This is a genomic window from Achromobacter sp. RTa, assembly GCF_000757485.1.
GTDB lineage: Bacteria > Pseudomonadota > Gammaproteobacteria > Burkholderiales > Burkholderiaceae_B > Achromobacter.
Genome location: NZ_JPYO01000004.1, coordinates 77,995 through 133,493 on the forward strand (window position 1 = coordinate 77,995; position 55,499 = coordinate 133,493).

The following is a 55,499-nucleotide window of genomic DNA, read 5'->3' on the forward strand; positions in this document are numbered from 1 at the left end:
TACGCATGCTTGCTGCCCCACAAGGGGGCTGCCCCGCCTTGAGGCGGCTCGGCGGCGGGGCGGGCCCCCACGCTGCGCATGCCACGCATGCTTGCTGCCCCACAAGAGGGCTGCCCCGCCTTGAGGCGGCTCGGCGGCGGGGCGGGCCCCCACGCTGCGCATGCCACGCATGCTTGCTGCCCCACAAGGGGGCTGCCCCGCCTTGAGGCGGCTCGGCGGCGGGGCGGGCCCCCACGCTGCGCATGCCACGCATGCTTGCTGCCCCACAAGAGGGCTGCCCCGCCGCCTGCTCCGCTTTCACATGGCGGGGCGCTCTTTACTTCACATTTTCGTCCAGGAACGCCCGGATGGCCGCTCCGATCTCGGTTCCATGCGTCTCAAGCGCCAGGTGGCCAGTGTCATAGAAACGCACGTCGGCGCCAGGAATGTCGCGCTTCCATGCCTCCGCGCCAGCGGGCAGGAAGAACGGATCGTTCTTGCCCCACACAGCCAGCAGAGGCGGTTGATGTTCGCGGAAGTAGGCTTGGAACTCCGGGTACTTCTCCACATTCGACGCGTAGTCCAGCAACAGATCGAGCTGGACTTCCGCATTGCCAGGCCGGGACACCAGGAAGCTTTCCAGCGCGATGGCATCGGGCGCGACCAGCGTCCGGTCCGGAACGCCTTCGAGATACTGCCACGTGATGGAGGCCGGGGTGGCGAACTCGCGCAGCGCATCGCGGTTCGCCTGCGACGGCTCCTTCCAGTAACGCTGAATCGGCGCCCAGCCCTGCCCCAGACCTTCCTCGTATGCGTTCCCATTCTGCGAAATGATCGCGCTCACGCGGAAGGGATGCGCTAGCGCCAGGCGCCAGCCCACTGGAGCGCCATAGTCGAACACCTGCATGGCGTAGCGCTCCAATTCCAACTGCTCCGTGAACCGGCCGATGGTCGCGGCGAGCTGGTCGAATGTATAGGCGTACTGGCCGCGGGGAGGCGCTTCGGTAAACCCGAAACCCGGCAGGTCCGGCGCGATGACATGGTATCTGTCCGCAAGCATGGGGATGAGATTGCGATACATGAATGAAGACGCTGCATACCCGTGCAGCAAGAGCACCGTCGGAGCGTTGCGGTCGCCAGCCTCGCGATAGAACACCTTCACATCCCCCACCTGCTCGAACCGATGGCGGACCTGGAGGTCCGCGGCCTCTACTCCCCCGCTCAGCACCATTGCAACCGGACCGGCCGCTCCTATCAAACTATTCGAAGACATGATTGAACTCCCATGTAACCGTATAAATGGATTTTAAAGGTTACGACACACATTAGTAACTGGTCAATTTAATTTTTATCGGTTACATTGGCGGCATGCAAGAGAACGCAAAAGTCCAGAAGGCTCCTCTGTTCGTAGGGGATGACCTTGCGCTCGATTTCATCAACAGTGAATTCGGCGTGGGTCCGGCACGCCATGAGTGCTTCGCCGATGACGACGCCGTGCTGGCGTGGCTGAAGCTGGCCGGCGTGGTTCCGGACGGCATCGATGCGGCGCCGGAAGGCCTGCTGGAACTCGCCCTCCAATTGCGCGAAAACGCAAAATCCTTGGTGAATGCAGCCAGGCACGGGACATCCGCAGATGCCGCCGTCGTGAATCACGTGCTCCAGGCCGGTCGCGCATCAAAGGAATTGGAATGGGACAACGCGAACGGATCTTTCAAGGTGGTAAGGCGGCGCCTCCATGAGAATGCCGCCAGCTTTCTCGAACCCATAGCCCAGGCCGTCGCCAGGCTGCTGACCGATACGCCCTTGGACCTGGTCCGGCAATGTGAAGCGCATGACTGCACGCTCATGTTTCACGACAAGACGAAGTCGCATCGCCGCCGCTGGTGCAGCATGGCTATCTGTGGCAACCGGATGAAGGTAGCGGCGTTCCGTTCGCGCAAGAAAGGGGAATAGGCCCGCGCTGTCCAGCGGATGGCGTTACCAAGCCCCTTCCGCCAACGGCTCGACTGCAATCGCGATCTTCCCTCGGACGCCCTTATCGGGACTTTCCTGCCGGGCGTGGGCGACCGGATCGCCGGCAAGGAGATAGACGGCACCAATGTGCGGCCGCACCTGGCCTCGGCGATTGAAAAAATGCTCAGGCAGGAACCACGGTCACCCAGTAGCGGCTGCGGAACACCAGCCGCACCGGCAGGCTGCGCGATACGGCCAGCAGCACCGCATCGGTGTCGTCCACCTGGAATCCCCCTGAAATGCGCAGGTCGGCGACCGCAGGATCGCAGCGCAGCAGCCCGGGGCGGTAGCGCGCAAGCTCTTGCAGGAAGTCGGCCAGCCGCAGGCCATCGGCATACAGCACGCCGTCCAGCCAGGCCTGCGGCGGATACTTGCTGGCGAGCGGCGGCTGCACTCCCCCGGCGGAGAAATCGGCGCATTGCCCGGCGCTCAGGACAAGGCCGGCGGAAACCCCGCGCGGCTGCAACCGCACCTGGCCTTCGATCACGGCGACGCGGCTGCGCGAATCCAGTTGCCGGACGCTGAAGTAAGTGCCCAGCGCCTGCGCGCTGCCTTCGGCGGTGCGCACGAGCAGGGGCCGGGGATCGGCAGGCACGGCATGCGCCGTCCGCAGCAGGATTTCCCCTTCCCTGAGCAGCACCAGCCGCTGCGCCTCGGAATAGTCCAGGTCCACCGCGCTGGCGGTATTGAGCACCAGCAGGCTGCCATCGGGCAGTTCTATCCGCCGGCGCTCGCCGCTGCGCGTGGCGTAGTCGGCCGTCCAGGTCTGCCAGGGCGCTGTGCGCCACGCCAGCCAGCCGGCCGGCAATGCAACGATCAGGCCCGCCAGCGCGCGCAGCCCCGCGCGGCGCGACGCACCAGCCTCCAGCGCCGCGCGGCCCAGGCCTGGCGGCAGGCCGCCCAGCTTGGCCAGCACGGCCTGGGCTCGCGCCCAGGCGCGGTCGTGCTCGGCGCTGCGCTGGCGCCAGCTCTCACAGGCTTGCTGGTCGGCTTCTGAAAAACGGCCCGAGTGCAGCCGCACCAGCCAATCGGCCGCTTCGCCCGCGATTTTGGGGTCGATGGAATCCGGCGCGGACGTCATGGCGCCGCCAGGATGCAGTGCTTGAAAGCCTCGGCCATATAGCGCTTGACCGTGCGCAGGCTGACGCCCATCTCGGCGCCGATCTGCTCATACGTCAGCCCGTCGAGCTGCGACAGCAGGAACGCGGCCCGGACCTTGTCCGGCAGGACGGCCAGCAAGGCGTCCACTTCCCGCAGCGTCTGCTGTATGGCCAGGCGCTGCTCTTCGGAGGGAACATGCTGCGCCGGCATGGCCGCCAGCGCTTCCTGATAGGCTTGCTCAAGCGCGTGGCGCCGGTACATGTCCACCATGAGGCGCTTGGCGATGGTGGTCAGGTACGCGCGCGGCTCCTGCAGTTCCGGCATGGCCCGGCGCCGGTAGGCGCTCAGCAGCCCGACGAAGGCGTCCTGGGCCAGATCGGCGGCGTCGGCGCTATTTCCCAGCCGCCGGCGCAGCCAGCCGAACAGCCAGCCGTGATGCGCGTCGTAGAGACGCTGCACAGCGACGGCGGAAGTCTGCTCGGAGAAAGACATGGCAAGGCGCGGCGTGGTTCTTCAGGAATGGGAATTAATCGCAATTATCGCCACAAACCCCTATGCCGGCAATCCGCCCTCTCAATACAGGTTGCGTTTCGCGTCCTGCTTCAACGCAAAGTCGATCAGCCTGGCCGGGAAGATGGTCTTGATCTGGTCGCGGAACATCTGCCCCAGCGAGGGCAGCGCCGAGCGCGGCACGCGCTTGTCCGGGTTCCAGAGGTCCGCCCGTTTGAGCGCCTTGCTGCAATGCAGGTAGACCTCCCGCGCCTGCACGACCACCACCGAACGCGGCCGCTTGTCCTGCACCACGAAGCGCCGCATCAGGCTCTCTTCGACCGACACCCTCGCCACGCCATTGACCCGCAGCATCTCGTCGATGCCAGGAATGAAGAACAGCAGGCCCACCCCGGGCTCGTGCACTACGTTGGTCATGGTGTCGAGGCGGTTGTTTCCGGGCCTGTCGGGAAACGCCAGGTGGAAGTCGTCCAGCACGTGCGCAAATCCCGGCTCGCCGCCGCGCGGCGACACGTCGGCCAACGCGCCCGGACGGCTGCTGCCGATGCAGAAAAACGGCGACAGCGCGATGAAACTGCGCGCGTGCGCGTCGAACCGGTCCATCGTCTTGTCGACGACCGCCGCAGGCGGCTTGGCGTAGACGCCGCGCAGGGCGGCTTCAGATTCGAGATCGTGCCTGGCGTCGGGGCCGGTTGTTGGCGGTCCGTTCATCGGCTGCTCCTGGCATGGGCTTGGAAGGAAGTGCGCCGCGACAGCGCCGAAAAATTATAAATGCGAATCAATCTCAAACAATCAAATTCTTACGATTTTCTGAACCCATGTGCAAAGGGTGTACTCTGGAGACGGCAGACACGGCGGCAAGCCGCCGGCCCGCCCGTCGTAGGAGACCCCGCTCATGGCTGCCCTATTCCCTGGCCTGACGTCCGGAACCCATTCGATGCTCCGCATGCTGCGCGGCCTGGCCGCGGCGTTGGCGGCGGCCGTGCTTGCTATGGCCAGCGCAAACGCCCAGCAGGCCGGCGACGGCCGGCAAACCGCCGTGGTGCTGTCCCTGGATGGCATCGTCGGCCCGGCCTCGGCGGACTACCTGATACGCGGCCTGGCCGCCGCGCGCGAACAGAATGCCGCCGTGGTCGTGCTGCGCATCGATACTCCCGGCGGGCTCGACGCGTCGATGCGCGACATCATCCGCGCGATCCTCGCGTCCCCCGTGCCCGTCATTGCCTATGTGGCTCCCAACGGGTCGCGCGCGGCCAGCGCAGGCACCTATATTCTTTACGCGAGCCACCTGGCGGCGATGGCGCCCGCGACCAACCTGGGAGCGGCCACGCCCATCTCGCTGGGCGGCAATCCCGCCCGGCCGGCGGAGCCCCCTCGCAAGAAACCCTCGGCCGAAGGCGAAGAAAGCCCGCCGCCCTCATCTCCCAAGGATCCCAGCGAATCGAAAGCGATCAATGACGCCGTGGCCTATATCCGTTCGCTGGCCGCCTTGCGCGGACGCAACGCGGACTGGGCGGAGCAGGCGGTGCGCGCCGCCGCCAGCCTGTCGGCCGGCGAGGCGCGCGCGCAGAACGTGATCGACCTGATCGCCGACGATCTGCCGGACCTGATGGAAAAGGCCGACGGACGCAGCGTCAAGGTGGGCAATACCGAGGTGGTCCTGCACACGAAGGGGCTGGCGCTGCTGGAGCGCGAACCGGATTGGCGCACGCGCGTGCTGGGCGTCATCACCAACCCCAACCTTGCGCTCATCCTGCTGATGGTCGGCGTATACGGCCTGATCTTCGAGTTCATGAGCCCGGGCGCCCTGTATCCGGGCGTCATCGGCGCGATCTGCCTGCTGGTCGGCCTGTACGCCCTGTCCGCGCTGCCCCTGACCTACGCCGGCGCCGCCCTGGCGCTGCTGGGCGCCGTGCTGATGGTGGCCGAGATATTCACTCCGTCCCTGGGTGCGCTGGGCATAGCGGGCGCGGTCTCGTTCATCCTGGGCGCGCTGATGCTGGTAGACACGGATATGCCGGCGTACGAGGTCTCGCTGCCGCTGGTCGCGGGAGTCGCGGTGGCGAGCCTGGGCATGACGTTTCTCATCGCCCGGCTGGCGCTGCGTTCGCGCCGGGCGCCCATCGTCAGCGGCGTCGAGGCGCTGCTCGGCCAGCGGGTCAAGGTACTGAGCTGGGCCGGCGCGCAAGGCTATGTGTCCGCGGCCGGGGAACGTTGGCGGGCAACGGGCCCCGACGGCCTGGCGGCCGGCGACAGCGTGGTGATCGAATCGGCGCAGGGCCTCACGTTGCACGTGCGGGCGGAGGCCGGCGCGCCGCCACGAAAGGAGCCCGCATAGCGCCCAACCCCTGTCCCGGCAACGCCGCATACTCACTTTTCAGGAGCCTGCCATGTTGATGAACCTTGCCTTCTATGGCCCCATTCTTGTGCTGGCGCTTGCGCTGTTCGCGCTGGCGGTGCGCATCCTGCGCGAATACGAGCGGGGCGTGATATTCACGCTGGGGCGCTTCACCGGCGTGAAGGGGCCCGGGCTGATCCTGATGATACCCGTGGTCCAGCAGATGGTGCGCGTGGACCAGCGCATGGCCGTTTTCGACGTGCCCAGCCAGGACGTGATCTCCCGCGACAACGTATCGGTCAAGGTGAACGCCGTCATCTATTTCCGCGTGATCGACCCGGAGCGATCCGTGATCCAGGTCGAGAACTTCCGGCAGGCGACCAGCGAACTCGCGCAGACCACCCTGCGCTCCGTGCTCGGCAAGCACGATCTCGACGAGATGCTTTCGGAGCGCGACAAGCTGAACAGCGACATCCAGGAAATCCTCGATTCGCAGACCGATGCATGGGGCATCAAGGTGGCGAACGTGGAGATCAAGCACATCGACCTGAACGAAGGCATGGTGCGGGTGATCGCGCGGCAGGCCGAAGCCGAGCGCGAACGGCGCGCCAAGGTCATCCATGCGGAAGGCGAGCAGCAGGCCGCGCAGATGCTGCTGAACGCCGCGCGCACGCTGTCGCAGCAACCGGAGGCGATGCAGCTGCGCTACCTGAGCACGCTTGCCATGATCGGCACGCAGAACAACTCGACGATAGTCTTTCCGTTCCCGACCGAACTGGGACAGGTGCTGCGCAATCTCACGGGGAAAAACGCAGCCTGAAGGCCGCGAAAGCCGGCCCTGGCCGGCAGCGCTACATGCCGGACAGCTTGTCGATGATGGACTGCCGTATGTTGTCGATGTGGCGCATCGTTTCGGCGGAGGCGGCCTCCGCATCCCCGCGCGCCAGCGCGTCGATCATGGCCATGTGCTCGCCACAGACCGGAACCATGCGCTTTTCGAGCCGCTTGAGCGAGAACATCCGCGTCTTCTGGCGCAGGTTGGCGATCATGCTGGCAAGCAGTTCATTGCCGCAGTATTCCGCGATCAGCCCATGCAATTCGGCGTCCAACTGCTGGTGCAGGGGATCCGCCGGAGAATCCATGTTCATCAAGGCTTCTATGCGCTTGCGCAGATCGGCCAGCTTGTCCGCCGGCACGTTGCCGGCCGCCCGGCCGGCGGCGTCCGATTCGAGCATCCGGCGGATGTAGAGCCCCTCCATGAGCTCCTGCAGCGTCACCTGACGCACGAACAGCCGGTTGTTCGACTTGCGTTCAAGCATGCGCTCGCCCTCGAGCCGATGCATGGCTTCGCGCAGCGGCGTGCGCGATACGCCCAGCCGTTGCGCAAGCATGCGCTCCTGCACCTGCTCGCCCTGTTTCAGCTCACGCGACAGGATCAGGTCGACCAGGGCGTCGTACGCCTGATTCGCCAATCCCTTGCCGTTGCCGTCGGCCTCCTGGCCATCTTGTTCTATGAGTTGACCCGTAGTCATGGCTCCTGTTCGCGCCCAATTCCAAAAAATGCAGTTTGGCACATATTCGTCAAAACCCCCGCCAGCCGCAGCCGGCGGCGCTTGCGCCCCGGGAACCCGTGCCTATCGGCACCCGGAGCCGCTTGCCTCCTTTCAGGGAAAACCATGCATCCCATTCTTTTCGGCACTCAACCTTAAAGCAGCTTCAATGTTATCAAATATGGGTATATAGGTGGTATACCGGATGTACTTCTTTCTGTATACCACTCAAGATCTAGTTTCCTTCCACGCCGTTCCCGGGTTCCACATGACCACTGCCCACCTCGACTTGCGTTTGTCCGACCGTCTCTCCTCGGCCAGCCCTTCGGCCACCGGCGCCGTCAGCGAACTGGCCCGCCGCCTGGCCAGCCAAGGCCGCTCCATCATCAGCCTGAGCGAAGGGGAACTGGATTTCGACACGCCCGCGCATATCCAGCACGCGGCGATCAAAGGGATCGTGGACGGTCATACCCGCTACACCGGCGTGGGCGGCTCGCCTGCCCTGAAAGCGGCGGTGGTGCGCAAGTTCACGCGCGACAACGGGCTCGACTACACGGAATCGGAAGTGATCGCGGCCACGGGCGCCAAGCAGATCCTGTTCAACGCGATGCTGGCAACCATCAATCCCGGAGACGAGGCCATCATCGTGGCGCCGTTCTGGGTCTCCTACAGCGAGATGGTGAAAATCGCGGGCGGCGAACCCGTCATCGTCACTCCCGACGAAAGCCGGAACTTCAAGATCACGCCCGAGGAACTGGCTTCCCGGATCACGCCGCGCACGCGCTGGCTGATCCTGAACGCGCCCTGCAACCCGTCGGGCGCGCTCTACTCGCGCGACGAACTGCGCGCCCTGGCGGACGTCGTCCGCCAGCATCCGCGGCTGATGGTGCTGTCGGACGACATCTACGAGAAGATCGTGTACGAGGGCGAATTCACCTCGTTCGTGCAGGCCGCGCCCGACATGCGCGAACGCACCCTCACCGTGAACGGGGTGTCCAAGACCTACGCCATGACCGGGTGGCGCCTGGGATACGCGGGCGGACCTGCCTGGCTGATCAAGGGGCTGGAACTGCTGCAATCCCAAAGCACCAGCAACCCCTCGTCGGTCAGCCAGGTCGCGGCTGCGGCGGCTCTCGATGGCCCGCAGGAATTCCTGGACGGCTGGCGCGACCGGCTCCGCGCCCGCCGCGACATGGCCCTTTCCATCCTGCAGGAGGCCGCGCCCCTGCTGACCATCGCACGCCCGCCGGCGGCCTTCTATCTCTTCGCCAATTGCGCCGGCGCCATCGGCGCCCGGACGCCCAAGGGCGAGCGGATATCGACCGATTCGGATCTTGCCCGCTACCTGATCGAAGAGGCCGGAGTGGCCGTGGTCCCCGGCACTGCGTTCGGGCTGGCGCCCTACTTGCGGCTGGCGTTCGCGCTGTCCGACGAGCGCCTCAAGCTCGCCTGCCAGCAGATCGTCGCAGCCTGCGCGCTGCTCACCCGCGACTGACAAGCATTGTGTTCCACACAGCCCCCTCCATGCCCCCCGCAACGCTATCCAATGCGCGGATCGAGCCGGTCGGCGACCGTTGCCTGCTGATCCGCCTGGGAGAACAGGTCGACATCGGGATCAGCCGGGCGGTGCACGCCGTTGCCGCCCTGCTCGCGGCCAGCAAGCCGCCCGGCGTGATCGACGTCGTGCCCGCTTTCACCACCGTCGCCGTGCACTTCCAGCCGTCGGCCTTCCCGAAAGGCGCGGAGCTTCCTTCCGCGCAACTGACGCGCCATCTCGAATCCCTGCTGGCGCAGGACCTGCCCGTGCTGTCCGCGGAGGGACGCGCCATCGAGATACCTGCCTGCTACGGCGGGGAGTTCGGGCCTGACCTGGAGGATGTCGCGCGGCATTGCGGCCTCGGCATCGACGAAACGATCGAGCTCCACAGCAGCGCGCCGGTCACGCTCTATGCGTTTTTCTTCTCGCCGGGCAATCCATTCGCCGGACCGCTCGATCCTCGCCTGAGCATCGGCCGCCGCAGTTCGCCGCGCACCCGCGTGGAAGCCGGATCCGTGGCCATCGCCAACGGCCTGACTTCCATCTACCAGGACGCTTCGCCGGGCGGCTGGAATGTCATCGCCCGCACCCCCTGGAACCTGTTCGATGTGCGCCACCAGCCGCCGACGCGCCTGCGCCTGGGAGACCAGTTGAGGTTCAGGCCCATCACGCCCGACGAATTCCGGGATCTGCTGGAGCCGCGGCAATGAGAACCATGCTTGTCGATCGCCCGGGCATGCTCAGCACCCTGCAGGATACGGGCCGCCTGGGGCACCAGCAGTACGGCGTGTCGGTCAACGGCCCGATGGACGAATGGTCGCATCGCGCCGCCAACGCGCTGGTCGGAAACCCGGAAAACGCTGCGGTGCTGGAATGCACGCTAAACGGCCCGCGCCTGTCCTTCTCCGAACACACGCTGATCGCCCTGTGCGGCGCTCCCATGGACGTGACCGCCGACGGGCAGCCCGTTCCCTACGGACGCGCGGTGCTGCTGCGCCGCGGGGTGGTATTGGACATCGGCGCGCGCACCGCCGGCGCGCGCCTGTACCTGGCCGTGCGGGGCGGCTTGGCGCCCGAGCCCGTGCTGGGCAGCCGCAGCACCAATGTGCGCGCCGGATTTGGCGGATTCCACGGCCGCCCGCTGCGCAAGGGCGACCACGTGCCGCTGAGCCCGCCGCGCCGGGGAGCCTCCGCGCTGCCCATCGAACGCCGGATGGTGCAAAGCGGCCTGCCCATGCTGACGGCGCTGCCCGTGGACATATCGCCGCCCGCAAGGCCCGACGGATTGCTGCGCTTCATCCCCGGCCCGCACTGGAACGCCTTCACGGACGCGGCCCGAGCGGACTTCGAACTCGGCCCCTACAAGGTAACGCCTCAGTCCGACCGCATGGGCATGCGCCTGCAAGGTCCGGCTCTGAAGCTCCAGAACGCGATGGAGCTGGTTTCGGAGGCCACCGTCTTCGGCACCGTACAAGTCCCTCCCGACGGCCAGCCGATATTGCTGATGGCCGACCGACAGAGCGCCGGAGGCTATCCGAAGATCGGATACGTCGCCAGCGCCGATCTCCCACTGCTCGCCCAGGCCATGCCGGGCGACAACCTGCATTTCAAAGCCGTCTCGCAAGCCGAAGCCGAAAACGCCTGGCGGGACTTCGAAGAACGCTTGCAACAACTGCGCCAAGCCGCCGCGCGGGCGTTGGAATCCTGACGCGCCGGTTCCCCCGCCCAGATGATCCCAGGAGAAACCACTATGCCATCCATCGATATCAACTGCGACATGGGCGAGAGCTTCGGCCCCTGGGTCATGGGCCAGGACCTCGAACTGTTCGCTCACGTCACGTCCGCCAACATCGCCTGCGGCTTCCATGCCGGCGATCCCGACGTCATGCTCAAGACGGTGCGCGCCGCCATTGCGGCCAATGTCGCCATCGGCGCGCATCCGGGCCTGCCCGACCTGCAAGGGTTCGGCCGCCGGGCCATGGCGATGACGCCGGACGAAGTCTATGCGCTGGTGATCTACCAGGTGGGCGCGCTCGACGCCTTTGCCCGTTCCCAGGGGGGACGGCTGCACCACGTCAAGACGCACGGCGCCCTCTACAACATGACCGCGCGCGACCCGGCGCTGGCGAACGCCGTCGCCCGCGCCGTCCATGACCTCGACCCCACGCTCCCGATCTACGTCGCCAATGCCGCGATCGCGCAGGCCGCCCGGGATTTCGGCCTGCCCACGGTATTCGAGGTGTACGCGGACCGCACCTACCAGGATGACGGCACCCTCACTCCCCGCTCCATGCCCAACGCCATGATCGAGGACGTCGGCCAGGCCGTCGCCCAGGTCAAGCGCATGGTGAAGGAAGGCCTGGTGCGGTCGCTTTCCGGCAAGGACGTCCCCATCGCAGCCGACACCCTATGCATCCACGGCGACCAGCCCGGCGCCGTGCAGTTCGCAAGCCAGATCCGCACCGCCCTGGAGGCCGAGGGCATCGCGGTCAAGACCATCTGACGACACGCAGCACCGGCCACACATCCCGTTCCTCCGGAAGGCGAAAGCCCCGCTCCCTCTAAAGGAAACACCCGCATGTACTCCGTCCTGGCTACTCCATCCCTGGCCCCCTCCCGCGGCAAACGCTCCCTCGCGGCGCTGGCGTTCGCTGCCGCCCTCGCCTTCGCCGGCGGCGCGCAAGCGCAGACGCAAGGCGGCACGCTGCGCGCGATCGTCCAACCCGAGCCGCCCATGCTCATGCTGGGCCTGAACCAGCAAATTCCCACGCAATATGTCGCGGGCAAGATCTACGAAAGCCTGCTGACCTGGACGCCCGCCCTGGAGCCCGCGCCCGGGCTCGCCAAATCGTGGTCGATCTCCGACGATGGCAAGGTCTACGTCTTCGAACTGCAATCCGGCGTCAAATGGCACGACGGCAAGCCCTTCACGGCCGACGACGTCGTGTTCTCCATCGATAAGTTCCTGCGCGAGGTGCATCCGCGGGCGCGCGTCATCATCAGCCAGTTCGTCGAATCGGTCACGGCGGTCAATCCGGAAAAGGTGGAGATCCGCCTGAAGCAGCCTTTCGCCCCGTTCCTGAAGGCGTTCGTCAGCGACAACATGCCGATGGTGCCCAAGCACATCTACGATGGCACGGACTACAAGACCAATCCGGCCAACCAGACGCCCATCGGAACCGGCCCCTTCAAGCTGAAGGAATGGAAGCGAGGCTCCTACATCATCCTGGAGCGCAATGCCGACTACTGGCAAAAGGGCAAGCCTTACCTGAACGAGATCGTCTTCAACGTCATCCCGGACGCCGCTTCGCGCGCCGTGGCGTTCGAGCGCGGCGACGTCCAGGTGCTGCGCAGCGGGGATGCCGACAGCGTCGACGTCCGCCGCCTGAAGGCTCTTCCGAACGTGCAGTACACCACTGCCGGCTGGGAGATGTTCTCGCCCCAGGCCTACATGCAGATGAACCAGCGGAAGCCGCCTTTCGACAACGTGCTGGTGCGCCGCGCGGTAATGGCCGCCATCAACCGGAAGTTCGTGGTCGACAACATCTTCTTTGGCCTGGGCAAGATTGCGACCGGCCCCATTTCGTCGGGCACGCCGTTCTATGACGCCGACGTTCCGCCATACAAGTACGACTTGAAAGCCGCTCGCGCGCTGATCAAGGAATCCGGCGTGGACCTTTCCAAGACGCCTATCAAGATTCTCTCCTATCCCTACGGGGCGGTGTGGGACCGCCTGGGCGAATACACCCGCCAAAGCCTGGAGCAGGTTGGCTTCAAGGTGGAGATCGAGCCCGCCGACGCCGGGACGTGGTCCAAGCGCGTCTCCGACTTCGACTTCGACCTGACCTTCAGCTTCACCTCGCAGTACGGCGATCCGGCGCTGGGCGTCTCCCGCCTCTACCTGGAGCGCAACATCGTCAAGGGCTCGGCCTTCGTCAATAACCAGGGCTACAAGAACCCGGCCGTCGATGCGCTCTGGGACAAGGCAGCCACCACCACCTCCAACGAAGAGCGCCAGAAGCTCTATGACGAGATCCAGCGCCAGCTGGTCGCGGAGGTGGCCAATGGCTATCTGTTCGAGATCGAGAACCCCACGCTCTACAGCAGCAAGGTCCACAACCTCGTGAAGTCCGCCATCGGCCTGCACGACAACTTCGCGGACGTGTACCTGGACAAGTAACAACCGGCAGCCGCGGGGTCCTGCGCCTGTCGCAGGGCTCGGGACCCTGAAGCGCCAGAACACCGTTGGAATCGAACGCATGCAGAAATTGTCCTTCCTGGTCTCGCGCCTGGGCAAAGCCCTATTCGTCATCCTGGGCGTGGTGATCATCAACTTCATGCTGATCCGCATGGCGCCGGGCGATCCGGCCGCCGTGCTCGCGGGCGAGTCCGGATCCTCCGATCCGGCGTACGTCGAGCAATTGCGCCAGCAATTCGGCCTGGACAAGCCCGTCTACGTCCAGCTCGCCACCTACCTGAAGGGTGTGGCGCAGTTCGACCTCGGCTATTCCTATCGCGAGCGCCTTCCGGTCTTCGACCTGATCATGGACAGGCTGCCGGCGACGCTCCTGCTGATGGCCTGCGCTTTCATCTTCGCGCTGCTGTTCGGCGTGCTGTTCGGCATCGTCGCGTCGCGTTGCCGCTACCAGGGCAAGCATCCCTGGGTCGACAGCGCGCTGATGACGGCGTCCCTGCTGATCTACGCAACGCCGCAATTCTGGCTGGCGCTCCTTGCGATCATCTTCTTTTCGCTGCAACTGGGCTGGCTGCCGCCGTTCGGCATGGAGACGGTGGGCAGCGGCCTGGCCGGGTGGGCCCGGGTCAAGGACATCGCAACGCACCTCGTCCTTCCCACGGTCTCGCTGGGCTGCTTTTTCATGGCGGTCTACGCGCGCCTGACGCGCGCCTCGATGCTCGAAGTGCTGGGCATGGATTTCATCAAGACGGCGCGCGCGAAAGGCGTGCCCGTCAACCAGATCATCCGCCACCACGCGCTGCGCAACGCCCTGCTGCCCGTCGTCACCTTCGCCGGAATCCAGCTGGGGCAGATGGCTGGCGGCGCGGTGCTGACCGAGACCGTCTTCGGCTGGCCCGGAATCGGACGGCTGATGTTCGACGCCCTGCTGCAGCGCGATTACCAGCTCCTGCTCGGCGTTTTCCTGATCACCTCGACCATGGTCGTGGTGTTCAACCTGCTCCCCGATCTGATCTCCCGCTTCGTCGATCCGCGCACCCAGGAAACCTGAGAAACCCGCCATGAAGAAATTCCTGAACAGATTCCTTGCCAATCGCGGGGCCGCCGCGGGCACGCTCCTGCTGCTGATCGTCATCGCGGTGGGCGCCTCGGCGTCGGTCCTGTACGAAGAATCGCCGTGGATGATGGTGGCCCAGCCCCTCATCAAGCCCTTCACGGACCCCGCCTACATCCTGGGCACGGACATGCTGGGCCGCGACATCGCCGCGGGCCTGGCGTACGGCGCCCGCGTCTCCTTGATGATCGGCGTCATATCGACCCTGGTGGCGGTGTTCGTGGGCATTCTCGTGGGCGCGCTCGCCGGTTACTACGGGAAGTGGGTGGACGACGCCCTGATGCGCGCGACCGAATTCTTCCAGACCGTGCCGCAACTGGCGATGGCAATGGTGCTGGTGGCGATATTCAAGCCATCCCTCTATTCGATTGTGGGCGCGATCGCGATGGTCTCGTGGCCTCCCGTCGCCCGCCTTGTGCGCGCCGAATTCATGACGCTCAAAACGCGCGAGTTCGTGCAGGCGGCCGTGGTGATAGGCCAGCGTCCCAGCCGCATCATCCTGACGCAGATCCTGCCCAATACGGCCTCGCCCATCATCGTCACGGCGTCGCTCATGACCGCCACCGCCATCCTGACCGAATCGGCGCTGTCGTTCCTGGGCCTGGGCGACCGCAACCTCATGAGCTGGGGCTACATGATCGGCGCCGCGCGCACCATGCTGCGCGAGTCGCAATGGATGAGCCTCTGGCCGGGGCTGGCCATCATGTTGACCGTGCTGGCCATCAATCTGATCGGCGAGGGCCTCAACGACGCTCTCAACCCGCAACTTCGCAAGCGTGGAGCCTGAGCCCGTGACCAAGAACACTTTGCCCCCTTCCGATCTCCCCTTGCTCTCCATCAGGAACCTGAGCATCGCCCTGCCCGCCGGCGGCGACCGCGCCTACGCCGTCCGGGACATTTCCTACGACATCCACGCCGGCGAGATCCTGTGCATCGTCGGTGAATCCGGTTCCGGGAAGTCCATGAGCGCCAATGCGATCATGGGCCTGCTTCCCCACTATCTCCGCCCCGAAAGCGGGCAGATCATGCTAGGCGGCCGCGACCTGCTGACGCAGGACGAAGACGTCCTGCGCGGCATGCGCGGACGCGAAATGGCCATGATCTTCCAGGAGCCGCTGTCCGCGCTGAACCCGCTGCTGACCGTCGGCGAACAGATCGCGGAAGTCATGCGCGTGCATAACGCCTACCCGGGCGAAGCCAGGGAGCGGCGCGTGCTGGAGCTGCTGGAACTGGTGGGCCTGCCCGATCCCGCCGCCATCCGGCATGCGTGGCCCTTCCGGCTGTCGGGAGGCCAGCGCCAGCGCGTGATGATCGCCATGGCGCTGGCCCTGGAACCCAAGCTTCTGATCGCCGACGAACCCACCACGGCGCTGGACGTGACCACGCAGGCGCAGATCCTGGCGCTGATCGCGCGCATCCAGCGGGACAAGGGCATGGGCGTGATGTTCGTTACCCATGACTTCGGCGTCGTCGCGGAGATCGCCGACCGGGTCGCTGTGATGGAAAAGGGAATACTCGTGGAACAAGGCACGGCGGAACAGGTCTTGAACCGCCCGCAGCACCCCTATACCCGCAGGCTCATCGGCGCCGTCCCCCGGCAGCGCGCGTCGGCGTCCACGCGCCAGGCGCCCGCGGGCGGGCCGGTGCTGCAGGTCGAGAAACTCAACAAGACCTACGCCCTGGGCGGCGGCCTGTTCCGCAAAGGCCGCGTCGTCCACGCCGTCAACGACGTGAGTTTCACGGTCAGGCGCGGCGAAACCCTGGGCATCGTCGGCGAATCCGGCTCGGGCAAGTCCACCATCGGCAAGTGCCTGCTCAAGCTGCTGGACATCGACAGCGGCCAGATGCGCTTCGACGGCGAGGACATCGCCCCCTTGTCCGAGGCGCAGTTCCGCCCCAAGCGGCGGAACATCCAGATGATCTTCCAGGATCCCTTCGCCTCATTGAATCCGCGGCACACGGTGGGCCGGATCCTCTGCGACGGCCCTCTCGCCAGCGGCGTTTCCCGCCAACAGGCCGAGAAGCGCGCCCGCGAACTGCTGCAACTGGTGGAATTGGATCCTTCCGCGTTCGACCGCTACCCCGGGGAGTTTTCCGGCGGCCAGCGCCAACGCGTCGGCATCGCGCGCGCCCTGGCGATGGAGCCGCGGCTGATCGTCGCCGACGAATCCGTCTCCGCGCTGGACGTCTCGGTGCAGGCGCAGGTGCTCAAGCTGCTGCACGACGTGCAGCAGCGACTGCAACTGGCGCTGATCTTCATCACCCACGACCTACGCGTGGCCGCGCAGATCTGCGACCACCTGCTGGTCATGCATCGCGGGCGGGTGGTCGAACAAGGCCCCCCGGCACAGATCTTCGATGCGCCCCAGGACGCCTATACGCGGCAGCTCATCGCAGCCATGCCTGGACGCGGCTGGGATCCCGGCGCCGCCATCCTCAACTCCGATTCCATGAACGACGCCTGCATCTCATGATAGAACCCGATATGGCCCTGGCTGCAAGCCTGTTCGAGCAGCTGCACGCGCTGAGCTTCGACGGCGTGGGCATCACCAGAGACACCTATGGAGCCGGCGAGCAACGCGCCCATTCCTTGATGGCGGACACCGCGCGGCTTCTGGGGCTGGAAGTGCGTATGGACGCGGCGCTCAACCTGTACCTGACGCTGCCGGGGCGGCATCGGGACAGGCCGGCCGTCATGACGGGTTCGCACCTGGATTCCGTTCCCCGTGGCGGCAACTACGACGGCGCCGCCGGCGTGGTCGCCGGCCTCGCCGTCCTCGCCGGTTGGATCAAGGCAGGCGCACGGCCGGATCACGACGTGACGGTCATGGGAATACGGGCCGAGGAAAGCGCCTGGTTCCCCGTTTCCTACATCGGCAGCACCTCCGCCTTCGGCCTGCTGAGTCCGCAGGCGCTGTCCTGCCGCCGCGCCGGCACCGGACGGACGCTGTCGGAGCACATCCGCGAACTCGGCGGACGGCCGGAGGCGATTGCCAGCGGCGAGGCCGCGCTGCGCCCCGAGGCCATCGATTGCTTCGTCGAACTGCACATCGAACAAGGGCCTGTCCTGGAGGGCAGCGGCCATGCCCTTGGCGTGGTGACCGGCATCTGCGGCAGCCACCGCTACAGGCAGGCCCAGGCCAAGGGGCGATATGCGCATTCCGGCGCCACGCCGCGCACCCACCGCCAGGACGCCGTGGTCGCGCTGGCCACCCTGATCGAACGCCTTCAGCGCGAATGGCGCGGCCTGGAAGCGGATGGACACGAACTCACCCTCACCTTCGGCCAGGTGAATACCGACGCCCGGCAGGCCGATTTCAGCAAGGTGCCCGGGCAGGTGAGTTTCTGCGTCGACATCCGCTCCCGGAGCCTCGACACATTGCAGCTGATGGATTCCTTGCTGCTGAAGGCCGCGGGCGAGATGGAATCCTGCCATGGCGTCCGCTTCGAATGGGGGCCCGTCTCGGGCAGCCAGCCCGCGGTCATGGACGAAACCCTGCAACGGGCGCTGCATGACGCGGCGCTTGCGGCGGGCGTGCAGCCCCGCCAGCTTCCCAGCGGGGCGGGACACGATGCCGCGACCTTCTCCAATCGTGGCATTCCTACCGCCATGCTGTTCGTGCGCAACGCGAACGGCAGCCACAACCCCGAAGAGGCCATGGACCTGGACGACTTCGCCGCCGGCGCGCGCACCCTGGGCCAGGTGCTCGCCATGCGCGCCGGACTGATCCGGCCGCAGAATTCCGCCCCCAATTGAGGATCTTTCATCATGCCGATTTGCGTCATCGCGCAACCCATCCACCCCATCGGCGCGCAAATCCTGCGCGGCGCGGGCGTGGAGGTGCGCCAATCTCCCGGGCCCGGCCTGGACTCGCTGTGCGAGGTCATCGCCGAGGCCGACGCGGTCATTGTCCGCGACAGCCTTCCCGCCACGCTCATCGACGCGGCGCCGCAACTGTGCGTCATCGCCAACCACGGCACGGGCACGGACAAAATCGACGTCGCCCATGCCAAGTCGAAAGGCATACCCGTTGTTTTCACTCCCGATGCGAACGTGCGTTCCGTCGCGGAACATGCGTTGATGCTGATGCTGGCCACCGCCCGCCAGGCCGTGCAGGCGGATGCCGCGACACGCCAGGGGCACTGGCGTTTCAAGTATGAACAGCCCATGTTCTCGCTTTGCGGAAAGACCCTGGGCGTCGTGGGCTGGGGCCGCACCGGCCGCCTGCTCTGCGGCATGGCCACGCAGGCGCTGGACATGCGCGTGGTCGTCTGGTCGCCCAGCCTGCCCGGCGACGGATCGCTGCCATCCGGCGCCGAGCGAGTTGAAACGCTGCAGGAACTGCTGCAGGCGTCGGACGTCGTGTCGCTCCACCGCCCGTTGCGCGAGGACACCCGGCACACGCTGGATGCAGCGGCGCTGCAACAGATGAAACCCGGCGCCATCGTCATCAATACGTCCCGGGGCGGGCTCATCGATGAATCGGCGCTGGCGGACGCGCTGCGCGGCGGACGCCTGTTCGGCGCGGGCCTGGACGTCTTCGAAACGGAGCCGCTGCCTGCGGGGTCCGTGGTCGCCGGGCTGCCCAACGTCGTGCTCACTCCGCATGTCGCCGGTTCCGCCCAGGAGGCCCTGGAGGCGACCGCCCGCCAATGCGCTGAACAGATCCTTTCGGTGCTCGCCGGCCGGCAGCCTGCCCATCTTGTGCACCCTCAGGAGTGGGACCGCCGCCGCCAGCCCGCATCCTCCAACTTCGCCGAGCGCCAGCCATGACTCCTCCGATCGTCACTTTGACCCAGGGCCATCTGCCCCTGCTCATTTCCATTCCCCACGGCGGCGAATGCCTGCCCGAACCATTCCTGCGCCGCATGACGCCCGCCGCCCACAAGATCGCGGATACCGACTGGCACCTCGCGCGCCTCTACGGCTTCGCCCGCGCGATGGGCGCTTCGGTGCTGCAGGCCAATTATTCGCGCTACATCATCGACGTCAACCGGCCGGCCGACGGCGCGAGCCTTTACCCGGGAACCACCACCACCGGCTTGTGCCCGACCGAGAGCTTTGTCGGCGAAGCCCTGTACCGCGCCGACTCCGCGCCGCCGGACGAGCAAGAGACGGCAGAACGCATCGCCGGGTATTGGAAACCCTATCACGACGCGTTGCAGCAGGAGCTGGCGCGCCTGCGCGAGAAGCATGCCCACGTATTGCTATGGGAAGCCCACTCCATCGCCAATGAGCTGCCCCGCCTCTTCGAAGGACAGTTGCCTGACTTGAACATCGGCACATTCAGCGGCGCCGCATGCGCGCCCGCGCTGCGCGAAGCCGCTGTCGCCGCAGCCAGCGCCAGTCCGTTCAGCTGGGTCATCGACGCGCGCTTCAAGGGGGGCTACATCACCCGCAACTACGGCCGCCCCCAATCCGGCGTGCATGCCGTTCAGCTCGAAATGTCGCGGCACCTCTATATGAAGGAGGGAGAGCCTTACGCCTATCGCGAGGACCGGGCGGCCGCGGTGCTTCCCACCGTAGAAAGCATGGTCAGGAACACGCTGCGGGCGCTGGAAGGGCTGCAATGAACGGGGGACGGCCATGACGACACTCTCCGACATCCGGACCTATGTGCGGCAGCTCCGCCTGCGCGGGATCGAATCGGTCGAGATCCAGGAGGGCGAGCGCCTGGTCAGCATCCGGATCGACGTGCCTGCGATTTCCGAGGACGCCGCCACGCCGGAGGCCGCGCCCACCCCGGATTCCTCTCTCATCGACGTGCGCAGCGCCACGCTGGGCCGGTTGCTGCGCAGCCATGCCGACAGGCTGCCGGTTCAGATCGAGACGGGCGACGAGGTAAGCCAGGGCCAGCTGCTGGCGCTGGTGGCCCTGGATGAAAACCTCGTGTCCGTGCATGCGCCCGTGGATGGCTCGATCGGCGCCGTGCTGGGGGCCGAGGGCCAGATCGTGGGTTACGGCATGCCCCTGTTCCAACTCAAGCCTAGGCAGCGCTGAGCGATGACCCAGAACACCCAATTGATCCTCGACATGATCGACCTGGTCGCCGAAGAACGCATCGCGGAGCTCTACGTCAGCGAACCCGCCTTCAGCGTCCGTATCCGCCGGCGTGCAGGCAGCGCAGATCCCGCAGCGCCCGCCGGCATGCCCGCTTCCGAGCCGCAGGCGGCCGCCACGGCGCCGACCTCCCAGACAGTCGCCGCCCCGTTGGCGGGCGCTTTCTACCGGGCTTCCAGCCCGGGGGGAGAGCCCTTGGCGCGCGAGGGAGGCTGGGCGGCTGCGGGAGCGCCCCTGTGCGTCATCGAAGCGATGAAGATGTTGACCGAAGTGACCGCCCCCCAAACCGGCACGGTCGTCCGGGTGCTGTGCGAAGACGGGCAGATGGTCGAACAAGGGCAGGCGTTGTTCATTCTTGAACCCGGCGAGGCCGATCATGTTTCGTAAGATTCTCATCGCCAATCGTGGCGAAATCGCCTTGCGCATACAGCGGGCCTGCCACGAGCTGGGCGTCCAGACCGTCATCGTGCACTCCGAAGCGGACCGGGATGCTTCCTACCTGCAGCAGGCCGACGAAGCGCTCTGCATCGGGCCGGCAGCCTCCGCGGACAGCTACCTCAACACTTCCGCCATTCTTGCCGCCGCCAGGCTGACGGGCGCGCAGGCGGTCCACCCCGGCTACGGCTTCCTCAGCGAGAACGGCGGCTTCGCCGAGGCCGTGGAGGCTGCGGGCATGACGTTCATCGGCCCGGCCCCGTCGGCGATCCGCATGATGGGCGACAAAGTCAAAGCCAAACAGGCCATGCAAGAATCGGGGGTGCCTTGCGTGCCGGGATCGGACGGCGTGCTGCCCGATGACGCCCCGGCCATATTGCGGCAAGCCGGGAGGATAGGCTTTCCGCTGATCATCAAGGCGGCGGGCGGCGGCGGGGGCCGGGGAATGCGCGTGGTCGAGTCCGAAAGCGGCTTGCAGGCGGCCGTGGAAACGACGCGTGCCGAAGCGCGGGCGGCTTTCGGCAATCCGGATCTTTACATGGAACGCTTCCTGCAGCAGCCCCGCCACATCGAAATCCAGGTACTGGCCGACCACCACGGCCAGGCCGTCTGGCTGGGCGAACGCGACTGCTCCATGCAGCGGCGGCACCAGAAAGTCGTGGAGGAGTCTCCCGCCCCCGGCGTCGATCGCCAGGCTATCGAGGCGATCGGCGAACGCTGCGCCAGCGCGTGCAGGTCGATCGGCTATCGGGGCGCGGGAACGTTCGAGTTCCTGTATGAGGACGGCGAGTTCTACTTCATCGAAATGAACACGCGGCTGCAGGTCGAGCACCCCGTCACCGAACTCACGACCGGCATCGACATCGTGCAGATGCAGATCCGCATCGCGGCCGGAGAGCCCCTGCCCTGGCGCCAGGACCAGATCCGGCGCCACGGCCATGCGATCGAATGCCGGATCAATGCCGAGAATGCCGCGTCCTTCCTGCCTTCCCCGGGCCGCATCACGCACTGGCGGCCGCCGGGCGGGCCGGGCTTGCGGGTGGATTCGCATGCCTATGCCGGCTATACGGTGCCGCCGCACTACGATTCGATGATCGGAAAATTCATCGCATTCGGCGACACGCGCGAGCAGGCGCTCGCCCGCATGCGGGTCGCGCTGCGCGAGGCCGTCGTGCAAGGCATCGACACGAACATCCCGCTGCACCGCGACCTGTTCTCGGATCCCGTCTTCTGCCTGGGCGGCGCGGGTATCCATCATCTTGAATCCTGGATAGCATCACGGCATACCGCCGCGGCTTAGTCCCGGCCAGCCGCGGCTTGTGAAAGCCCGGCGGCTTCACCGCACGTCATTTCCACTCTACTGAAAGGAAATCCCATGAGCTTGATCGAACAGAAATTCGCCAGACTCTCCACCGACAACGCGCCTGGCCAGGAAGTCCGCCAGCGTGCTGAGGGGTTGGATGCCCTGCTGAAAGGCGACACGCTGCCCGGCACGCCGGTGGACTTTTCGCACGGCGACGTGAACGACAGCGCATTCGCGCCCACGCCCGGATCCCTGGAAGCCTTCGTCGCCGGCGTGGAAAGCGGAGGCGAGCAGGCCTATACGGAGTATCGCGGGCGCGCCGACCTGCGCGCCCACGTGGCGGAGCACCTGGGGCGGTTCACCGGCAGCCCGGTTTCGGGCTCGGACGAACTGATCATCACCCCGGGCACGCAGGGAGCCCTGTTCCTGTCCATCGCCTCCACCGTCGCGCCCGGCGACAAGGTCGCGATCGTGCGGCCCGACTATTTCGCCAACCGCAAGCTGGTCGAATTCATCGGCGGCGAAATCGTCCCGATCGAAATGGATTACCTGAACAATGCCGACCGCGCGGGCCTGGACCTAGGCCAGCTCGAGTCGGCCTTCAAGGCGGGGGTGAAGACTTTCCTGTTCTCCAACCCCAACAATCCGGCCGGGGTGGTCTATTCGAAGGACGAAATCGGACAGATTGCCGCGCTTGCCAACCAGTATGGGGCGACGGTCATCGTCGACCAGCTGTACTCGCGCCTGCGCTATGCCGGCGTCGAATATACGCACCTGCGCGCAGCCGGGATCGACCCCGGCAACGTCATCACCATCATGGGCCCCTCCAAGACCGAATCCCTGAGCGGCTACCGCCTGGGCGTGGCTTTTGGCGCCCCGAAGCTGCTCGACCGCATGGAAAAGCTGCAGGCCATCGTGTCGCTCCGGGCTCCCGGCTACTGCCAGGCCGTGCTGCGGACGTGGTTCGAGGAGCCCGAAGGCTATATGGAGGAACGGATCCAGCAGCACCAGGCCATCCGCGACGACCTGCTGCGCGTGCTCCGCTCCGTCGAAGGCCTGGCCGCCCGCACTCCCCAGGCAGGAAGCTATCTGTTCCCCAGGCTGCCCAGGCTGACGGTGTCCCCGCAGGATTTCGTGCGCATCCTGCGCCGCCAGGCCGGCGTGACGGTAACCCCCGGCACGGAGTTCAGCCCCGATACCGGCGACAGCTTCCGCCTCAATTTCTCGCAGAACCACGCCGCGGCGCTGCACGCGATCGAGCGGACGGTCGAACTCATCGCCCGCTACCGCGCTTAACGACAGGAGATCTCCTATGACACGCAAGGCATTTTCCAGCGACCGCACGCCCCCGCCCGCCGGTACCTACAGCGTCGCCATCCAGGCCCAGGGCCTTATTTTCCTTTCCGGCCAGACGCCGCGAGACGTCCACAACGTGCGCCACGGCGACAAGCCCTTCGCCGAACAGGCGCGGATGGCCCTCGACAATCTCCAGGCCGCGGCGGAAGCGGCGGGCTCGTCGCTGCGCGACGCCGTCAAGGTCAGCGTCTTCCTGAAAAACCCGGCCGATGCCAAGGAGTTCGACGCCATCTATGCCGGCTATGTCGGCGATCCGCCTCCCGCGCGAACCCTGACCCAGTCCAATTTCGCGGGTTTCGACATCGAAGTGGACGCGGTGCTGCTGGCCCGCCAGGCCTGACGGCCCGGGCGGAACTATCCTGACTTGGAGGGACTTTCAATCATGAGCGCACGCAGCGGGCTCATCAACGAGACAAGCAAGGGCGTCTACGTCATCGCCGCCACCCCGTTCGCCGACAACGGCGAGCTGGACCTGGAAAGCGTCGACAGCCTGACGGATTTCTATCTGGAGAAAGGCGTAACCGGCCTCACGATACTGGGCATGATGGGCGAGGCGCCCAAGCTGACGGAGGCTGAGACCACGACGGTGATGCGGCGCGTGCTGAAGCGCGTCGAAGGCGGCGTTCCGGTGGTCGTCGGCGTAAGCGATGCATCGGACCGCAACGTCGAGCGCCTGTCGCATGAAGCGATGTCGCTCGGGGCGGCGGGCGTCATGATTGCGCCCGTGCCGAACCTGAAGACGGACGAGCAAGTCTACGCATACTACGCGAACATCGCCACCCAGCTCGGCCGGGACATCCCGATCTGCCTGCAGGATTTCCCCCAATCCACGGGCGTGCATACATCGGTCGCAGTGATACACCGCCTGGTCGACGCCTTTCCGCAGATCGTCATGCTCAAGCACGAGGACTTTCCCGGCATGCGCAAGCTGAGCCAGGTCCGCGAAAAAAGCGTGGCGGACGGCAGGCGGCGCATCAGCATCCTGGTGGGCAATGGCGGCCTGTTCCTGCCGCAGGAGATGCTGCGTGGCGCCGATGGCGCCATGACGGGGTTCGCCTATCCCGAGATGCTGGTGCAGGTCTGCCGCCTGTTCCACGAGGGGAAGCCGGAAGCAGCGGAGGACCTGTTCAACATCTACCTGCCCTTGCTGCGGCATGAGTTCCAGTACGGCATCGGCCTGGCCCTGCGCAAGGAAACGCTGCGCCGCCGCGGCGCGATCCGTTCGGCCTACGTGCGTCGCCCCGGCCCGATGCTGGACGCCACGGACCACGCCGAACTGGGCCGCCTGATAGGCAGGCTGGAAGCCGCATTGGCCTGAAGCCGCGGGGTTTCCGTCATTCGCGGAACCCCTGCGCGCGCATGTGCTCGGCCAGGAACTCCACGCACGCGCGGATCTTGGCCGAGGCGCTCAGTCGCGAAGGGTAGACGGCCCAGATGTTGGCCTCCTGCCGGTAGGCCGGCAGCACCTGCTCCAGCTTGCCTTGTGCGATCAACGGCCCCACGTCCCAGGCCGAGCGCAGGATGATTCCCCGGCCGTCCACCGCCCACTGCACGACCATCTCGCCATTGTTGGCCGATAACGGCCCGCGAACCTTGACCGTATGTTCGCGGCCGCCCCTGCGCATGCGCCAGACGCCGAAGGGATGGTCGCGCTCCTTGATGACCAGGCAGTCATGGGCGGCCAGGTCGGCCAGGGTGCGCGGCGCGCCCCGCGCCCGCAGGTACGCCGGCGCGGCGCACAGCACGCGGTGATTGCCGGCGAGCTTGCGCGCGATGACGTGCGGCGCGATGTCGTCGCCCACACGCACGTCCAGGTCATATCCCTCCGCCGCCACGTCGACCAGGCGGTCGAACACCTCGAAGCGGACCTGCACCGCGGGATGCTGGGCGGCGAACGCGGACAGCGCGGGCGCTACCACCCGGCGGCCGAACCCGAAGCTGCTGCAGACCCGCAGCAGCCCCCGGGGTTCGCGCCGGGTGATGCCCACCTCCTCGACCAGGTGGTCCACGTCGTCGAGGATGCGCTGAGCCCAGTGGTAGACGCGTTCGCCCGCCTCGCTGATCACGACGCGCCGGGTCGTGCGATGGAACAGCCTGGTGCCCAGGCCTTCCTCGAGCAGGCGGATGCGCTTGGTGACGTAGGCGGGCGACATGCCCAGGTCCTCGGCCGCCTTCGAGAAACTGGAGGCTCGCACCACCGCACAGAGGACGCGCAAATCGGCGGGAAGAAAATCATTATTCATGATTCGTGCATAGTAATTTCACGGGACGGCCTATTGTAGATAGGCCGTGCGGACGCCTACCATCGTTTCCGTTCCGTTTCCCTTACTCCCACGCAAACCATCATGTCCCAAGTATTCAAAATCGCCGCCATCGCCGGCGACGGCATCGGCAACGAAGTCATGCCCGAAGGCCTGCGGGCGGTGAACGCCGCCGCCAAGCGCTTCGGCGTGCCGCTGCAGATCGACACCTTTCCCTGGGCCAACTGCGAGTACTACGCGCAACACGGCGAAATGATGCCGCCCGACTGGAAGGTGCAGCTGCAAGGCTACGACGCCATCTTCTTCGGCGCGGTGGGCTGGCCCGCCACCGTGCCGGACCATGTGTCCCTGTGGGGGTCGCTGCTGAAGTTCCGCCGCGAATTCGACCAATACATCAACCTGCGCCACGTGCGGCTGTTCGACGGCGTGCCCTGCCCGCTGGCCGGACGCAAGGCGGGCGACATCGATTTCTTCATCGTCCGCGAAAACACCGAGGGCGAATACACCAACCTGGGCGGACGCCTGTTCGCCGACACGGACCGCGAAATCGTCATCCAGGAATCCGTCTTCACCCGGCACGGCACCGACCGCGTCATGCGCTATGCCTTTGAACTGGCCAACCGGCGCGAACGCAAGGCGCTGACCGTGGCGACCAAAAGCAACGGCATCGCGGTCAGCATGCCCTGGTGGGACGAGCGTGCCGACGCCATGGCCCGGCAGTATCCGGACGTCAAGACCGACAAGCAGCACATCGACATCCTCGCCGCGCGCTTCGTACTGCAGCCGCAGCGGTTCGACGTGGTGGTGGCGTCGAATCTGTTCGGCGACATCCTGTCGGACCTGGGCCCCGCGTGCACGGGCACCATCGGCATCGCGCCGTCGGCGAACCTGAACCCGGAACGGGCATTCCCCTCGCTGTTCGAACCGGTGCACGGATCGGCCCCGGACATCTACGGCAAGGGCATCGCCAATCCCATCGCCATGATCTGGTCGGGCGCGCTGATGCTGCAATTCCTGGGCAGCGAGGAAGCGCATGACGCGATCCTGCGGGCGATCGAGCATTGCCTGAAGCACGGCCCCCGCACGCCCGACCTGGGCGGACAGGCAAGCACCGAAGAACTCGGGCTTGCCATCGCGGCGCACATCGAGGCCGCGGCCTAAGGCTGCGTCAATCGGCGCGCGACAGCATGCTGTCGCGCAGCCGCAGCACCGAGGCGCACGAGGTATCGCGGTGCGTGACGAGCGACAGCGACAGCGCGCTCTGCGCATCGGCGTCGGCCAGCGGCACGAACGCGACGTGCGGCGTGGAATACGCCCGGGTCACGCCCGGCACCAGCGCCAGGCCCATCCCGCTGGCGACCAGGCTGACCAAGGTCTGCACCTGGATCGCTTCCTGGCTGATGCGCGGGGAAAAGCCCGCCTTGCGGCATAGCGCCAGCGCCACGCCGTACAGGCCAGGCACTTTCAAGGGCGAATACAGCACGAAGTTCTCGGCGCGCGCCCGCTCCAGTTGGACCGGACCGCCGGCTGCCAGCGGATGCCCCGCCGGCACCGCCAGGATCAGGTCGTCCCGCTCCACCACCCAGGAATCCAGCCCAGGGTCCTCCGCCAGCGGGCCGCGCACCAGGCCGGCGTCGATATCGTTGGCGCGCAGCATCGCCACCAGCCCTACCGTGCTGTCCTCGCGCAGATCCAGCTGCAGATCCGGATACCGGGCGCGGAACGCCGGCAGGCAGCGCGGCAGCAACATGTACGTGGCCGACCCGACGAAGCCCAGCCGCAGCAGCCCCCACTCGCCCAGCGCGACGCGGCGGGCAGCCTGGCGCGCCTGTTCGGAATGGAACAGCGCCCGGCGGGCGTCGGCCATCAAGGCCTGGCCGGCCGGAGTCGGCGTCACGCCCTTGGGGCCGCGCACCAGCAACGGCACCCCCACCGCATGTTCCAGCTTCTGGATCGACACCGACAACGCGGGCTGCGCGATGTGCAGCAGATCGGCTGCGCGCCGGTAGCTGCCCTGCTCCGCAATGGTCACGAACTGCCGGAGCTGCCGTAGATCGATAGCCATAACAAATTCCATATCGCCCAATACCTAAGCCATATTAGACGCGTATGCGCGAGGCCGATAGCATTCCCGTCATGACAGCCACTCCCCTCCCACGAGCCGGCGCGCTGGACGGCGTGCGCATCCTGGACCTGACGTCCGTGGTGTTCGGCCCTTACGCGTCGCAGATACTCGCCGACTACGGCGCCGATGTCATCAAGGTCGAGGCGCCGGCTGGCGACTCGACGCGCCGCACCGGCCCCGCGCAGGAACCCGGGCTGGCCGCGATCTTCCTGGGCCTGAACCGCAACAAGCGCAGCATCGTGCTGGACTTGAAGCAGGCCGCCGCTCGGCAGGCGCTGCTGACCATGGTGGATCAGGCCGACGTGCTGATGCACAGCATGCGGCCCGCCAAGATGGCCGCGCTCGGACTGAGTCCGGAAACGCTTTGCGCGCGCAATCCGCGGCTGGTGTATGCCGGCCTGTATGGCTTCGGGGCGGGCGGCGCCTATGATGGCCGGCCCGCGTATGACGACATCATCCAGGGGCTGTCCGGCTTTGCCGACCTGGTCGACCGCCAGACGGGCGAACCGCGCTACCTGCCCACCGTCGCGGCCGACAAGACCTGCGGCCTGGTCGCCGCCCATGCCATCCTGGCCGCCCTGTTCCAGCGCGAGCGGACCGGCGCCGGACAGCAGCTGGAAGTGCCCATGTTCGAAAGCATGGCGTCCTACGCGCTGGTCGAGCATTACTACGGCAGGCACCTGGCCGACGAACCGGGCCAGGCCGGCTATCCGCGCGTGCTCACTCCCTGGCGAAAGCCCTGCCGCACGGCCGATGGCCACGTCTGCCTGATGCCCTACACCGACGCCCACTGGCGCGATTTCTTCATCGCCGCGGACCGCCGCGACCTGGCGGAAGATGCCCGCTTTGCCGACATTTCCGCTCGAACGCGCCACATCGAGACGCTGTACGAATTGCAGGCCCAGATCGTCGCCCGCCGCGATACCGCCTATTGGCTCGCCCTGTGCGAACGGCTGGAGATCCCGGCCGCGCCCGTCAACCGCCTGCAGGACCTGGAGGCCGATCCGCACCTGCAAAGCGTGGACTTCTTCGTGCCGCTGGAAAGCGCGTCGGGCAGCCGCTACCGCTTTCCCCGCAACCCAGTGCGCCTGCAGCATTCCCACGTGCCCGCCACGATGCCGCCGCGCCTGGGCGAACATACGCTCGACGTGCTGCGCGAAGCCGGCCTGGACGAAACCCGTATCGCCGCGCTCCTGGAGACGGGCGCCGCGCTCGACGTGCTTTCCACAACCCTCGACAACAGCGAGAACCCCGCATGAACGCAGACCGCAGCAACGCCGCCATCGCGCAACTGGGCCAGGGCTATTACTGGCAGGACCTGTCCGTGGGCCAGCGCTTCCATACATTCCGCCGCACGGTTACCGAGACCGATATCGTCAACTTCATCAGCGTGACGGGAATGCTGGAGACGATTTTCATCGACGCCACCTATGCGCACGGCGCGATCCAGGGCCGCCCCGCTCCCGGCGCGCTGACCTATGGCCTGATCGAGGGGCTGATCATGCAGGGCATGGTCCAGGGCACGGGGCTGGCCCTTTTGGAAGTCCACAAGAAAATGCTGGCGCCCGTGGTCGCGGGCGACACCATCTGGGCGGAGATCCAAGTGACCGGCGTGCGCCCGACCTCGCAGCACAACCGGGCGGTCGTCACGTCCGCCATCGAAGTCCGCAACCAGCATGGCAAGCCGGTGATGAGCTACACGGCCACCCGCATGCTGGCCGGCAGGCCCGAGGCCTGATCGGGCGGCAAGCGCCCCGCCCAGAGGGCGCCGCCGCCTGGACGCGATCCGCGTCGTCCAGAAAAACACAAGGAGACAAACCATGAAGAAAGCAATGCTGGCGGCCAGCCTGGCCGTACTGGCGCTTGGAAGCGCGGCCGGCGCCCATGCCGCCGCCTGGCCCGAGCGGCCCGTAACGATGGTGGTGCCGTTCCCGCCCGGCGGCCCCACCGACCTGGTCGCGCGCGTGCTGGCCAAGCAGTTGACCGACCAGCTGGGCCAGACGGTCGTGGTCGAGAACAAGGGCGGCGCCAACGGCAACATCGGCATGCAATACGCGGCGGCGGCCAAGCCCGATGGCTATACCGTGCTCTACAACACCTCTTCCATCGCGCTCAGCCCCAATCTTTACCGGTCGCTGGCATTCGACCCGGTCAAGGATTTCGCGCCGGTGTCGTCCACGGCCGTCATTCCGCTGGTGCTGCTGGTGCATCCGTCCGTGCCGGCAAAGGATACCCAGTCGTTCGTCCAGTATGCGCGCCAGAATCCAGGCAAGCTCTCGTACGGCTCGGCGGGCGCCGGCAACGTCACCCACCTTGGCGCCCTGCTCCTGCTGCGCTCGCTCGAGATCGACGCGGTGCACGTGCCCTATCGCGGCAGCGCCCCGGCCATGACGGATCTGGTCGGGGGGCAGGTGCAAGTAATGACGAACACGCTGAACGACTCGCTCGGTTTCATCCGGGAAGGCAAGCTGCGCGCGTTGGCGGTGACCAGCAGCGCGCGCAGCGGCCAGCTGCCCGACGTGCCGACCGTGGCGGAAACGGCGGTGCCCGGATTCGAAATGGGAGCGTGGCAGGGCGTGGTGGTGCCGACCGGCACGCCCGAGCCGGTGATTGAAAAGCTGAACGCCGAAATCCGCCGCGCGCTGCAGTCGCCCGAAATGCAGAAGCAGCTCAAGGCGCAAGGCGCTCAGGCGCTAGGGTCCACGCCCCAGGAATACGCGGCCTACATAAAAAGTGAAATCTCGCGCTGGGGCGAAGTGGTAAAGGCCGCCAACGTGAAGTTGGATTGAAGCGCGGGGCGGCAAGCGTACCCAGCCTGCGCAAGAATGGCCGGCCCGCCGCCGGGCCGCCCCAAGGCGGACCAGCCCCCTCGAAGGGCAGCAAGCACGCAAAGCGCGCGCAGTGCGGCAAGCGTACCCAGCCTGCGCAAGAATGGCCGGCCCGCCGCCGGGCCGCCCCAAGGCGGGCCAGCCCCCTTGGGGGGCAGCAATGCACGCCTAGCGTGCGCAGCGTGGGGGCAAAACTTCTTTCAGCGCCCCGCAGCCTTGGCGCTGATCCCGTTGGCCACGCCCATATCGACCTTCGGCACGTCGCGGATCAACACGCGCACGTCTTCGCCCGAGATATCGATGCTGGCGCAAACCGCCTGGTTCAGCGCGGCGATCAGGGCCGCCTTCTTGGCTTCGTCGCGGCCTTCGATCAGCGCCACGTCCACGCGCGCCATCCGCTTGCCGATCTCGCCTGCCACGATCACGTTTTCCGCGGGCACTTCCTGCAGCACGATGCGCACGCTGGGCAACGGCGCGGCGATGCTCTCGACGACGGCGTTGGACGCTGCCTTCAGCAGAGTGGCTTTCTGGGCGGCCGAGTGGCCTTGCATGATCTGGACATTCAAAATGGGCATGACGGCTTCCGATGTTCCGAATGAAGGGAGACAAACCGGCCATCCGGCCGGTTGACCATCATATCCGGACTTTGCCCATGCCCAGGCACAGTCCGGATACGGGTCTTCCCTGTCAGGCGGCCTGGTCCCGATGTTCCAACTCGGGCTCGGCCTCTTGGCCGGAGGCCGCCTCTTCGGCAGGCGCCGCGGTATCGGCCAGGGCCGGCGTGACCAGCTCCACGACCTTCTTGCGCGACAGCATGCCGATGAACTCGTCGTCCTCGCCCGTCACCGCCACGGGCTGGTCGCTGTGGACCAGCTGGGCCAGCACTTCGCCCAGGCCCGCCGTGGCCGGCACGGAAGCCAGGTCCTCGACGTAGCGGGAGATGTCGCGCACGCCATCCTGGATGGCCTTTTCGGCCGCCTCGGCGGTCAGCACGCCGGCCAGGCGCTTGCCGTCCAATACCGGCGCGTACTCGTAGTCCAGCGCGCGCATGCGGTCCATGGCGTGCGCGGGACGCGAACGCATGGTCAGGGTCAGGCGCGCCGGGTTCACGGCATGCGTGGCATTGAGCACCTTGGTGCGGTTCACGTCCTGCAGGAACGACTGCACGTAATCGTTGGCCGGATTCAGCAGGATGTCTTCCGGCGTGCCTTCCTGCACCAGTTCGCCGTCCTTCAGGATCGCGATGCGGTTGCCCAGACGCAGGGCCTCGTCCAGATCGTGCGTGATGAAGACGATGGTCTTGTTCAGCTTGGCCTGCAATTGCAGCAGCTGATCCTGCATCTCGCGGCGGATCAGGGGATCCAGCGCCGAGAACGCTTCGTCCATCAGCAGGATTTCGGCATCCGTGGCCAGCGCGCGGGCCAGGCCCACGCGCTGCTGCATGCCGCCCGACAGCTGGTGCGGATACTGGTTCTCGAAGCCCGACAGGCCCACCTGCTCCAGCCATTCGCGGGCGCGCTTCTCGCGCTCGGCGCGGCCCACGCCCTGCACGGTCAGGCCGTAGGCGGCGTTGTCCAGCACCGTGCGGTGCGGGAACAGGCCGAAGCGCTGGAACACCATGCTCATCTTCTTCTGGCGGAAGACTTCCAGGTCGCGCTTGTTCAGGCTGACCACGTCCACGCCGTCGACCAGGATATGGCCGGCGCTGGGTTCGATCAGGCGGTTGAAATGGCGGATCAGCGTGGACTTGCCGGAACCCGACAGGCCCATGATGACGTAGATGCTGCCCTCTTCAATCGACAGGCTGATATCGCGCAGGCCCAGCGTGTGGCCGCTTTCGGCCAGCAGCTGTTCCTTGCTCATGCCGCCCTGGGCGGCTTCCAGCCATTTCTTCGGGTGCGCCCCGAAGATCTTGTAGATGTTCTTGACCTCGATCTTGCTCATCGCTGGCCTCCCATGCGCATGCGCTGTCCATACGATTGCGTGATCCGGTCGAACAGCACGGCCAGCACCACGATACCCAGCCCGGCCAGCAGGCCGCGGCCCACTTCCAGACGGTTGATCCCAAGCAGCACTTCATAGCCCAGGCCGCGCGCGCCGATCATGGACGCGATCACCACCATCGACAGCGCCATCATGGTGGTCTGGTTGATGCCGGCCATGATGTTGGGCAGCGCCAGCGGCAGCTGCACGCCGAAAAGCTGCTGGCGCGGATTGGCGCCGAAGGCGCGCGACGCTTCCAGCACTTCGCGGTCGACCAGGCGGATGCCCAGGTCCGTCAGGCGGATCAGCGGCGGCACGGCGTAGATGACCGTGGCGATGATCGCGGGGATCTTGCCCAGGCCGAACAGCATGACGACCGGAATGAGGTACACGAAGCTGGGCATGGTCTGCATCACGTCCAGCACGGGGAGCATGCCGGAACGCAGCCAGTTGACCCGTGCCATCAGCACGCCCAGAGGAATGCCGATCAGCACGGACAGGCCGGCCGCCATGATCATCAGCGCCAGCGTCTGCATGCCGGCGTCCCATAGGCCCAGCACGCCGATCACGCACAGCAGCGCGCCCATCGCCAGGCTCAGGCCGATGCGGCGGCTCACGCCCCACGCGATCGCCACCGTGACGGCGACCACCGCCCACCAGGGCGAGCTGCGCAGCACCTGCTCCAGCCACACCAGCGCATGCAGGACGGGCTGGGACAGGGTTTCCAGCGTGTCCGCGTAGTTGGTGACCAAATGATCGACGAAACCGTCGATCGCCCCCCGGACCTGCCGGGCGGGAATAATTTCAGGAAACATTCGTTCTACTCCATTCTGGCGCGCTCATCGCCCGTGCCGCCGCAGGCCGCGGCATCGCGCAAGACAATGAAACCAAGGGGCTTCCAGGGCGGAAGCGGCCCGCCAAGTCGGCGGCACAAGCGCGCATCTGGCCGGGCAACCTCGCCCGGCCGGCGGCCATCCCGGCAAAGCAGTCCGGCCCGAGGTAGGGCCGGTACGCGCCATGGTGGCGCGCTGCCAGGCTCACGGCAGGTTAGAGCGCGCTTTGGACGCGCCCGGCGACGTCTGCGGGGACCCACTTGGTCCAGACGTCGGGCTTGTTCTTCAGGAACCACTTGGCCACGGCGGTAGACTCGTCGCCGGTCTCTTCCATGTGGGCCAGGGTTTCGTTGATCACCGGCAGCGGCACCGACACCTTGGACAGGAATTCGGTGAGCTTGGGCGCTTCCTCCGAGAACTTGGTGTTTACCGCGGTGAAGACGGGATTGTCAGGATAGGCGCTGGGCTCGGGATTGGCGCACTTGGGCGACGTCAGGCACTTGTGCTTTTCGGCGTCATAGGGCGGCATGTCCAGCTTGACCAGGTCCATCGAACCGACCAGCGGCGTGGGCGACCAGTAGTAGAAAACGACGTTCTGCTTGCGCTTGTAGGCCGACATCAGGGCCGCCTTCTGCGCCGCGCCCGTACCGGGCGAATACAGCGTGTAGGTGTCGTCCAGCTTCAAGGCGTGGAACAGGTTGTTGCTGGTCACTTCGCAGCCCCAGCCTGCCGGGCAGCCGTAGAAACGGCCCTTGCCGGGCTCTTCCGGATCCTTGAACTCGTCCTTGAACTTCGGCAGGTCGGCCGCGGACTTCAGTTCCGGCAGGCGCTCGGCCGTGTAGCGCGGGATGTACCAGGCTTCGGCGCCCATGTAGAGGTCGCCGATGCGCTTGACCTTGCCGGTCTTCTCGGCGCGGTCCCAGGGATCGGCGACGCTGTTCAGCCAGATCTCGGTGTTGATGTCCAGGTCGCCGCGCTCGAGCGCGGCCAGCGCCGGAAGGGTCTCGGTAGGCAGGGTCTCGGTTTTGCAGCCGTAGCCCTTTTCCATGATGAAACGCTCGACGTCAACGAGAACCAGGTTGGATTCCCAGTTCATTGCGCCGAAATTGACTGGACGCTTGAGCTCGCATTGGGCGGCGTCGGCGGCCTGGGCCGAACCGGCAAATGCAAAGAACACGGCCGCGGCGGCCAGGGTCTTGACAGGGGTAAAACGCATTGGCTTTTGCCTCCATAGGTTCAGGGACACACGCAGGGCTGGGCCCGTGGGTGCCATGGAGCTAAGGGGGTTGTGCGGAAGACGGGCAGAACCGCCAATACAAACCGACACTAGCAACAAGACCCTCCGCGAGGATGCGGGGTCTTGCAAGACAGGAGTTTCAAAAACGCAGTTTTTGAAAACCCACAGAAAGTGAACAAACTGAACGAAGAAGCGAGCATCTTAAACGAAATTGATGCCCAACCCAACCCCACCCCTGAACAAAACAGAAACATTTCGGGAAAAATGAGTGCGGGATAACCCCGATCGACCACAGGGAAATCGCCGTTTTTCCCTAAGGGAATTTGATTCGGAATCGAGTTTACATTTAGTTAAATATATATTCTTATTAATACATTCCAGCGATTTCAAAACGGCCTGGAATGCCCATTTCGACCCTCTTGGGCGGGCATGACCAGGCCCAGCTTCCCGGGTTAGCGCCCTTCCCCGTACATGTAGTCCCGCCGCCATGGATAGGCGAGGTCTGCGGGGTTGTCGAGTTCGTCCGGACGCCCCGTGGCCGGGGGCTGCGCCAGTATCTGGTGCAGGGCGATCCAGCCGTGCTCGAACGCCATGGCGCACCCGGCAAGGTAGAGCCGGTACGCGCGCAGCGAGCGCTCGCCCTGTTCGCCCCCCAGGATCCCGGCGGCTTCGGGCAGGCGCGCCTCCAGCGCGTCGCTCCACGCCCACAAGGTGCGCGCGTAATGCGGCCGCAGGTTTTCCACGTCCACTTCTTCCAGCCCGCCGTTGGTCATGGCCTCCATCACGACGCTGATATGGGTCAGTTCGCCGCCGGGGAAAATGTACTTTTCGATGAATTCGCCCATGCCGTTGCCGAGCTCGGCGTTGTAGACCCCCGCGGCGGTGATGCCATGGTTCATGATCAATCCGCCCGGCTTGAGCAGCCGGCGCAGCTTGGCGAAATACCCCTCCAGCTGCGCCCGCCCCACGTGTTCGAACATGCCCACCGAGGCGATCTTGTCGTAAGGGGTGGATTCGTCCAGCTTCCGGTAGTCCAGCAGCTCGACGCGGACGCGCCCCGCAAGGCCCTTTTCCTCGATCAGCCGGTTGACGTGCGCATGCTGGTTGCGCGACAGCGTGATGCCCGTGGCATCCACGCCGTAGTTTTCCGCGGCCCAGAGCAGCAACCCGCCCCACCCCGCGCCCACATCTAGGAAGCGCTCGCCCTCGCGCAGGCGCAGCTTGCGGCAGATGTGGTCCAGCTTGGCCTCCTGGGCCTGGGCGAGGCTCATGTCCGGCCGGCGGAAGTAGGCGCAGGAATAGACCCGGCGCGGATCCAGCCACAGCGCATAGAAGTCGTCGGACAGGTCGTAATGGAATTCGATCTGCTTCGCGTCGCGCTCCACCGAGTGGCGCCAGACCGACACGACCTTGCGCACCAGTTCGGTCAGCCAGCCGCCCCTGGCGGCGTCCACCGGCGAGCCGGGCAGCAGCGCGGCGGCCGCGGCCATGACGTCGCGCATATTGCCTTCGATATCGATCCGGCCTTCCACGTAGTCCTGCCCCAGCACGCCGACCGCGCCTTCGGCGAGGTGCGCCAGCGCGGTCTTGTCATGGGCGACGAAACGGACGCGGGGGTCGGGCGCCCCCAGCACGGTGCCGTCGGGCAGCACCAGTTGGACGGTCACGGGCAAGGCCTGCAGCTTGCGCTCCACCACAGACAACAAAGGATTCACGGCTACTCCCCTGGATGCGTACGGACGCCGATGACTTTATCGGAAAATTGCTGAAACTTGCATGTAAGGTTATGCGTGATACAGTCGCTGACTTGGCCCAAAACATGCAACAAACCGCATCGGCGCCCTGTCCTGCGTTGTAACGCGATCCTCATGCCCCCATCACATTCTTTCCGCAGCGGTCTGCCCGGCTGGCTTATTCTCATGGGCGCGCTGACGGCCATCGGCCCGTTCGCCATCGATATGTACCTGCCCGCGTTCCCCACGATCGCGGCGAACCTGGGCGTATCCCGCGGCGACGTCGAGCGCACGCTGGCTGCCTACCTGATCGGCCTGGCGATGGCGCAGGTCTTCTACGGCCCCATGGCCGACCGCTACGGGCGCAAGCCTCCGCTGCTGGTGGGCCTGACGCTGTTCATGATTGCCTCGCTGGGTTGCGCGTTGTCCGGGTCGGTCGAAGCGCTGACCGGCTGGCGCGTGGTGCAGGCCATGGGCGGCGCCGCCGGCATCGTGATCCCGCGCGCCGTCATCCGCGACCACTACGAAACCCATGAAGCCGCGCGCGCCCTGTCGCTGCTGATGCTAATCATGGGCCTCGCCCCCATCCTCGCGCCGCTGATCGGCGGGCAATTGCTGGCCATCACCAGCTGGCGCAGCCTGTTCTGGGTCATGCTGGCGGGCGGCGCGATGCTGATGATAGCGGTGCTCAAGATCATGAAGGAATCGCTTGCGCCCGACCGCGTCGTGCCGCTGCGCTGGAGCACCATCCTGCGGAACTACCGCGACCTGTTCGCGCACCGCGGCTTCATGGCGCACAGCCTGGCCGGCGGCTTCGGCCAGGCCGGCATGTTCGCCTACATCATCGGTTCACCGCGCGTCTTCATCGAGCTGTACGGCGTGCCTCCGCAGTATTACGGCCTGCTGTTCGGCACCAACGCGCTGTCGCTCATCGTCTGCTCGCAGATCAGCGCCCGGCTGCTGCGCACCTACACACCGCGCCAGCTGCAGCGCAGCGCGCTGATGTCGCTGGCCTGCGCCAGCCTGGCGGCCGTCGCGCTGACGCTGGCGGGCTGGATGACGCTGCCCCTGCTGATGCTGTGCCTGATCTGCTACATGGGCAGCCAGGGCTTCGTGAACCCCAATTCAGCGGCGCTGGCGCTGGCGGAACAGGGCAAGCGGCTGGGAGCCGCGTCCGCGCTATTGGGGACACTTCAATTGTCCTGCGGCGCGCTCGCCGGCTTCGCGGTCAGCGCCTGGCAAGCGGACAGCGCGCTGCCCCTGACCACCACGCTGGCGGTCTGCGCCTGCCTGTCCTGGTTTTCCGGCCGCGTGGCGCAATTGCACACCCGCTAGCCTGTCTGCTTGATTTATTTACGTTTTTCGTATTAGAATCTAAGTCTTCACATGAAGTTTCCCGTGCAGGACTACTATGCTTTGTAGTTCGGCACTCTGACCCCAACCGCGTAGCGTCAAGATTCTTTTTCCGGAACCGTCTGGAAAGATTCGCGGGTGGCAGGCAGCGGGTATAAGCACAGGGACGAACCTGAACACCGGTTCCTCCCCATCCACTAAGACTGGGTGGCCGGCAAAGCAGCACTCGCAACACGCGATGCTTCTGTACAGCCCGGCGGCTGAACCCCCGTCTACCCCCAAGCGATGCGCGAAAAGAACGACACAAAGAGGTGCATCCATGGCACGCGTATGCCAAGTGACCGGCAAAGGCCCGATGGTGGGCAACAATGTTTCGCACGCGAACAACAAGACCAAGCGCCGCTTCCTGCCCAACCTGCAATCGCGCCGGTTCTGGGTTGAAAGCGAAAACCGCTGGGTCCGCCTGCGTGTTTCGGCCAAGGCCATCCGCACGATCGACAAGAACGGCATCGACGCCGTCCTGGCCGAAATGCGTGCCCGCGGCGAAATCGCCTAATCGGCCATCCCGCCAATCTACATACTAGGAGCACGACATGGCCAAAGGTATCCGCGAAAAGATCAAGCTCGAGTCGACCGCCGGCACGGGTCATTTCTACACGACCACCAAGAACAAGCGCAACATGCCCGAGAAGATGCTGATCAAGAAGTTTGATCCCGTCGCTCGCAAGCACGTCGACTACAAGGAAACCAAGCTGAAGTAATTCGGCCGGTATCCGAGGTAGCAAAAGGGCCCTGCAATGCAGGGCCTTTTTGTTTTTCATCGCTGCGTTATTGCGGCACGGCGAAGACACATGCTTCAATTGGGCCGCCGCCCCTCCCACGGGGCGCCTCGATTCCTCTCCACGCGATACTGCCATGCTCCGTCCCTGCCTTACCCTGCTGCGCCGAGCCCTCGCGCCGGCTCTCCTGACCCTGGCCTTGACGCCGGCCGCCCACGCCAAGGACAAGGAGCCGCCGATCCGCATCGGCGAGATCAACAGCTACAAGGCGATTCCGGCCTTCCTGGGCCCCTACAAGAAGGGCTGGCAGCTGGCGCTTGAACAGGTCAACGCCCAGGGCGGCGTGCTGGGCAGGAAGCTGGAAGTCATTTCGCGCGACGACAACGGCAACCCCGGCGATTCGGTGCGCGCGGCCCAGGAATTGCTGGCGCGCGAAAAAGTCGAACTGCTGTTCGGAGGATTTCTCTCAAACACCGGCCTGGCGCTGACGGACTTCGCCAAGCAGCAGCAGGTGTTCTTCCTGGCGGCCGAGCCGCTCACGGACAAGATCACCTGGCAGGACGGCAACCGCTACACGTACCGGCTGCGCCCCTCCACCTGGATGCACGTCGCGGCCCTGGCCCCCAAGGCGCTGGCCCTGCGCAAGAAGCGCTGGGCCATCGTCTACCCCAACTATGAATATGGGCAATCGGCGGTGGCCACGTTCAAGGCCATGATGACGTCCTTCCAGTCCGACGTGGAATTCGTGGCCGAGCAAGCCGTGCCGCTGGGCAAGGTGGACGCCGGCGCCGTCGTGCAGGCTCTGGCCGACGCCAAGCCCGATGCGATCTTCAACGTGCTGTTCGCGGCAGACCTGACCCGCTTCGTGCGCGAGGGCAATACGCGCGGCCTGTTCGAGAACCGCGCCGTCGTCTCGGTGCTGTCCGGCGAACCCGAATACCTGGAGCCGCTGGGCGCCGACACGCCCACGGGCTGGATCGTCACCGGATACCCTTGGTACGCCATCGACACCCCGGCCAACACCGCTTTCGTCGAGGCTTACAAGAAGCGCTACAACGAAAATCCGAAGGTGGGTTCGGTCGTCGGCTACGCCTCGCTCATGTCGATCGCGGAGGGGCTGAAGGCCGCCGGCGCGGTGGACACCGAAAAACTCGTCGACGCGTTCGCGGGCCTGAAGGTGGACACGCCCTACGGCCAGATCCAGTACCGCAAGATCGACCATCAATCGACCATGGGCGTCTACGTGGGCGTGACCGCAGTGGAAGACGGCAAGGGCGTCATGAAGGACTTCGCCTATATCGACGGCGCCCGCCTGCAGCCGCCCGACGAACAGGTCCGCAAGATGCGTCCGGCGCACTGATGAGTCTTTCCGGACTGCTGCTGCAGCTGCTCAATGGCCTGGCGGACGCCAGCGCGCTCTTCCTGGTGGCTGCAGGCCTGTCGCTGATCTTCGGCGTGACCCGTGTCGTGAACTTCGCGCACGGTTCGTTCTACATGCTGGGGATCTATCTCGCCTGGACCTTCACCGGTTATTTCGGCGACGGCGCGGGCTACTGGGCCGGCTTGCTGCTGGCCGCGCTGGCGACAGGCGCCATCGGGGCGGCGATCGAGCGGCTGGTCCTCAAGCGCCTGTACCAGGCCCCCGAGCTTTTCCAGCTGCTGGCCACGTTTGCGATGGTGCTCATCATCGGCGACGCGGCGCTGGCGATCTGGGGGCCCGAGGATCTATTCGCGGCGCGCGCCCCAGGCCTGTCGGGCGCCGTGCAGATCCTCGGCCGCCGCTATCCCGAATACGACCTGCTGCTGATCGCCGCGGGCCCTGTCGTGCTGGGCCTGCTCTGGCTGCTGCTGATGCGCACCCGCTGGGGCCGGTTGCTGCGCGCCGCCGCCGAAAACCGCCAGATGCTGGCCGCGCTGGGCGTGAACCAGGCCTGGCTCTTCACCTCGGCCTTTACGCTGGGCGCCTTTCTTGCCGGCCTGGGCGGCGCCCTGGCCGCCCCGCGCGTCCCCGCCACGCTAGGCCTCGACCTGGAGATCATCGCCAGCGCCTTCGTGGTCGTCGTCGTGGGGGGCCTGGGGTCGATACCCGGCGCTTTCCTGGCCGCCCTGCTCATCTGCTCGACCAAGGCCCTGTTCGTGTTCCTGGGCGCCGTACAGGTCGGCCCCTGGATCTTCAATCTGTCCAAGCTCACCCTGCTGGCGGAATTCGCCGTCATGGCCATCGTGCTGGTGGTGCGGCCCTGGGGCCTGCTGGGCAAGCCGCCCGGGCCCTCGTCCCATGCCGTCGCGGCAGAACGCCCCATTGCGCCTGCGGGTCCGCGCCTGCGGTTCGCCTACGGCACGCTGCTGGTCTTGCTGGCGCTAGCCCCGGTCGCGGCCATCCAATGGCCCTATCTGGGCATCCTGCTGACCGAAATCCTGATCGCGGCGCTGTTTGCCGCCAGCCTGCACTTCCTGACCGGGCTGGCGGGCATGACGTCGTTCGGCCACGCCGCCTGGTTCGGCCTGGGCGCCTATGGCGCCGCGCTGCTGCTGAAACTGGCGTCCGTGCCGATGGAAGCGGCGCTGCTGCTCGGCCCCTTCGCCGCCGCGTTCGGCGCCCTGCTGTTCGGCTGGTTCTGCGTGCGGCTGTCCGGCGTGTACCTGGCGATGCTGACCCTGGCGGTGGCGCAGATCCTGTGGGCGCTCGCCTACCAATGGGACGACGTGACGGGCGGCAGCAACGGCTTGATCGGCCTGTGGCCATCGGCGTGGCTGGCGCGCGGCCCCTGGTTCTACTACCTGACCCTGGCGCTCTGCGCCGCGGGCGTCTGGTGGCTGCGCCGGCTGGCGTTCTCGCCGCTAGGCTATGCGCTGCGCGGCGTGCGGGATTCTTCGCTGCGCGCCGAAGCGCTCGGCATGGACACCCGCCGCGTGCAATGGGCGGGCTTCGTGGCAGCGTCCTTCGCCGCAGGGCTGGCGGGTTCGCTCTATGCATTTTCCAAGGGAAGCATCGCGCCCGACGTGCTGGCCGTGAGCCGGTCGGTGGACGGCCTGGTCATGGTGCTGCTGGGCGGCCTGCAAACGCTGGCCGGCCCGCTCGTGGGCGCGGCCTCCTACACCTGGCTGCAGGATGCCGCCGCCCGCAGCACCGAGTACTGGCACGCCGTGCTCGGACTGGCCATCCTGGCCCTGGTCATGGTCTTCCCCGCAGGCCTTGCGGGCGCCGCGGCGCGGCTGGCCGGGAGGCGCGCATGAGCCTGCCGGGCCGCCCCAAAGGCGAATACCGAATTGCGGAACACGAAGGTGCTCCAGTGACTGCCGCTCCCTTGCTGCAGGTCCGCGACCTGCGGAAATCATTCGGCGGCATCGACGCGCTGGCCGGCGTGTCCTTCACCCTGGAGGCAGGCCGGATGCTGGCGCTGATCGGGCCCAACGGCGCAGGCAAGTCCACTTGCTTCAACGTGCTGGGAGGCCAGTTGCGCCCCGACTCCGGCTCGGTTCTGATGGACGGGCGCGAACTGGTGGGCCTGTCCGCCGGCAAGATCTGCCGGCTGGGCGTGGGCCGCAGCTTCCAGACGGCAGCGACCTTCCAGTCCATGACGGTGCGGGAGAACGTGCAAACGGCGCTGCTGTCGCGCGACCGGCTCCTCTTCACCCCCTGGCGCCGCGCCGCCCGGCATGCGGTCGACGAGGCGATGACCCTGCTGTCGCAGGTGCAGATGGCGGACAAGGCCGCCGAGCCTTGCGGCACGCTGGCCTACGGGGACGTCAAGCGGGTCGAGCTCGCGATGGCGCTGGCGCACCAGCCGCGCCTGTTGCTCATGGACGAGCCCACGGCCGGCATGGCCACGAACGAGCGCCACGCCCTGATGCGGCTGACCCGCCAACTGGCCGACACGCAGCGCATGGCCGTCCTGTTCACGGAGCACAGCCTGGACGTGGTATTCAAGCACGCCGACCGCATCGCGGTGCTGGTGCGCGGCGGCCTGCTGGCGGAAGGCGAACCGGCTGCGATCGCCGCCGACGAACGGGTCAAGGCCGCCTATCTCGGCACAGAGGCGCCGCCGGCCTGAGGCCCGCTCCCCGCGGCCTGCCGCGTGACGGGCTCAGGGCTGCCTGGAATCCCCGGGCTAGCATTCCCAGAAGATCCTGGCCTGGCAGCCCGCGCAGATGCCGCGGTCCAGCCTGGCATAGATGGTGCGCAGCGCCGTCGCCTTGTCGGGAAACACGTGGTCCTCGCCCAGGCGCTCCAGGAAACCGGTGCGGCGCCACATGGCCAGCACCTCCGGACGCGGCCGATGGAAATACAGGTCGCCGCCCATTGCCCGTCTTGCGGCCAGCTCGTCTTCCCAGACCTGGGCGCCGGCCAGGTCGATGAAGTTCATGCTCTTGGCCATCACCAGCAGGTGGCGCGGCGCGCCGGGCGCCGCCCGCAGTTCGTGCAGGCGCTGCGCCACGTGCGTCGCGGCGCCGAAGTAGACGGAACCCTCCATGCGCAGCAGCTTCAGCTGCGGGCATTCCGGCAAGGCCTCCGGCTGGTGCTCGAGCACCACGAAACGCCGCTCCGGGCCGCGCGCATCGAATCCCATGGTGCGCATCGCCGGACGCGAGGTTCGGTGCAGATAGACCATCAGCGAGAGCACCGTGCCCAGCAGAATCGCCACCTCCATGCGGATCGTGACGGTGGCGGCAAGGGTTGCGCCGGCGATGACGCATTCGCTGGGCTGGGTCCGGATCAGCTGCCTCCAGCGCGGAATGTCCAGCAAGGTCCAGGCGACCAGCAACAGCAACCCCGAAATGGCGGCGTGGGGAATCATGGCCAGCAGGGGCGCCGACAAGGCCACCAGCGCCATCAGCAGCAAGGCCGAGAACACGGAGGCCAGCGGCGTCTTGGCGCCGGCCTCGTAGTTGGGAACGGACCGATTCAGCGAGCCGCAGGACAGGTAACAGGAAAAGAAGCCGCCCACGATGTTCGACAGCCCCTGCCCCACGAATTCGCGGTTCGCGTCGATGCGCTGGCCCGAGCGCGTGGCCACGGCCTTGGCGATGGAAATCGATTGCGCCAGGGCCACGATGGTCAGCGCGAAGGCCAGGCTCAGCAGGTCGGGCAAGGCGCGCCAGTCGACGCTGGGCACCTGGAACGGAGGCCAGGGCTGGGCGATGGCGCCCAGCACGGACACAGGCTCGCCGTCGGTCAGCGCATTGAACGCCGCGGCCGCCGCCAAGCCTGCCGCCAGCCCGGCCAGCATGTATGGCTTGCGCTTGTCCAGCCGGCGCACCAGCAAGGCCACGGCCAGGGTCGCCAGCGTCACGAGCAGCGCGCCCCAATGGATCCGCTCCATATTCGCGCCCAGGCTTGCCAGCAAAGCGCCCGCGCCGTGGGAATCGGGCGCTGGCAAGCCCAGCGCGTCCTTCAAGGCATGCACGGCGATCAGCAGGGCCGCGCCGCTGGTAAAGCCGAACAGCGCCGACGGCGAGATGAAATGCGCCAACGATCCCAGCCTCAGGGTGCCCACCAGCCATTGCATCACCCCGACCAGCACGGTCACGGCCAGCGCCAACTGTATGTATCCCGGGCTGCCCGCGGCGGCCAGGGGAGTCAGGACGGCATAAAGCGCCAGCGAATTGGCATTGGTGGGGCCGGACATGACGTGCCGGCTGGAACCGAACAGCGCCGCGACGATACAGGGCACGATGGCGGAATACAGGCCGTACTCGGGCGGCAGGCCCGCCAGCATGGCAAACGCGACGCCTTGCGGCAGCACCAGCAATGCGCCCAGCAGGCCCGCCGCCAGGTCCGCGCGCAAAGTAAGCGCGCTGACCTCGTTGACCCACGGCCCGAACAGCCGGCTCGCGACGTTCATTACCCCTTGCATCATCCCTTCTCGTCCCCTGGCGTCTGCTCTTGAATCGGCCCTGCCGCCAGCCTCTCGGGCGCGCGCAAGGCCGTCTAGCGTAATCTCTAGACCCGGCGCGCGCAACGCGCCCGCCTACTTCAGATAGCGGCGCTCCAGTTCCCGCATGCCCGCATCGCCCTGCAGCGCGATGATTTCCTTGACCGCCGGCAGGCTGGCGTCCACTTCATGGATGCCGCCATCGCGGCGGATGCGGGCGAAGACGTCGCGCATGGCCCCCACGGCCGCGCGGATGGCGTGGTTACCGTAGATCACCAGACCCACGTTGCCCAGGGCCTGGATGTCGGACTCGCGCAGTTGCGGGTACGCGGTCGGCACCAGCACCAAAGGAACGCCCCCGCGCCAAGCCGCCGCAAAGGACAGTATTTCGTCCGGCGTGCTTTGCTTGGAATGGATCAGGATCGCGTCGGCGCCAGCGGCCTCGTAGGCCGCGGCCCTAGCCAGCGCCTCGCTCTGGCCCATCCCCGCGATCAGCGCCTCGGTCCGGGCGATCACGCAGAAATCCGGGTCGCGGCGCGCGCCGCAGGCGGCTTCGACCTTGCCCTGGAACTCCTCGATCCGCACCAGCTCCTGGCGGCCGGCGGCGCGCAGGCTGGTGTCCTTGGGAAAGGTCTTGTCCTCCATCACGATGGCCGAACAGCCGGCCGCCTCGTACTGGGGCACGACGTAGGACACGTTGACCGCATTGCCGAATCCCGTATCGATATCGGCGATGAGCGGCACGTCCACCGCGGCCGCGATTGCCCGCATCATGTCTAGGTGCTGCCCGAAAGAGAGGATATTGGCGTCGGGCACCGCGTAGCTCGCCGAGAGCTCGAAGCCGCTGCCCCAGATCGCGTCGAACCCAGCCTCGGCCGCCAGCCTGGCGGACAGCGGATTATGCGCCGACATGGCGTGCATCAAGGCGGGATCCTGCAATTTCTGGCGGAAGCGAGCGTTGCGGTTCATGGCGGGACAGGTTGCGCAAAACCCGGCGCGGCGCGCGCCGGCTACGCGCATCGTAGCGCCAATCGGGGCTGCGCCGCGAGCTCAGCCCGCCTCGCCTCCGCGCCGCGACTTCATGGCCTGCCCGATGGCGGCCAGCGCGTCGTCGGGGATCAGCCTGGCGGCCATGGGCAGCAATTCGTCCTCTTCGCGCCGGATGTGCGCGGCGTAGGCCTCGGTGAATTCCTTGATTTCATGGGCGGGCAGCTCGGCGGGCCGGCCCCGGGATATCTCGGCGAGCGCCTGGCGCAGCGGCTCCCAGCGCCGGGCCAACTGCCGGTGCTCGGCCACCAGCCCGTCCACCAGCGCGTGCAGGCAGACGGCGTCGGACCCGGCCATGGAATCGATCAAAGCGGGGAACAGGTCCTCTTCCTCGTCCCCGTGATGATGCGCGGCCGCGGTGTCGAAGTACCGCAGGACGCTGGCCGCGGCAGTCTGGGCCGCGGCATCGCTGCCGTGCGCCGGCAGATGAGCGGCCAGCCGCCCCAGCGTGGCGCATTGGCGGGCGATGCGCCCGTGGCAGGCCGACAGCAAGGCCAGCGGATCGTCCGCCCCCGGCGCTGGCGCCGGACCTCCTGGAAAACTCACCGCCATCGCACACCTCCGTTATCCCGCGTGGCCGCGCCACCACAAGCGGATGGAATCCCACGCCCGCCCCGCGAATCCAGCCTCGGCCACCGGCTCCAGCGCCACGACGGGGAATTGCATGGCGGGCTTGCCGTCCACCAGCACGCGCACCTCGCCCACCGTGGCCTGGGCCGCGATCGGCGCAACCAACGGATCCTGAGGCGTCCAGACCCTCTCGACCTTGGCGCCGGCGGGCACCGTCACGTAGGCGTCGCGCTCGAAGCCCACCTTCAGGCTGTCGCTTTCGCCCTTCCAGACCTCGGGGGTGGCTACCGCCTCGCCCCGCGCGTAGAGCTTGATGGTATTGAACCCCTGAAAGCCCCACTCCAGCAACTCGCGGCTCTCCTGGGTGCGCAGCTTGTCCGACGCCGTTCCGACAACCACCGTGATCAGCCGGCGCTCGTCCTTGCCGTTGGGCCGCTTCGCGCTGGCCACGATGCAATAGCCGGCAGCCTCGGTGTGCCCGGTTTTCAGGCCGTCGACGCTGGGATCCAGCCACAGGAGCCGGTTGCGGTTCGGCTGCGTGATCTTGTTATAGGTGAATTGCTTGGCGGAATCGTAGCGCTGGTAAAGCTGGGGGTAGTCGCGGATGAAGCGCGCTGCCAGCACGGACAGGTCGCTCGCGGTGGAATAAGTGCCCGGATCCGGCAGCCCGTGCGGGCTGGCGAAATGCGTGGCGTGCAGGCCAAGCTTCGCGGCGGTGGCGTTCATCCGCGCCACGAAGGCCTCGACGCTGCCCGACACCGCCTCCGCCAGGGCGATGGCCGCGTCATTGCCGGACTGGATCATCAGGCCCCGCAGCAGATCGTCCACCGACACCTTGGAGCCCGGCTCCAGGAACATCTTCGAGCTGCCGGCAGGCACTTTCCAGGCGCGGGTCGATACGGTCACCAGTTGCGTGGCCGACAATTCTTTCTTGCTCAGGGCCTCGAACACGACGTAGGCGGTCATGATCTTGGTCAGGGACGCGGGCTCTATCCGGTCCGTCGCAGCATGCGAGGCGATGACCTGTCCGCTGGTCTCGTCCAGCAGGAGCCATGCCTTCGCCGACAGCACCGGCGCAGGCATGGATTGCGCCGCCGCGCCCGAAACACACGCGGCCGCGACGATCAGGCTCGCCGCCAACTTCTTCATAAACATATAGCTGCTTCACTTTCCATGCGTTGTTTTCATCTCGCGGGAAACGCCTCCGGACGCCTTCAGGCAGGCATCCGGCCGTGCGGCCCTCTCCCGCGCCGCCCGTAATTGGAACACGCGCGGCGCGGTTGGTTCACTCTTCGCCGCACCATGCAAGAAAGCGCGATGAATGTCACGACATCTTGCCGGAACCCTTGTAGAAGGCACTTTCTGCGTTGAAAACAACAAACAACGGCTGAAAACCCGCTGGAAAGCCGCATTTACCGCCACTCTTCCGCTATCATCGGGCGCGTAGCGTTAAATGCCGATAACCGGCACGCGCTGCTCCATGTCCTCAACATACGGATTTTGACCATGGCCACGAAAGCAAAAGCTCCTGCCAAGAAAGTCACCAAGCCCGCCGTCAAGGCACCCGCTAAGAAGGCTCCCGCCACCAAAACCGCTGCGAAGCCCGCTGTGAAGCCCGCAGCCAAGAAGGTCGTCGCCGCCAAGAAGGTCGCTGCTGCCCCCAAGGCCATCAAGGCTGCTCTGAACAAGACCCAGCTCATCGCCTACATCGTTGAGCAATCCGGCGTTGAAGCCAAGGCTGTCAAGGCCGTCCTGGCCAGCCTGGAAACCTCGGTTCTGGGTTCCGTGGACAAGAAGGGCGCCGGCGAATTCACGCTGCCCGGCCTGTTCAAGGTCGCCGTGCAGAAGGTTCCCGCCAAGGCCAAGCGCTTCGGCAAGGATCCGTTCACGGGTGAAGAGCGCTGGTTCCCCGCCAAGCCGGCCTCGGTCAAGGTGAAGGTTCGCCCGCTCAAGAAGCTGAAGGACGCCGCGCAGTAATTCCGCGCGAGTATCCGGTCAAGCCGGAAGGGCCCGCCTCGCAAGAGGCGGGCCCTTCTTTTTTGCCGCGCGCATTGCGCGCTGCGGGATGCCACTGTTAGAATTTATCTTCACGTAAAGATACTTTACCTGGAAATAAATGGCATCCACCAACGATCTCGTCGACCTGGTGATCTCGCAATGGACCGCGGAATGTCCCAGCCAGGACTTCTCTCCCATGGCCGTCATCACCCGCGTGTTCCGCCTGAACGCCCTGGCCACGCGCAACGTCAACCGCAGTTTTCGCCACCACACCCTGCACCAGGGCGAATTCGACGTGCTGGCCACGCTGTACCGCAGCGGGCCGCCCTACGCCCTCAACCCGCAGAAGCTGGTCGCGGCCCTGCTGCTGACCTCCGGCGCGATGACCAACCGGCTGGACCGCCTGGAGCAGGCGGGGCTGCTCATGCGCAGCCCCAACCCGGACGACCGGCGTGGTGTCATCGTGTCGCTCACCGCCGAGGGCCTGCGGATCGTGAAGGCGGTGCTGAAGGACTACCTGAAGGACCTCAATGAATTGCTGGATCCGCTATCGGCCAGCGAACGCAAGCAATTGGCCGGCCTCCTGAAGAAGATGCTGGTCAGGCTGGACCAGGAAACGCCAGGCGGCATCGACGCCTGAGCCCTCCGCCCCGGCGCCTCCCGGCGCAATCCGCTATTCCCCGCCCGAGACCCATGACTTCCGCTTCCCGTTCTCCCCAGGCGCCGGTGCTCACCGCGCCGATCATCCTGCTGATGTCCGTCGCCACCGGCCTGGCCGTCGCCAGCAACTACTATGCGCAGCCGCTGCTGCACACCATCGGCGAGCAATTCTCGCTGTCCACCGCCGCGGCCGGCTCCATCGTCACCACGGCGCAGCTGAGCTATGCGGTAGGCCTGATGCTGCTGGTGCCGCTGGGCGACATGTTCGAACGCCGCAGCCTCATCGTGCTCATGAGCCTGCTGTCCTCGGCGAGCCTGCTCATCTCCGCCTTCGCTCCCAATATCACCGTCCTGATCGTGGGCACCGCGCTGACCGGCATGCTGTCCGTCGTGGCCCAGATCCTGGTGCCCTTCGCCGCCACGCTGGCCGCCCCCCACGAACGGGGCAAGGCGGTGGGCACGGTCATGAGCGGGCTGCTGCTCGGCATCCTGCTGGCGCGCACCATCGCGGGCGTGCTGGCCGACGTGGGCAGCTGGCGCACGGTGTACTGGGTGGCGGCGATCCTGATGCTGGCCATGTCCGCCGCCCTGTGGCGCCTGCTGCCCCGCTACCAGAGCCCCGCGGGCCTGAGCTACCCGCGCCTGCTTGCCTCCATCTTGAAAATGTTCGTCGAAGAGCCGCTGTTCCGCGCCCGCTCGCTCCTCGGCGGCCTGCTGTTCGCCGCCTTCAGCATGCTGTGGACGCCACTGACCTTTCTCCTGGCCAGCCCGCCCTATCAATACAGCAACACGACGATCGGGCTGTTCGGGCTGGCCGGCGCAGCCGGCGCCTACGCCGCCAACCGATTCGGCCGCCTGGCCGACCGCGGCCTGGGCAACCTGGCCACCCGCGTCGGGCTGCTCCTGCTGCTGGGCTCATGGGGACTGATGGCTTTCGGCCAGGCGTCCGTGATTGCCCTGCTGGCAGGCATCCTGGTGCAGGATCTTGCGATCCAGGGAGTGCATGTCACGAATAGCAGCGCGCTCTACCGGATGCGCCCCGAGGCGCGCAGCCGGCTGACGGCCGGTTACATGACCAGCTACTTCATCGGCGGAGCGTCCGGTTCGCTGGTATCGTCCTGGCTGTACGCCCATTTTGGCTGGCCCGGCGTGGTCACGGCGGGCGCCGTTCTCGGAGGGATAACGCTGCTTTACGGCGCCCTCTCGCCAAGCGCGCGCATCCCGGAAACGGCCTCGCCCCCGGTCCACGCCTAGCACCTCCTATAATCAGGGGTTTTGACCGCCACCGAGCCAGGCCGCCCCCGCGCCCGGCGCGGCCGGGCGGCTCACCCTTTTTTGCCACCGTGCACGAGCCCATGCAGGAACGTTACCTCCCCAATATCGTCGAAGCGGCCGCCCACCAAGACTGGCAGGCCCGCGACGTCTACCTGGTCCACGAACACGCCAAGAACGCCGACGGCTCCGAAAAGCCGAAGTTCTACGCCTGCTCGATGCTGCCCTACCCCAGCGGCAAGCTGCACATGGGCCACGTGCGCAACTACACCATCAACGACATGATGGCCCGCCAGTTGCGCATGCGCGGCTACAACGTCCTGATGCCCATGGGCTGGGACGCCTTCGGCATGCCGGCGGAAAACGCCGCCATCAAGTCCAAGGTGCCCCCGGCGAAGTGGACGTACGACAACATCGCCTATATGAAGAAGCAGATGAAGGCGATGGGGCTGGCGATCGACTGGTCGCGCGAAATGTGCGCCTGCGATCCCCAGTACTACAAATGGAACCAATGGCTGTTCCTCAAGATGCTGGAAAAGGGCGTGGCCTACCGCAAGACCCAGGTCGTCAACTGGGATCCGGTGGACCAGACCGTGCTGGCCAACGAGCAGGTCATCGACGGCCGCGGCTGGCGTTCGGGCGCGCTCGTCGAAAAGCGCGAGATCCCCGGCTACTACCTCCGTATCACCGACTATGCCGACGAACTGCTGGGCGCGGTCCAGAACGACCTGCCGGGCTGGCCGGAGCGCGTGCGCCTGATGCAGGAAAACTGGATCGGCAAGTCCGAAGGCCTGCGCTTCGCGTTTCCGCACAAGATCGCCGGCCCTGACGGCCAGCTGATCCAGGACGGCAAGCTGTACGTCTTCACGACCCGCGCCGACACGATCATGGGCGTGACCTTCTGCGCCGTGGCGCCGGAACACCCCCTGGCCACCCAGGCCGCCCGCTCCAACCCGCAGCTGGCCGCGTTCATCGAGCAATGCAAGCTGGGCGGCACGACCGAGGCCGAAATGGCTACGCGCGAAAAGGAAGGCATGCCCACGGGCCTGTACGTCACGCACCCCGTCACGGGCGCCGAAGTCCAGGTATGGGTCGGCAACTACGTGCTCATGACCTACGGCGACGGCGCCGTCATGGGCGTGCCGGCGCATGACGAACGCGATTTCGCCTTCGCCAAGAAATATGACCTGCCCATCGTGCAGGTCGTGGACGTGGCCGGCAAGGCCTACTCCACCGACGCCTGGCAGGAATGGTACGGCGACAAGCAGGCCGGACGCACCATCAATTCCGGCAAGTACGACGGCCTCTCGCACAAGGAAGCGGTCGACGCCATCGCGGCCGACCTGGGCGCGCAGGGCCTGGGCGAAAAGCAGACCACCTGGCGCCTGCGCGACTGGGGCATTTCCCGCCAACGCTACTGGGGCACCCCTATCCCCATCATCCACTGCGCGGATTGCGGCCCGGTTCCCGTGCCCGAGAAAGACCTGCCCGTAGTCCTGCCGGACGATCTCATCCCCGACGGCAGCGGCAATCCGCTGGCCAAGAACGAGGCCTTCCTGTCCTGCGCCTGCCCCAAGTGCGGCAAGCCCGCGCGCCGCGAGACGGACACGATGGACACGTTCGTGGACTCGTCCTGGTATTTCATGCGCTACACCTCGCCGGGCAACGACAACGCCATGGTCGACGCGCGCAATGACTACTGGATGCCGATGGACCAGTACATCGGCGGCATCGAGCACGCCGTACTGCACTTGCTGTACGCCCGCTTCTGGACCAAGGTCATGCGCGACATGGGCCTGCTCAACTTCGACGAGCCCTTCACCAAGCTGCTGTGCCAGGGCATGGTGCTGAACCACATCTATTCGCGCAAGACGCCCCAGGGCGGCATCGAGTACTTCTGGCCGGAAGACGTCGAAAACGTCTATGACGACCGCGGCGCCATCGTCGGCGCCAAGCTGAAGTCCGACGGCTCCGCCATCAATTACGGCGGCGTGGGCACGATGTCCAAGTCCAAGAACAACGGCGTCGACCCGCAGTCGCTCATCGACACCCTGGGCGCCGACACGGCCCGCCTGTTCGTCATGTTCGCCAGCCCGCCCGAGCAGACCCTCGAATGGTCGGACTCCGGCGTCGAAGGCTCCAACCGCTTCCTGCGCCGCCTCTGGTCGATCAGCTACGCCAAGCGCGAGGCCGTCGCCCGCGGCCTGGCTCACGGCGCCGACTGGACGCAGGCTCCGGCTCCCGTCAAGGATCTGCGCCGCGAGGTCTATTCGCTGCTCAAGCAGGCCGACTACGACTACCAGCGCATCCAGTACAACACCGTCGTGTCCGCCTGCATGAAGATGCTGAACGCGATCGACGACGCCAAGCTGCCTGAAGGCGCTCCCGCGGACGCCGCCTACGCCGAAACCCTGGGCGTGCTGCTGCGCGTGCTGTACCCGGTCGTGCCGCACATCACCTGGCACCTGTGGAGCGACCTCGGCTACGCGCAGGAATTGGGCGACCTGCTGGACGCGCCCTGGCCGCACGTGGACGAGGCGGCGCTGGTCGCCGACGAGATCGAACTGATGCTCCAGGTCAACGGCAAGCTGCGCGGCTCGATCCGCGTGGCCGCCAAGGCCGCCAAGGAAGACATCGAAAAGCTCGCGGCCGCGCAAGAAGAGGTCGCCCGCTTCCTGGAAGGCCGTCCGCCCAAGCGCGTCATCGTGGTTCCGGGCAAACTGGTCAACGTCGTAGGCTGATGAGGTCAAGCATGCACTTCGCCGGGCAACAAACGCACTTTCCCCGCCAAACGTGGCTGCTGCGCGGCGCCTGCCTGGCGCTGTTCATGCTGCTCTCCGCTTGCGGCTTCGCCCTGCGGGGAGTCACTCCGCTGCCGTTCGACACGCTGTACATCGGAATCCCCGACAACACCCAGTTCGGCGCCGACGTGCGCCGCGCGGTGCGCGCGGCGTCGCCCAACACCAAGCTGGTCGACAACATCAAGGGTGCGCAGGCCATCCTCCAGCAGGTCTCCGACGCCCGGACCTTGCGCGAGGTCTCGCTGAACGCCCAGGGCCGCGTCGAGGAATACGAACTCGGCATCAACTATACGTTCCGCCTCATCGACGCCAAGGGCCGCGCGGTGATCCCGGACACCACGCTGTCGGTCTACCGCGAAATGCCCTACGACGACCAGGTCGTGCAGGCCAAGCAGGGCCAGATCGAAACGCTGTACCGGGCCATGCAGCGCGACCTCGTGTCGCGCCTGCTGCGCCGCTTGACCGCTCCCGAAGTGCGCACCGCCTTCGAGAACGCCGAGCAACGCGGCGAAGACGGAGAAATCCCGCTGTACGACCCGAACGCCCCCGAGCCGCAGCGCACACCGTCGCCCTGGCACACGCCGTCCACCACCGATCCGGCCAACGTGCGCTAAATGGCACAGCCCCTGGACGCGGACCGCCTGGCCGAACACCTGCAACGGCCGGGCAACCGGCTGGCGCCGCTATATACGGTGTCGGGCGACGAGCCCCTGCTGGTGACGGAGGCGGTGGACGTGCTGCGGGCCTCGGCCCGCAACGCCGGCTATACCGACCGGCTGTCCATGGTGATGGACGCCCGCAGCGACTGGAGCTCCGTCACCGCCGCCACGCAAAGCGTGTCGCTTTTCGGCGACCGCCGCATTCTCGAAATCAAGATCCCGACCGGCAAGCCCGGCAAGGCCGGCGCCGACACGCTGTCGCGGCTGGCCGAGCAGGCCGAAAAACAGGCCGACCCGGACACGCTCGTCCTGATCTCGCTGCCCCGGCTGGACAAGGCCACGCGCGAGAGCCGCTGGGTGCAGGCATTGAGCCGCGGCGGCATGATGGTCGATATCGCCAGCATCGAACGGGGCCGCCTGCCAGCCTGGATCGGCATGCGCCTCGCGCGCCAGAACCAGCGTGCCGACAACGCCACCCTTCAATGGATGGCGGACAAGGTCGAAGGCAATCTGCTGGCCGCCCACCAGGAAATCCAGAAGCTCGGCCTGCTCTATCCCGAGGGCCAGTTGGCGGCGGAGGACGTCGAACGCGCGGTGCTGAACGTGGCGCGCTACGACGTCTTCGGGCTGCGCGACGCCATGCTCGCCGGCGATACGGGCCGTACCATCCGGATGATCGACGGGCTGCGCGCCGAAGGCGAGGCCCTGCCCCTGGTGCTGTGGGCGGTGGGCGAGGAAATCCGCTTGCTGGCCCGCGTGGCGGAAGCCCGCGCCCTGGGGCAGGACGTGAATGGCCTGATGCGCCGCCTGCGCATTTTCGGAGCGCACGAACGCCTTGCCCTGCAGGCCTTGGGCAGGGTGCAGCCGGGCGTCTGGCCGGCCGCGGTGCAGCACGCGCACGAAGTGGACCGCCTGATCAAGGGCCTTTCCGTGCCAGGCCGCCTGTCCGATCCCTGGGAAGAAATGACGCGGCTGGCGCTGCGCGTAGCCGCCGCCGGCGGACGACCGTGAAGGCGGCATAGCCGCCGCCTCCGCCCTCCACCACCGGCCACGCGCCGGATATACACTGATTCTTCAGGCGGCCCACATGCCGCCCCATACTCCATGATCGACGCCGCCATGTCCTCGTCCTCCATCGAACAATCCATGCTCACCCTGGGTGAGAATGCCCGCCGCGCCTCCCGCGCCATGATGCGCGCCACCGGCGCCGCCAAGAACCAGGCCCTGCTCGCCATGGCCGACGCGCTCGCCGCCAGCCATGACGAGCTCAAGGCGGCCAACGAGAAAGACGTCTCCGCCGCCCGCGCCAATGGGCTGGAGCCCGCGCTGCTGGACCGCCTGACCCTGTCGGACAAGACGCTTGCGCACATGGCCGAAGGCCTGCGCCAGATCGCCGCCCTGCCGGACCCGATCGGAAGCATTACCGCCACCACCGTGCGTCCCAACGGCATGCGCGTCGCCCAGATGCGCGTGCCGCTCGGCGTGATCGGCATCATCTATGAATCCCGCCCCAACGTGACGATCGACGCCGCGGCCTTGTGCCTGAAGTCAGGCAACGCCGCCATCCTGCGCGGCGGCAGCGAAGCGCTGCACTCCAACGTCGCACTGGGCCGCATCGTGCAAAAAGGCCTGGCCGCCGCCGGCCTGCCGCAAGACGCCGTGCAAGTCGTGGCCACCGCCGACCGCGCCGCCGTGGGCAAGCTCATCACCATGACCGAACACATCGATGTCATCGTGCCGCGGGGCGGCAAGGGCCTGATCGCCCGCCTGGCCCAGGAAGCCCGGGTGCCGCTGATCAAGCACCTGGACGGCAATTGCCACGTCTACATCGACGCGGCGGCAGACCCGGACAAGGCCCACGCCATTGCCCTCAACGCCAAGACCTACCGCTACGGCATCTGCGGTGCCATGGAGACCCTGCTGGTCGACGCGGTGGCCGCGGTTTCCATCCTGCCCAGCCTGGCCGCGGATTTCGCCGAGCATGGCGTCGAG

At 66.6% G+C, this 55,499-nt stretch carries 53 protein-coding genes (1 of these 53 running past the window's edge); 37 read left to right on the forward strand and 16 right to left on the reverse strand.

Annotation, left to right across the window (positions count from 1 at the left end; translation table 11 throughout):
• Positions 1–316: 316 nt before the first annotated feature.
• A complete protein-coding gene (locus tag JL37_RS02445; protein ID WP_052096793.1) occupies positions 317–1,210 on the reverse strand; it encodes an alpha/beta fold hydrolase in 894 nt (297 codons plus the stop codon).
• Between the two features lie 137 nt (positions 1,211–1,347).
• Between JL37_RS02445 and JL37_RS02450 the strand changes: the two genes are divergently transcribed.
• On the forward strand, positions 1,348–1,932 hold the full coding sequence (locus JL37_RS02450; protein ID WP_043541726.1) for an ABATE domain-containing protein: 585 nt from the start codon (positions 1,348–1,350) through the stop codon (positions 1,930–1,932).
• Positions 1,933–2,116: 184 nt separating this feature from the next.
• On the opposite strand, the gene JL37_RS02455 is transcribed toward JL37_RS02450, so the two are convergent.
• From JL37_RS02455 to JL37_RS02465, 3 genes are all read right to left on the reverse strand, one after another.
• Positions 2,117–3,073, reverse strand: a complete 957-nt coding sequence (locus JL37_RS02455; RefSeq protein WP_043541729.1) for a FecR domain-containing protein — start codon at positions 3,071–3,073, stop codon at positions 2,117–2,119.
• Complete coding sequence (locus JL37_RS02460; protein WP_052096795.1) at positions 3,070–3,585, reverse strand: sigma-70 family RNA polymerase sigma factor; 516 nt, start codon at positions 3,583–3,585, stop codon at positions 3,070–3,072. Before JL37_RS02460 ends, JL37_RS02455 begins: the two co-directional genes overlap by 4 nt.
• A gap of 81 nt (positions 3,586–3,666) precedes the next feature.
• Positions 3,667–4,314, reverse strand: coding sequence for an MSMEG_1061 family FMN-dependent PPOX-type flavoprotein (locus JL37_RS02465; protein ID WP_052096800.1), 648 nt, complete (start codon positions 4,312–4,314; stop codon positions 3,667–3,669).
• Positions 4,315–4,498: 184 nt separating this feature from the next.
• Between JL37_RS02465 and JL37_RS02470 the strand changes: the two genes are divergently transcribed.
• Together JL37_RS02470 and JL37_RS02475 are read left to right on the forward strand one after the other, a co-directional pair.
• Positions 4,499–5,941, forward strand: coding sequence for a nodulation protein NfeD (locus JL37_RS02470; RefSeq protein WP_081954963.1), 1,443 nt, complete (start codon positions 4,499–4,501; stop codon positions 5,939–5,941).
• Positions 5,942–5,993: 52 nt separating this feature from the next.
• Entirely contained in the window at positions 5,994–6,761 is a 768-nt protein-coding gene (locus JL37_RS02475; RefSeq protein ID WP_043541730.1) for a slipin family protein, read from the forward strand.
• 31 nt (positions 6,762–6,792) lie between these two features.
• On the opposite strand, the gene JL37_RS02480 is transcribed toward JL37_RS02475, so the two are convergent.
• Positions 6,793–7,473, reverse strand: coding sequence for a GntR family transcriptional regulator (locus JL37_RS02480; protein ID WP_043541731.1), 681 nt, complete (start codon positions 7,471–7,473; stop codon positions 6,793–6,795).
• 286 nt (positions 7,474–7,759) lie between these two features.
• Here JL37_RS02480 and JL37_RS02485 point away from each other — a divergent pair, with 286 nt between their 5' ends.
• From JL37_RS02485 to JL37_RS02565, 17 genes are all read left to right on the forward strand, one after another.
• Positions 7,760–8,986, forward strand: a complete 1,227-nt coding sequence (locus JL37_RS02485; RefSeq protein WP_043541833.1) for a pyridoxal phosphate-dependent aminotransferase — start codon at positions 7,760–7,762, stop codon at positions 8,984–8,986.
• A 29-nt stretch (positions 8,987–9,015) separates the two neighbouring features.
• Positions 9,016–9,738 (forward strand): 5-oxoprolinase subunit PxpB, encoded by a 723-nt coding sequence (gene pxpB / locus JL37_RS02490; RefSeq protein WP_043541732.1) that lies wholly within the window; start codon positions 9,016–9,018, stop codon positions 9,736–9,738.
• Positions 9,735–10,736 carry a biotin-dependent carboxyltransferase family protein gene (locus tag JL37_RS02495; protein ID WP_043541733.1) on the forward strand — a complete coding sequence of 334 codons (1,002 nt, stop codon included), beginning with the start codon at positions 9,735–9,737 and terminating at the stop codon, positions 10,734–10,736. Before pxpB ends, JL37_RS02495 begins: the two co-directional genes overlap by 4 nt.
• Before the next feature lie 42 nt (positions 10,737–10,778).
• Positions 10,779–11,531, forward strand: coding sequence for a LamB/YcsF family protein (locus tag JL37_RS02500; protein ID WP_043541734.1), 753 nt, complete (start codon positions 10,779–10,781; stop codon positions 11,529–11,531).
• Between the two features lie 75 nt (positions 11,532–11,606).
• A complete protein-coding gene (locus JL37_RS02505; protein ID WP_043541736.1) occupies positions 11,607–13,208 on the forward strand; it encodes an ABC transporter substrate-binding protein in 1,602 nt (533 codons plus the stop codon).
• A 79-nt stretch (positions 13,209–13,287) separates the two neighbouring features.
• Positions 13,288–14,274 (forward strand): ABC transporter permease, encoded by a 987-nt coding sequence (locus JL37_RS02510; RefSeq protein WP_043541738.1) that lies wholly within the window; start codon positions 13,288–13,290, stop codon positions 14,272–14,274.
• Between the two features lie 10 nt (positions 14,275–14,284).
• On the forward strand, positions 14,285–15,124 hold the full coding sequence (locus tag JL37_RS02515) for an ABC transporter permease (RefSeq protein WP_043541739.1): 840 nt from the start codon (positions 14,285–14,287) through the stop codon (positions 15,122–15,124).
• A 4-nt stretch (positions 15,125–15,128) separates the two neighbouring features.
• Complete coding sequence (locus tag JL37_RS02520) at positions 15,129–16,811, forward strand: ABC transporter ATP-binding protein (RefSeq protein WP_231570276.1); 1,683 nt, start codon at positions 15,129–15,131, stop codon at positions 16,809–16,811.
• Positions 16,808–18,094, forward strand: coding sequence for a Zn-dependent hydrolase (locus JL37_RS02525; RefSeq protein WP_043541741.1), 1,287 nt, complete (start codon positions 16,808–16,810; stop codon positions 18,092–18,094). The genes JL37_RS02520 and JL37_RS02525 overlap by 4 nt, the downstream gene beginning before the upstream one ends.
• A gap of 12 nt (positions 18,095–18,106) precedes the next feature.
• Positions 18,107–19,111, forward strand: a complete 1,005-nt coding sequence (locus JL37_RS02530) for a hydroxyacid dehydrogenase (RefSeq protein WP_043541745.1) — start codon at positions 18,107–18,109, stop codon at positions 19,109–19,111.
• Positions 19,108–19,911, forward strand: coding sequence for an N-formylglutamate deformylase (gene hutG / locus JL37_RS02535; protein ID WP_043541747.1), 804 nt, complete (start codon positions 19,108–19,110; stop codon positions 19,909–19,911). Before JL37_RS02530 ends, hutG begins: the two co-directional genes overlap by 4 nt.
• A 13-nt stretch (positions 19,912–19,924) precedes the next feature.
• On the forward strand, positions 19,925–20,338 hold the full coding sequence (locus tag JL37_RS02540) for a biotin/lipoyl-containing protein (protein WP_043541749.1): 414 nt from the start codon (positions 19,925–19,927) through the stop codon (positions 20,336–20,338).
• Between the two features lie 3 nt (positions 20,339–20,341).
• Positions 20,342–20,785, forward strand: coding sequence for a biotin/lipoyl-containing protein (locus JL37_RS02545; RefSeq protein ID WP_043541751.1), 444 nt, complete (start codon positions 20,342–20,344; stop codon positions 20,783–20,785).
• Positions 20,775–22,133: an acetyl-CoA carboxylase biotin carboxylase subunit gene (gene accC, locus JL37_RS02550; protein ID WP_043541752.1), complete on the forward strand. Its 1,359-nt coding sequence runs from the start codon at positions 20,775–20,777 to the stop codon at positions 22,131–22,133. Before JL37_RS02545 ends, accC begins: the two co-directional genes overlap by 11 nt.
• A 75-nt stretch (positions 22,134–22,208) precedes the next feature.
• Positions 22,209–23,432 carry a pyridoxal phosphate-dependent aminotransferase gene (locus tag JL37_RS02555; RefSeq protein WP_043541753.1) on the forward strand — a complete coding sequence of 408 codons (1,224 nt, stop codon included), beginning with the start codon at positions 22,209–22,211 and terminating at the stop codon, positions 23,430–23,432.
• 16 nt (positions 23,433–23,448) lie between these two features.
• Positions 23,449–23,832, forward strand: a complete 384-nt coding sequence (locus tag JL37_RS02560; protein ID WP_043541754.1) for a RidA family protein — start codon at positions 23,449–23,451, stop codon at positions 23,830–23,832.
• A gap of 42 nt (positions 23,833–23,874) precedes the next feature.
• Complete coding sequence (locus tag JL37_RS02565; RefSeq protein ID WP_043541756.1) at positions 23,875–24,810, forward strand: dihydrodipicolinate synthase family protein; 936 nt, start codon at positions 23,875–23,877, stop codon at positions 24,808–24,810.
• Positions 24,811–24,826: 16 nt separating this feature from the next.
• Here the strand turns inward: JL37_RS02565 and JL37_RS02570 are convergent, their stop codons facing one another.
• Positions 24,827–25,735 carry a LysR substrate-binding domain-containing protein gene (locus JL37_RS02570; protein WP_043541757.1) on the reverse strand — a complete coding sequence of 303 codons (909 nt, stop codon included), beginning with the start codon at positions 25,733–25,735 and terminating at the stop codon, positions 24,827–24,829.
• A gap of 102 nt (positions 25,736–25,837) precedes the next feature.
• Between JL37_RS02570 and JL37_RS02575 the strand changes: the two genes are divergently transcribed.
• Positions 25,838–26,914, forward strand: a complete 1,077-nt coding sequence (locus tag JL37_RS02575) for a tartrate dehydrogenase (RefSeq protein ID WP_043541759.1) — start codon at positions 25,838–25,840, stop codon at positions 26,912–26,914.
• Positions 26,915–26,921: 7 nt separating this feature from the next.
• Here JL37_RS02575 and JL37_RS02580 read toward each other — a convergent pair whose 3' ends face one another.
• A complete protein-coding gene (locus tag JL37_RS02580) occupies positions 26,922–27,818 on the reverse strand; it encodes a LysR family transcriptional regulator (RefSeq protein ID WP_231570277.1) in 897 nt (298 codons plus the stop codon).
• A 71-nt stretch (positions 27,819–27,889) separates the two neighbouring features.
• Between JL37_RS02580 and JL37_RS02585 the strand changes: the two genes are divergently transcribed.
• The 3 genes from JL37_RS02585 (at position 27,890) to JL37_RS02595 (ending at position 30,667) form a co-directional block, all read left to right on the forward strand.
• Complete coding sequence (locus tag JL37_RS02585) at positions 27,890–29,137, forward strand: CaiB/BaiF CoA-transferase family protein (RefSeq protein WP_043541836.1); 1,248 nt, start codon at positions 27,890–27,892, stop codon at positions 29,135–29,137.
• On the forward strand, positions 29,134–29,616 hold the full coding sequence (locus JL37_RS02590) for a MaoC family dehydratase (RefSeq protein WP_043541760.1): 483 nt from the start codon (positions 29,134–29,136) through the stop codon (positions 29,614–29,616). The genes JL37_RS02585 and JL37_RS02590 overlap by 4 nt, the downstream gene beginning before the upstream one ends.
• 82 nt (positions 29,617–29,698) lie before the next feature.
• On the forward strand, positions 29,699–30,667 hold the full coding sequence (locus tag JL37_RS02595) for a tripartite tricarboxylate transporter substrate binding protein (protein WP_043541761.1): 969 nt from the start codon (positions 29,699–29,701) through the stop codon (positions 30,665–30,667).
• 239 nt (positions 30,668–30,906) lie between these two features.
• On the opposite strand, the gene JL37_RS02600 is transcribed toward JL37_RS02595, so the two are convergent.
• From JL37_RS02600 to JL37_RS02620, 5 genes are all read right to left on the reverse strand, one after another.
• Positions 30,907–31,281, reverse strand: a complete 375-nt coding sequence (locus tag JL37_RS02600) for a tautomerase family protein (RefSeq protein ID WP_043541762.1) — start codon at positions 31,279–31,281, stop codon at positions 30,907–30,909.
• A gap of 112 nt (positions 31,282–31,393) precedes the next feature.
• Positions 31,394–32,650 carry a glycine betaine/L-proline ABC transporter ATP-binding protein gene (locus JL37_RS02605; RefSeq protein WP_043541763.1) on the reverse strand — a complete coding sequence of 419 codons (1,257 nt, stop codon included), beginning with the start codon at positions 32,648–32,650 and terminating at the stop codon, positions 31,394–31,396.
• Positions 32,647–33,504 carry a proline/glycine betaine ABC transporter permease gene (locus JL37_RS02610; protein ID WP_043541765.1) on the reverse strand — a complete coding sequence of 286 codons (858 nt, stop codon included), beginning with the start codon at positions 33,502–33,504 and terminating at the stop codon, positions 32,647–32,649. The genes JL37_RS02605 and JL37_RS02610 overlap by 4 nt, the downstream gene beginning before the upstream one ends.
• 232 nt (positions 33,505–33,736) lie before the next feature.
• Positions 33,737–34,738, reverse strand: coding sequence for an ABC transporter substrate-binding protein (locus JL37_RS02615; protein WP_043541767.1), 1,002 nt, complete (start codon positions 34,736–34,738; stop codon positions 33,737–33,739).
• A 473-nt stretch (positions 34,739–35,211) separates the two neighbouring features.
• The gene (locus tag JL37_RS02620; RefSeq protein ID WP_156124198.1) at positions 35,212–36,474 is read right to left on the reverse strand and encodes a class I SAM-dependent methyltransferase; all 1,263 of its coding nucleotides are present in this window, start codon (positions 36,472–36,474) and stop codon (positions 35,212–35,214) included.
• 204 nt (positions 36,475–36,678) lie between these two features.
• Between JL37_RS02620 and JL37_RS02625 the strand changes: the two genes are divergently transcribed.
• The 6 genes from JL37_RS02625 (at position 36,679) to JL37_RS02650 (ending at position 42,679) form a co-directional block, all read left to right on the forward strand.
• Positions 36,679–37,827: a Bcr/CflA family multidrug efflux MFS transporter gene (locus JL37_RS02625; RefSeq protein ID WP_043541769.1), complete on the forward strand. Its 1,149-nt coding sequence runs from the start codon at positions 36,679–36,681 to the stop codon at positions 37,825–37,827.
• A 337-nt stretch (positions 37,828–38,164) separates the two neighbouring features.
• Positions 38,165–38,401 carry a 50S ribosomal protein L28 gene (gene rpmB / locus JL37_RS02630; protein WP_043541771.1) on the forward strand — a complete coding sequence of 79 codons (237 nt, stop codon included), beginning with the start codon at positions 38,165–38,167 and terminating at the stop codon, positions 38,399–38,401.
• 37 nt (positions 38,402–38,438) lie between these two features.
• Positions 38,439–38,606 carry a 50S ribosomal protein L33 gene (gene rpmG / locus JL37_RS02635; RefSeq protein ID WP_003810296.1) on the forward strand — a complete coding sequence of 56 codons (168 nt, stop codon included), beginning with the start codon at positions 38,439–38,441 and terminating at the stop codon, positions 38,604–38,606.
• Between the two features lie 154 nt (positions 38,607–38,760).
• The gene (locus tag JL37_RS02640; protein ID WP_043541772.1) at positions 38,761–39,984 is read left to right on the forward strand and encodes an ABC transporter substrate-binding protein; all 1,224 of its coding nucleotides are present in this window, start codon (positions 38,761–38,763) and stop codon (positions 39,982–39,984) included.
• Positions 39,984–41,861 carry an ABC transporter permease gene (locus JL37_RS02645; protein ID WP_043541774.1) on the forward strand — a complete coding sequence of 626 codons (1,878 nt, stop codon included), beginning with the start codon at positions 39,984–39,986 and terminating at the stop codon, positions 41,859–41,861. The genes JL37_RS02640 and JL37_RS02645 overlap by 1 nt, the downstream gene beginning before the upstream one ends.
• A 56-nt stretch (positions 41,862–41,917) precedes the next feature.
• Positions 41,918–42,679 carry an ABC transporter ATP-binding protein gene (locus JL37_RS02650; protein WP_043541839.1) on the forward strand — a complete coding sequence of 254 codons (762 nt, stop codon included), beginning with the start codon at positions 41,918–41,920 and terminating at the stop codon, positions 42,677–42,679.
• A 57-nt stretch (positions 42,680–42,736) separates the two neighbouring features.
• Here the strand turns inward: JL37_RS02650 and JL37_RS02655 are convergent, their stop codons facing one another.
• The 4 genes from JL37_RS02655 to JL37_RS02670 form a co-directional block, all read right to left on the reverse strand.
• Positions 42,737–44,470, reverse strand: a complete 1,734-nt coding sequence (locus tag JL37_RS02655; protein ID WP_156124199.1) for a SulP family inorganic anion transporter — start codon at positions 44,468–44,470, stop codon at positions 42,737–42,739.
• Positions 44,471–44,596: 126 nt separating this feature from the next.
• Positions 44,597–45,469, reverse strand: coding sequence for a phosphonopyruvate hydrolase (locus JL37_RS02660; RefSeq protein WP_043541842.1), 873 nt, complete (start codon positions 45,467–45,469; stop codon positions 44,597–44,599).
• An 81-nt stretch (positions 45,470–45,550) separates the two neighbouring features.
• Entirely contained in the window at positions 45,551–46,099 is a 549-nt protein-coding gene (locus JL37_RS02665) for a hemerythrin domain-containing protein (RefSeq protein WP_043541775.1), read from the reverse strand.
• A gap of 12 nt (positions 46,100–46,111) precedes the next feature.
• On the reverse strand, positions 46,112–47,272 hold the full coding sequence (locus JL37_RS02670; protein WP_081954964.1) for a D-alanyl-D-alanine carboxypeptidase family protein: 1,161 nt from the start codon (positions 47,270–47,272) through the stop codon (positions 46,112–46,114).
• A 351-nt stretch (positions 47,273–47,623) separates the two neighbouring features.
• Here JL37_RS02670 and JL37_RS02675 point away from each other — a divergent pair, with 351 nt between their 5' ends.
• The 7 genes from JL37_RS02675 to JL37_RS02705 form a co-directional block, all read left to right on the forward strand.
• The gene (locus JL37_RS02675) at positions 47,624–48,094 is read left to right on the forward strand and encodes an HU family DNA-binding protein (protein WP_043541777.1); all 471 of its coding nucleotides are present in this window, start codon (positions 47,624–47,626) and stop codon (positions 48,092–48,094) included.
• Positions 48,095–48,233: 139 nt separating this feature from the next.
• Complete coding sequence (locus JL37_RS02680) at positions 48,234–48,755, forward strand: MarR family winged helix-turn-helix transcriptional regulator (RefSeq protein WP_043541778.1); 522 nt, start codon at positions 48,234–48,236, stop codon at positions 48,753–48,755.
• 53 nt (positions 48,756–48,808) lie between these two features.
• Complete coding sequence (locus JL37_RS02685; RefSeq protein ID WP_043541780.1) at positions 48,809–50,029, forward strand: MFS transporter; 1,221 nt, start codon at positions 48,809–48,811, stop codon at positions 50,027–50,029.
• A 101-nt stretch (positions 50,030–50,130) separates the two neighbouring features.
• Complete coding sequence (gene leuS, locus JL37_RS02690; protein WP_043541781.1) at positions 50,131–52,788, forward strand: leucine--tRNA ligase; 2,658 nt, start codon at positions 50,131–50,133, stop codon at positions 52,786–52,788.
• 11 nt (positions 52,789–52,799) lie between these two features.
• Positions 52,800–53,462: an LPS assembly lipoprotein LptE gene (lptE, locus tag JL37_RS02695; protein ID WP_043541782.1), complete on the forward strand. Its 663-nt coding sequence runs from the start codon at positions 52,800–52,802 to the stop codon at positions 53,460–53,462.
• A complete protein-coding gene (holA, locus tag JL37_RS02700; protein ID WP_043541784.1) occupies positions 53,463–54,518 on the forward strand; it encodes a DNA polymerase III subunit delta in 1,056 nt (351 codons plus the stop codon). It begins immediately after the preceding gene.
• 93 nt (positions 54,519–54,611) lie between these two features.
• Positions 54,612–55,499 carry the 5' portion of a glutamate-5-semialdehyde dehydrogenase gene (locus JL37_RS02705; RefSeq protein WP_043541785.1) on the forward strand. 393 nt of this gene lie beyond the right edge of the window, so 888 of the gene's 1,281 nt are visible here — the first part of the coding sequence; the start codon lies at positions 54,612–54,614; its stop codon lies off the right edge, out of view.

What these genes read in the sequence shown, in the direction of transcription:
- JL37_RS02565 (WP_043541756.1), top strand. Translation starts at nt 23,875, where the DNA reads ATGAGCGCACGCAGCGGGCTCATCAACGAGACAAGCAAGGGCGTCTAC.
- JL37_RS02610 (WP_043541765.1), bottom strand. Translation starts at nt 33,504, where the DNA reads ATGTTTCCTGAAATTATTCCCGCCCGGCAGGTCCGGGGGGCGATCGAC.
- JL37_RS02510 (WP_043541738.1), top strand. Translation starts at nt 13,288, where the DNA reads ATGCAGAAATTGTCCTTCCTGGTCTCGCGCCTGGGCAAAGCCCTATTC.
- JL37_RS02495 (WP_043541733.1), top strand. Translation starts at nt 9,735, where the DNA reads ATGAGAACCATGCTTGTCGATCGCCCGGGCATGCTCAGCACCCTGCAG.
- rpmG (WP_003810296.1), top strand. Translation starts at nt 38,439, where the DNA reads ATGGCCAAAGGTATCCGCGAAAAGATCAAGCTCGAGTCGACCGCCGGC.
- JL37_RS02615 (WP_043541767.1), bottom strand. Translation starts at nt 34,738, where the DNA reads ATGCGTTTTACCCCTGTCAAGACCCTGGCCGCCGCGGCCGTGTTCTTT.
- JL37_RS02645 (WP_043541774.1), top strand. Translation starts at nt 39,984, where the DNA reads ATGAGTCTTTCCGGACTGCTGCTGCAGCTGCTCAATGGCCTGGCGGAC.
- JL37_RS02685 (WP_043541780.1), top strand. Translation starts at nt 48,809, where the DNA reads ATGACTTCCGCTTCCCGTTCTCCCCAGGCGCCGGTGCTCACCGCGCCG.
- JL37_RS02665 (WP_043541775.1), bottom strand. Translation starts at nt 46,099, where the DNA reads ATGGCGGTGAGTTTTCCAGGAGGTCCGGCGCCAGCGCCGGGGGCGGAC.
- JL37_RS02675 (WP_043541777.1), top strand. Translation starts at nt 47,624, where the DNA reads ATGGCCACGAAAGCAAAAGCTCCTGCCAAGAAAGTCACCAAGCCCGCC.
- hutG (WP_043541747.1), top strand. Translation starts at nt 19,108, where the DNA reads ATGACTCCTCCGATCGTCACTTTGACCCAGGGCCATCTGCCCCTGCTC.
- JL37_RS02560 (WP_043541754.1), top strand. Translation starts at nt 23,449, where the DNA reads ATGACACGCAAGGCATTTTCCAGCGACCGCACGCCCCCGCCCGCCGGT.
- holA (WP_043541784.1), top strand. Translation starts at nt 53,463, where the DNA reads ATGGCACAGCCCCTGGACGCGGACCGCCTGGCCGAACACCTGCAACGG.
- JL37_RS02505 (WP_043541736.1), top strand. Translation starts at nt 11,607, where the DNA reads ATGTACTCCGTCCTGGCTACTCCATCCCTGGCCCCCTCCCGCGGCAAA.
- JL37_RS02445 (WP_052096793.1), bottom strand. Translation starts at nt 1,210, where the DNA reads ATGGTGCTGAGCGGGGGAGTAGAGGCCGCGGACCTCCAGGTCCGCCAT.
- JL37_RS02515 (WP_043541739.1), top strand. Translation starts at nt 14,285, where the DNA reads ATGAAGAAATTCCTGAACAGATTCCTTGCCAATCGCGGGGCCGCCGCG.
- JL37_RS02460 (WP_052096795.1), bottom strand. Translation starts at nt 3,585, where the DNA reads ATGTCTTTCTCCGAGCAGACTTCCGCCGTCGCTGTGCAGCGTCTCTAC.
- JL37_RS02485 (WP_043541833.1), top strand. Translation starts at nt 7,760, where the DNA reads ATGACCACTGCCCACCTCGACTTGCGTTTGTCCGACCGTCTCTCCTCG.
- JL37_RS02580 (WP_231570277.1), bottom strand. Translation starts at nt 27,818, where the DNA reads ATGGCTATCGATCTACGGCAGCTCCGGCAGTTCGTGACCATTGCGGAG.
- JL37_RS02525 (WP_043541741.1), top strand. Translation starts at nt 16,808, where the DNA reads ATGATAGAACCCGATATGGCCCTGGCTGCAAGCCTGTTCGAGCAGCTG.
- leuS (WP_043541781.1), top strand. Translation starts at nt 50,131, where the DNA reads ATGCAGGAACGTTACCTCCCCAATATCGTCGAAGCGGCCGCCCACCAA.
- JL37_RS02590 (WP_043541760.1), top strand. Translation starts at nt 29,134, where the DNA reads ATGAACGCAGACCGCAGCAACGCCGCCATCGCGCAACTGGGCCAGGGC.
- JL37_RS02595 (WP_043541761.1), top strand. Translation starts at nt 29,699, where the DNA reads ATGAAGAAAGCAATGCTGGCGGCCAGCCTGGCCGTACTGGCGCTTGGA.
- JL37_RS02455 (WP_043541729.1), bottom strand. Translation starts at nt 3,073, where the DNA reads ATGACGTCCGCGCCGGATTCCATCGACCCCAAAATCGCGGGCGAAGCG.
- JL37_RS02605 (WP_043541763.1), bottom strand. Translation starts at nt 32,650, where the DNA reads ATGAGCAAGATCGAGGTCAAGAACATCTACAAGATCTTCGGGGCGCAC.
- JL37_RS02640 (WP_043541772.1), top strand. Translation starts at nt 38,761, where the DNA reads ATGCTCCGTCCCTGCCTTACCCTGCTGCGCCGAGCCCTCGCGCCGGCT.
- JL37_RS02655 (WP_156124199.1), bottom strand. Translation starts at nt 44,470, where the DNA reads ATGAACGTCGCGAGCCGGCTGTTCGGGCCGTGGGTCAACGAGGTCAGC.
- JL37_RS02500 (WP_043541734.1), top strand. Translation starts at nt 10,779, where the DNA reads ATGCCATCCATCGATATCAACTGCGACATGGGCGAGAGCTTCGGCCCC.
- pxpB (WP_043541732.1), top strand. Translation starts at nt 9,016, where the DNA reads ATGCCCCCCGCAACGCTATCCAATGCGCGGATCGAGCCGGTCGGCGAC.
- JL37_RS02465 (WP_052096800.1), bottom strand. Translation starts at nt 4,314, where the DNA reads ATGAACGGACCGCCAACAACCGGCCCCGACGCCAGGCACGATCTCGAA.
- JL37_RS02570 (WP_043541757.1), bottom strand. Translation starts at nt 25,735, where the DNA reads ATGAATAATGATTTTCTTCCCGCCGATTTGCGCGTCCTCTGTGCGGTG.
- JL37_RS02680 (WP_043541778.1), top strand. Translation starts at nt 48,234, where the DNA reads ATGGCATCCACCAACGATCTCGTCGACCTGGTGATCTCGCAATGGACC.
- JL37_RS02555 (WP_043541753.1), top strand. Translation starts at nt 22,209, where the DNA reads ATGAGCTTGATCGAACAGAAATTCGCCAGACTCTCCACCGACAACGCG.
- JL37_RS02575 (WP_043541759.1), top strand. Translation starts at nt 25,838, where the DNA reads ATGTCCCAAGTATTCAAAATCGCCGCCATCGCCGGCGACGGCATCGGC.
- JL37_RS02480 (WP_043541731.1), bottom strand. Translation starts at nt 7,473, where the DNA reads ATGACTACGGGTCAACTCATAGAACAAGATGGCCAGGAGGCCGACGGC.
- JL37_RS02670 (WP_081954964.1), bottom strand. Translation starts at nt 47,272, where the DNA reads ATGTTTATGAAGAAGTTGGCGGCGAGCCTGATCGTCGCGGCCGCGTGT.
- JL37_RS02475 (WP_043541730.1), top strand. Translation starts at nt 5,994, where the DNA reads ATGTTGATGAACCTTGCCTTCTATGGCCCCATTCTTGTGCTGGCGCTT.
- JL37_RS02585 (WP_043541836.1), top strand. Translation starts at nt 27,890, where the DNA reads ATGACAGCCACTCCCCTCCCACGAGCCGGCGCGCTGGACGGCGTGCGC.
- JL37_RS02625 (WP_043541769.1), top strand. Translation starts at nt 36,679, where the DNA reads ATGGGCGCGCTGACGGCCATCGGCCCGTTCGCCATCGATATGTACCTG.
- JL37_RS02540 (WP_043541749.1), top strand. Translation starts at nt 19,925, where the DNA reads ATGACGACACTCTCCGACATCCGGACCTATGTGCGGCAGCTCCGCCTG.
- JL37_RS02470 (WP_081954963.1), top strand. Translation starts at nt 4,499, where the DNA reads ATGGCTGCCCTATTCCCTGGCCTGACGTCCGGAACCCATTCGATGCTC.
- JL37_RS02450 (WP_043541726.1), top strand. Translation starts at nt 1,348, where the DNA reads ATGCAAGAGAACGCAAAAGTCCAGAAGGCTCCTCTGTTCGTAGGGGAT.
- accC (WP_043541752.1), top strand. Translation starts at nt 20,775, where the DNA reads ATGTTTCGTAAGATTCTCATCGCCAATCGTGGCGAAATCGCCTTGCGC.
- JL37_RS02530 (WP_043541745.1), top strand. Translation starts at nt 18,107, where the DNA reads ATGCCGATTTGCGTCATCGCGCAACCCATCCACCCCATCGGCGCGCAA.
- JL37_RS02545 (WP_043541751.1), top strand. Translation starts at nt 20,342, where the DNA reads ATGACCCAGAACACCCAATTGATCCTCGACATGATCGACCTGGTCGCC.
- lptE (WP_043541782.1), top strand. Translation starts at nt 52,800, where the DNA reads ATGCACTTCGCCGGGCAACAAACGCACTTTCCCCGCCAAACGTGGCTG.
- JL37_RS02660 (WP_043541842.1), bottom strand. Translation starts at nt 45,469, where the DNA reads ATGAACCGCAACGCTCGCTTCCGCCAGAAATTGCAGGATCCCGCCTTG.
- rpmB (WP_043541771.1), top strand. Translation starts at nt 38,165, where the DNA reads ATGGCACGCGTATGCCAAGTGACCGGCAAAGGCCCGATGGTGGGCAAC.
- JL37_RS02600 (WP_043541762.1), bottom strand. Translation starts at nt 31,281, where the DNA reads ATGCCCATTTTGAATGTCCAGATCATGCAAGGCCACTCGGCCGCCCAG.